The 57,007-nt window shown below is 63.8% G+C and carries 50 protein-coding genes and 1 tRNA gene (1 of these 51 only partly in view); 29 read left to right on the forward strand and 22 right to left on the reverse strand.

All coding sequences use genetic code 11. The features are described 5' to 3' along the window. Nucleotides 1–129 precede the first annotated feature (129 nt). The 3 genes from ndk to CXZ10_RS02310 all read left to right on the forward strand — a co-directional run bounded on the left by ndk (nt 130) and on the right by CXZ10_RS02310 (nt 3,022). Nucleotides 130–552: a nucleoside-diphosphate kinase gene (gene ndk / locus CXZ10_RS02300; RefSeq protein WP_101287334.1), complete on the forward strand. Its 423-nt coding sequence runs from the start codon at nt 130–132 to the stop codon at nt 550–552. A gap of 186 nt (nt 553–738) precedes the next feature. After that, on the forward strand, nt 739–1,281 hold the full coding sequence (locus CXZ10_RS02305) for a response regulator (protein ID WP_101287335.1): 543 nt from the start codon (nt 739–741) through the stop codon (nt 1,279–1,281). Between the two features lie 67 nt (nt 1,282–1,348). Next, complete coding sequence (locus CXZ10_RS02310) at nt 1,349–3,022, forward strand: NAD+ synthase (RefSeq protein ID WP_101287336.1); 1,674 nt, start codon at nt 1,349–1,351, stop codon at nt 3,020–3,022. Between the two features lie 15 nt (nt 3,023–3,037). Here the strand turns inward: CXZ10_RS02310 and CXZ10_RS02315 are convergent, their stop codons facing one another. Next, a complete protein-coding gene (locus CXZ10_RS02315; protein ID WP_101287337.1) occupies nt 3,038–3,775 on the reverse strand; it encodes a proteasome-type protease in 738 nt (245 codons plus the stop codon). Between the two features lie 509 nt (nt 3,776–4,284). Beyond that, the gene (locus CXZ10_RS02320; RefSeq protein ID WP_101287338.1) at nt 4,285–5,427 is read right to left on the reverse strand and encodes an iron-containing alcohol dehydrogenase; all 1,143 of its coding nucleotides are present in this window, start codon (nt 5,425–5,427) and stop codon (nt 4,285–4,287) included. A 359-nt stretch (nt 5,428–5,786) separates the two neighbouring features. On the opposite strand from CXZ10_RS02320, the gene CXZ10_RS02325 reads away from it, so the two are divergent. Then, entirely contained in the window at nt 5,787–6,695 is a 909-nt protein-coding gene (locus CXZ10_RS02325) for a LysR family transcriptional regulator (RefSeq protein WP_101287339.1), read from the forward strand. Here the strand turns inward: CXZ10_RS02325 and CXZ10_RS02330 are convergent. The 5 genes from CXZ10_RS02330 to CXZ10_RS02350 form a co-directional block, all read right to left on the reverse strand. Continuing rightward, nucleotides 6,665–7,399 carry an SDR family oxidoreductase gene (locus tag CXZ10_RS02330; protein ID WP_101287340.1) on the reverse strand — a complete coding sequence of 245 codons (735 nt, stop codon included), beginning with the start codon at nt 7,397–7,399 and terminating at the stop codon, nt 6,665–6,667. The genes CXZ10_RS02325 and CXZ10_RS02330 overlap by 31 nt on opposite strands. 450 nt (nt 7,400–7,849) lie before the next feature. After that, nucleotides 7,850–7,934, reverse strand: a tRNA-Leu gene (locus CXZ10_RS02335). 111 nt (nt 7,935–8,045) lie between these two features. Beyond that, a complete protein-coding gene (locus tag CXZ10_RS02340) occupies nt 8,046–8,441 on the reverse strand; it encodes a septal ring lytic transglycosylase RlpA family protein (protein ID WP_101287341.1) in 396 nt (131 codons plus the stop codon). A gap of 213 nt (nt 8,442–8,654) precedes the next feature. Further along, nucleotides 8,655–9,176, reverse strand: coding sequence for a xanthine phosphoribosyltransferase (gene gpt, locus CXZ10_RS02345; protein WP_101287342.1), 522 nt, complete (start codon nt 9,174–9,176; stop codon nt 8,655–8,657). 59 nt (nt 9,177–9,235) lie between these two features. Continuing rightward, nucleotides 9,236–10,003 carry a competence/damage-inducible protein A gene (locus CXZ10_RS02350; protein ID WP_101287343.1) on the reverse strand — a complete coding sequence of 256 codons (768 nt, stop codon included), beginning with the start codon at nt 10,001–10,003 and terminating at the stop codon, nt 9,236–9,238. Nucleotides 10,004–10,183: 180 nt separating this feature from the next. Here CXZ10_RS02350 and mprF point away from each other — a divergent pair, with 180 nt between their 5' ends. From mprF to map, 4 genes are all read left to right on the forward strand, one after another. Further along, nucleotides 10,184–12,778 (forward strand): bifunctional lysylphosphatidylglycerol flippase/synthetase MprF, encoded by a 2,595-nt coding sequence (mprF, locus tag CXZ10_RS02355; protein WP_101287344.1) that lies wholly within the window; start codon nt 10,184–10,186, stop codon nt 12,776–12,778. Beyond that, nucleotides 12,775–14,193 (forward strand): AcvB/VirJ family lysyl-phosphatidylglycerol hydrolase, encoded by a 1,419-nt coding sequence (locus tag CXZ10_RS02360; RefSeq protein ID WP_101287345.1) that lies wholly within the window; start codon nt 12,775–12,777, stop codon nt 14,191–14,193. Before mprF ends, CXZ10_RS02360 begins: the two co-directional genes overlap by 4 nt. 30 nt (nt 14,194–14,223) lie before the next feature. Further along, nucleotides 14,224–14,913, forward strand: coding sequence for a DNA/RNA nuclease SfsA (gene sfsA / locus CXZ10_RS02365; protein WP_101287346.1), 690 nt, complete (start codon nt 14,224–14,226; stop codon nt 14,911–14,913). Nucleotides 14,914–15,016: 103 nt separating this feature from the next. After that, entirely contained in the window at nt 15,017–15,847 is an 831-nt protein-coding gene (map, locus tag CXZ10_RS02370; RefSeq protein ID WP_101287347.1) for a type I methionyl aminopeptidase, read from the forward strand. Between the two features lie 6 nt (nt 15,848–15,853). Here map and CXZ10_RS02375 read toward each other — a convergent pair whose 3' ends face one another. After that, nucleotides 15,854–16,096, reverse strand: a complete 243-nt coding sequence (locus CXZ10_RS02375; protein ID WP_101287348.1) for a DUF1178 family protein — start codon at nt 16,094–16,096, stop codon at nt 15,854–15,856. Between the two features lie 194 nt (nt 16,097–16,290). Here CXZ10_RS02375 and CXZ10_RS02380 point away from each other — a divergent pair, with 194 nt between their 5' ends. After that, a complete protein-coding gene (locus CXZ10_RS02380; protein WP_101287349.1) occupies nt 16,291–18,276 on the forward strand; it encodes a DUF4139 domain-containing protein in 1,986 nt (661 codons plus the stop codon). Nucleotides 18,277–18,336: 60 nt separating this feature from the next. On the opposite strand, the gene CXZ10_RS02385 is transcribed toward CXZ10_RS02380, so the two are convergent. Then, nucleotides 18,337–19,437, reverse strand: coding sequence for a porin (locus CXZ10_RS02385; RefSeq protein ID WP_101287350.1), 1,101 nt, complete (start codon nt 19,435–19,437; stop codon nt 18,337–18,339). A gap of 1,017 nt (nt 19,438–20,454) precedes the next feature. Here CXZ10_RS02385 and radC point away from each other — a divergent pair. After that, a complete protein-coding gene (gene radC, locus CXZ10_RS02390) occupies nt 20,455–21,156 on the forward strand; it encodes a RadC family protein (protein ID WP_101287351.1) in 702 nt (233 codons plus the stop codon). Nucleotides 21,157–21,247: 91 nt separating this feature from the next. On the opposite strand, the gene CXZ10_RS02395 is transcribed toward radC, so the two are convergent. Both CXZ10_RS02395 and CXZ10_RS02400 read right to left on the reverse strand, forming a co-directional pair. Then, nucleotides 21,248–21,904: a PRC-barrel domain-containing protein gene (locus CXZ10_RS02395; protein WP_101287352.1), complete on the reverse strand. Its 657-nt coding sequence runs from the start codon at nt 21,902–21,904 to the stop codon at nt 21,248–21,250. Between the two features lie 212 nt (nt 21,905–22,116). Continuing rightward, complete coding sequence (locus CXZ10_RS02400) at nt 22,117–22,821, reverse strand: PRC-barrel domain-containing protein (protein WP_101287353.1); 705 nt, start codon at nt 22,819–22,821, stop codon at nt 22,117–22,119. Nucleotides 22,822–23,074: 253 nt separating this feature from the next. Between CXZ10_RS02400 and CXZ10_RS02405 the strand changes: the two genes are divergently transcribed. The 3 genes from CXZ10_RS02405 to CXZ10_RS02415 are packed head-to-tail and all read left to right on the forward strand — an operon-like array spanning nt 23,075 to nt 26,308. Further along, entirely contained in the window at nt 23,075–24,532 is a 1,458-nt protein-coding gene (locus CXZ10_RS02405) for a circularly permuted type 2 ATP-grasp protein (RefSeq protein WP_101288321.1), read from the forward strand. 2 nt (nt 24,533–24,534) lie between these two features. Then, entirely contained in the window at nt 24,535–25,476 is a 942-nt protein-coding gene (locus CXZ10_RS02410; protein WP_101287354.1) for an alpha-E domain-containing protein, read from the forward strand. 4 nt (nt 25,477–25,480) lie between these two features. Further along, nucleotides 25,481–26,308, forward strand: a complete 828-nt coding sequence (locus CXZ10_RS02415; protein WP_101287355.1) for a transglutaminase family protein — start codon at nt 25,481–25,483, stop codon at nt 26,306–26,308. A 76-nt stretch (nt 26,309–26,384) separates the two neighbouring features. Here the strand turns inward: CXZ10_RS02415 and CXZ10_RS02420 are convergent, their stop codons facing one another. The 7 genes from CXZ10_RS02420 to CXZ10_RS02450 all read right to left on the reverse strand — a co-directional run bounded on the left by CXZ10_RS02420 (nt 26,385) and on the right by CXZ10_RS02450 (nt 34,946). Next, the gene (locus CXZ10_RS02420) at nt 26,385–27,467 is read right to left on the reverse strand and encodes an ABC transporter ATP-binding protein (protein ID WP_101287356.1); all 1,083 of its coding nucleotides are present in this window, start codon (nt 27,465–27,467) and stop codon (nt 26,385–26,387) included. A 32-nt stretch (nt 27,468–27,499) separates the two neighbouring features. Continuing rightward, nucleotides 27,500–29,746, reverse strand: a complete 2,247-nt coding sequence (locus CXZ10_RS02425; protein WP_101287357.1) for a glycoside hydrolase family 2 protein — start codon at nt 29,744–29,746, stop codon at nt 27,500–27,502. A gap of 10 nt (nt 29,747–29,756) precedes the next feature. Continuing rightward, nucleotides 29,757–30,581, reverse strand: coding sequence for a carbohydrate ABC transporter permease (locus tag CXZ10_RS02430; RefSeq protein WP_101287358.1), 825 nt, complete (start codon nt 30,579–30,581; stop codon nt 29,757–29,759). Next, nucleotides 30,578–31,492: a carbohydrate ABC transporter permease gene (locus CXZ10_RS02435; protein WP_101287359.1), complete on the reverse strand. Its 915-nt coding sequence runs from the start codon at nt 31,490–31,492 to the stop codon at nt 30,578–30,580. The genes CXZ10_RS02430 and CXZ10_RS02435 overlap by 4 nt, the downstream gene beginning before the upstream one ends. Before the next feature lie 239 nt (nt 31,493–31,731). After that, entirely contained in the window at nt 31,732–32,985 is a 1,254-nt protein-coding gene (locus CXZ10_RS02440) for an ABC transporter substrate-binding protein (RefSeq protein WP_101287360.1), read from the reverse strand. Nucleotides 32,986–33,245: 260 nt separating this feature from the next. After that, complete coding sequence (locus tag CXZ10_RS02445) at nt 33,246–34,286, reverse strand: LacI family DNA-binding transcriptional regulator (RefSeq protein ID WP_101287361.1); 1,041 nt, start codon at nt 34,284–34,286, stop codon at nt 33,246–33,248. 225 nt (nt 34,287–34,511) lie between these two features. Further along, nucleotides 34,512–34,946: an EamA family transporter gene (locus tag CXZ10_RS02450; protein WP_101288322.1), complete on the reverse strand. Its 435-nt coding sequence runs from the start codon at nt 34,944–34,946 to the stop codon at nt 34,512–34,514. Between the two features lie 141 nt (nt 34,947–35,087). Here CXZ10_RS02450 and CXZ10_RS02455 point away from each other — a divergent pair, with 141 nt between their 5' ends. The 6 genes from CXZ10_RS02455 to CXZ10_RS02480 all read left to right on the forward strand — a co-directional run bounded on the left by CXZ10_RS02455 (nt 35,088) and on the right by CXZ10_RS02480 (nt 41,760). Further along, nucleotides 35,088–35,741, forward strand: coding sequence for a glutathione S-transferase family protein (locus CXZ10_RS02455; protein WP_101287362.1), 654 nt, complete (start codon nt 35,088–35,090; stop codon nt 35,739–35,741). Nucleotides 35,742–35,812: 71 nt separating this feature from the next. Next, nucleotides 35,813–36,637, forward strand: coding sequence for a 3'(2'),5'-bisphosphate nucleotidase CysQ (gene cysQ, locus CXZ10_RS02460; RefSeq protein WP_101287363.1), 825 nt, complete (start codon nt 35,813–35,815; stop codon nt 36,635–36,637). A gap of 21 nt (nt 36,638–36,658) precedes the next feature. Then, on the forward strand, nt 36,659–37,834 hold the full coding sequence (locus tag CXZ10_RS02465; RefSeq protein ID WP_244617089.1) for an AGE family epimerase/isomerase: 1,176 nt from the start codon (nt 36,659–36,661) through the stop codon (nt 37,832–37,834). Between the two features lie 263 nt (nt 37,835–38,097). Next, entirely contained in the window at nt 38,098–39,648 is a 1,551-nt protein-coding gene (locus tag CXZ10_RS02470; protein ID WP_101287364.1) for an AMP-binding protein, read from the forward strand. Nucleotides 39,649–40,565: 917 nt separating this feature from the next. Next, a complete protein-coding gene (gene cysE / locus CXZ10_RS02475; RefSeq protein ID WP_101287365.1) occupies nt 40,566–41,402 on the forward strand; it encodes a serine O-acetyltransferase in 837 nt (278 codons plus the stop codon). A 145-nt stretch (nt 41,403–41,547) separates the two neighbouring features. Next, entirely contained in the window at nt 41,548–41,760 is a 213-nt protein-coding gene (locus CXZ10_RS02480) for a DUF3126 family protein (protein WP_101287366.1), read from the forward strand. Nucleotides 41,761–41,906: 146 nt separating this feature from the next. On the opposite strand, the gene CXZ10_RS02485 is transcribed toward CXZ10_RS02480, so the two are convergent. After that, complete coding sequence (locus CXZ10_RS02485) at nt 41,907–42,659, reverse strand: hypothetical protein (protein WP_143741458.1); 753 nt, start codon at nt 42,657–42,659, stop codon at nt 41,907–41,909. 186 nt (nt 42,660–42,845) lie between these two features. On the opposite strand from CXZ10_RS02485, the gene CXZ10_RS02490 reads away from it, so the two are divergent. The 3 genes from CXZ10_RS02490 to CXZ10_RS02500 all read left to right on the forward strand — a co-directional run bounded on the left by CXZ10_RS02490 (nt 42,846) and on the right by CXZ10_RS02500 (nt 45,840). Then, the gene (locus tag CXZ10_RS02490; protein WP_101287368.1) at nt 42,846–43,175 is read left to right on the forward strand and encodes a DUF6949 family protein; all 330 of its coding nucleotides are present in this window, start codon (nt 42,846–42,848) and stop codon (nt 43,173–43,175) included. A 178-nt stretch (nt 43,176–43,353) separates the two neighbouring features. Next, complete coding sequence (locus tag CXZ10_RS02495; protein ID WP_101287369.1) at nt 43,354–45,402, forward strand: putative bifunctional diguanylate cyclase/phosphodiesterase; 2,049 nt, start codon at nt 43,354–43,356, stop codon at nt 45,400–45,402. An 87-nt stretch (nt 45,403–45,489) separates the two neighbouring features. Continuing rightward, nucleotides 45,490–45,840 carry a gamma-butyrobetaine hydroxylase family protein gene (locus CXZ10_RS02500; protein WP_101287370.1) on the forward strand — a complete coding sequence of 117 codons (351 nt, stop codon included), beginning with the start codon at nt 45,490–45,492 and terminating at the stop codon, nt 45,838–45,840. Between the two features lie 71 nt (nt 45,841–45,911). On the opposite strand, the gene CXZ10_RS02505 is transcribed toward CXZ10_RS02500, so the two are convergent. Then, a complete protein-coding gene (locus tag CXZ10_RS02505) occupies nt 45,912–46,514 on the reverse strand; it encodes a L,D-transpeptidase (RefSeq protein ID WP_210199824.1) in 603 nt (200 codons plus the stop codon). A gap of 233 nt (nt 46,515–46,747) precedes the next feature. After that, the gene (locus tag CXZ10_RS02510) at nt 46,748–48,679 is read right to left on the reverse strand and encodes a potassium transporter Kup (protein WP_101287371.1); all 1,932 of its coding nucleotides are present in this window, start codon (nt 48,677–48,679) and stop codon (nt 46,748–46,750) included. A 318-nt stretch (nt 48,680–48,997) separates the two neighbouring features. Between CXZ10_RS02510 and crcB the strand changes: the two genes are divergently transcribed. From crcB to CXZ10_RS02530, 4 genes are all read left to right on the forward strand, one after another. Beyond that, nucleotides 48,998–49,381: a fluoride efflux transporter CrcB gene (gene crcB / locus CXZ10_RS02515; RefSeq protein ID WP_101287372.1), complete on the forward strand. Its 384-nt coding sequence runs from the start codon at nt 48,998–49,000 to the stop codon at nt 49,379–49,381. Further along, nucleotides 49,378–50,439, forward strand: a complete 1,062-nt coding sequence (locus CXZ10_RS02520) for an RluA family pseudouridine synthase (RefSeq protein WP_244617088.1) — start codon at nt 49,378–49,380, stop codon at nt 50,437–50,439. Before crcB ends, CXZ10_RS02520 begins: the two co-directional genes overlap by 4 nt. A 103-nt stretch (nt 50,440–50,542) precedes the next feature. After that, nucleotides 50,543–51,982 carry a GGDEF domain-containing protein gene (locus tag CXZ10_RS02525; protein WP_101287373.1) on the forward strand — a complete coding sequence of 480 codons (1,440 nt, stop codon included), beginning with the start codon at nt 50,543–50,545 and terminating at the stop codon, nt 51,980–51,982. A 453-nt stretch (nt 51,983–52,435) separates the two neighbouring features. Further along, the gene (locus CXZ10_RS02530) at nt 52,436–52,876 is read left to right on the forward strand and encodes a hypothetical protein (protein ID WP_101287374.1); all 441 of its coding nucleotides are present in this window, start codon (nt 52,436–52,438) and stop codon (nt 52,874–52,876) included. A gap of 87 nt (nt 52,877–52,963) precedes the next feature. Here the strand turns inward: CXZ10_RS02530 and CXZ10_RS02535 are convergent, their stop codons facing one another. After that, entirely contained in the window at nt 52,964–53,620 is a 657-nt protein-coding gene (locus CXZ10_RS02535; protein ID WP_101287375.1) for an alpha/beta hydrolase, read from the reverse strand. 296 nt (nt 53,621–53,916) lie between these two features. Here CXZ10_RS02535 and CXZ10_RS02540 point away from each other — a divergent pair, with 296 nt between their 5' ends. From CXZ10_RS02540 to sufC, 3 genes are all read left to right on the forward strand, one after another. Next, nucleotides 53,917–55,092, forward strand: coding sequence for a cysteine desulfurase family protein (locus CXZ10_RS02540; RefSeq protein WP_101287376.1), 1,176 nt, complete (start codon nt 53,917–53,919; stop codon nt 55,090–55,092). Nucleotides 55,093–55,174: 82 nt separating this feature from the next. Further along, on the forward strand, nt 55,175–56,650 hold the full coding sequence (gene sufB, locus CXZ10_RS02545) for a Fe-S cluster assembly protein SufB (protein ID WP_101287377.1): 1,476 nt from the start codon (nt 55,175–55,177) through the stop codon (nt 56,648–56,650). A 100-nt stretch (nt 56,651–56,750) separates the two neighbouring features. Further along, a protein-coding gene (gene sufC / locus CXZ10_RS02550; protein ID WP_101287378.1) for a Fe-S cluster assembly ATPase SufC crosses the window boundary here: on the forward strand, nt 56,751–57,007 show its beginning. The gene runs 496 nt beyond the window's last position; the window shows 257 of its 753 coding nt (coding positions 1–257); the start codon lies at nt 56,751–56,753; the stop codon falls past the right edge of the window.

Raw genomic sequence — 57,007 nt, forward strand, 5'->3', positions numbered from 1 at the left:
GCTCAAGGCTTCTGCCTCTCTACCGTGCTTGCTCACGTGCCGTTGCGCCGCTATAAGCCCGCCTGACCAGAGGATCCGGTTCGGACCGGGCCCGGCCTTGCCGCCAAACCACAGAGGGGCAGATTTTCCATGGCGATCGAACGTACCTTCTCGATGATCAAGCCCGACGCGACCCGTCGCAACCTCACCGGCGCCATCACCGCCAAGCTCGAGGCGGCCGGCCTGCGCGTCGTCGCGTCCAAGCGCGTGTGGATGAGCCGCAAGGAGGCCGAAGGCTTCTACGCTGTTCACAAGGGCAAGCCCTTCTATGACGAACTCGTCGAGTTCATGTCGTCGGCGCCGACCGTGGTGCAGGTGCTGGAAGGCGAGAACGCCATTGCCAAGAACCGCGAAGTGATGGGCGCGACCAATCCCGAGAAGGCTGCCGAGGGCACCATCCGCAAGGAATTCGCGCTGTCGATGGGCGAGAACTCGGTGCACGGCTCGGACGCGCCGGAGACGGCCGCCCAGGAAATCGCCTATTGGTTCTCCGCGACCGAAATCGTCGGCTGAGTTTCCGCGATCTGACCGAGCTCAAGTGGGCGCCCTTAACCGGGCGCCTATTTTTTTTGACACTTTGTCATGGTTCAGAAAACGTTTCAGTCGTAAACGAAATTTTCTTCATTCCATGGCAAGCCTCAAGCCTGGAAGGGGAGATATGACGCTCTAGATGGTTGTTGTCGTAGGGTTTTTCGCTTCATGATCGATCCGATGGATCCAGGTACCTATGTGCGTCTCGACGCGTTACGCGTCGGAATCGTCGATGACAGCGCCTATTTTCGCAAACTTGCGGAAACGATGCTCGGCGCCTTCGGTGTACGCGTCATCCTGCAGGCCGCCACCGAGGCGGAAGCGTTGACCTTGGTCATGACGCAGTCACCGGATGTCCTTCTGCTCGACTGGAACCTCGGTACGGCCGGCAACGGCGCGGCGCTCCTCGATCTGCTGCGTCGCCATCCTGACGAGCGGGTATCGACGCTCGCCGTGGTCATGGTCACCGCCTATGCCGACAAGCGCCGCATGCTCACGGCCGTCGAGCTCGGCGCCAACGACGTGCTCGTCAAGCCGCTTTCGGCGCGCCGCCTCTACGATCGTCTTGCCGAACTGTCGTCGGCGCGGCAGCTCTATGCACGCCGCGGCAATCGCCTGATCCCGGCGGTGCCGCCGGCCAAGGTCATTCATGATGGCCCGAGCGAGATCATCCACGTGCGTTCGCCGCTCCGGGGCAAGACGATCCGCTGATCGCATCGGGACGAATTAAATCCCGAGGTTGCCGCGACGCGGGCTTTCTGGCTAAATCGCGGACATCATGACAAAATCCTTCCGCACCCTGAAGCTCGCGCTCGCCCAGGCCAACCCGGTGATGGGCGACATTTTCGGCAACCTCGACAAGGCGCGGCAGGCCCGCGCCGAGGCGGCCCGGCTCGGCGCCGACCTTCTGGTCCTGCCCGAGCTCTACATCGTCGGCTATACGCCGGAGGATCTGGTGCTGAAGCCGGCCGTGCAGCGCGACTGCCGCCGGGCGGTGGAGCAGTTGGCGGCCGAGACGGCCGACGGCGGGCCGGCGGTGCTGATCGGCACGCCCTGGCTGGGTGATGACGGCGCGTTGCGCAATGCGGTTGCCCTGCTCGACGGTGGCGCGGTTGCTGCCCTGCGCTTCAAGGCCGACCTGCCCAACTATTCGGTGTTCGACGAGAAGCGGGTGTTCGCGCCGGGGCCGTTGCCGCAGCCGGTGATCTTCCGCGGCATCCGGCTCGGCCTGCCGGTTTGCGAGGATATCTGGAAGCCGGAGGTCGTCGAGCACCTGTCGGAAACCGGCGCGGAGATGCTGGTCGTCATCAACGGCTCGCCCTATCGCTGGACGGTGACGGGCGAACGCCTCGACATCGCCACTGCACGGGTGGTGGAGAGCGGTCTGCCGATGGTCTATCTCAACACCGTTGGCGGCCAGGACGAACTGGTGTTCGACGGCGCCAGCTTTGGCCTCAACCCTGATCGCGAGCTCGCCTGCCGCCTGCCGGCCTTCCGCGAGACGATGGCGCTGGTCACGCTTGCCGAAGGCGAAGACGGCTGGCGGATCGTGCCCGGCGACGTCGAGCCTTATCCGGACATTCAGGCGGCCAACTGGCTCGCCTGCGTCATCGGGCTGCGCGATTATGTCGAGAAGAACCGCTTTCCCGGCGTGGTGCTCGGCCTGTCGGGCGGCATCGATTCGGCCGTGGTGGCGGCGATGGCCGTCGATGCCTTCGGGGCCGACAAGGTGCGCTGCCTGATGCTGCCCTATCGCTATACCTCGGCCGATAGCCTTGAGGATGCGGCAAAATGCGCTGCTCTCCTCGGCGTCCATTATGATGTGGTCGCCATCGCCGATCCGGTGGAGGGCTTCCTCAAGTCGCTCGGGCCGCTGTTCGAGGGCACCAAGGCCGATACAACGGAGGAGAATCTTCAGTCGCGCGCCCGCGGCACCATCCTGATGGCGGTGTCCAACAAGTTCGGGTCGATGGTGCTGACCACCGGCAACAAGAGCGAGATGTCGGTGGGCTACTGCACGCTCTATGGCGACATGAACGGCGGCTTCAACCCGATCAAAGACCTCTACAAGATGCAGGTCTATGGCCTCGCCGAGTGGCGCAATGCCCACCGGCCGGATGGCCTCAAGGGGCCGGCCGGTGAGGTGATCCCTGAGCGCATCATCACCAAGGCGCCGACCGCCGAACTGCGCGAGAACCAGACCGACCAGGACAGCCTGCCTCCCTATCCGGTGCTCGACGGCATTTTGAACGGCCTTGTCGAGGAGGAAAAGACGGTGGCCGAACTGATCGCCGCAGGCTTCGACGAGGCGACGGTGCGTCGCGTCGAGCATCTGCTCTACATCGCCGAATACAAGCGCCGGCAGGCAGCGCCCGGCGTGAAGATCACCACCAAGAACTTCGGCCGCGACCGCCGCTATCCGATCACCAACCGGTTCAGGGATCGGGGGTAGGGGAAGGGCTAAGCCTTATTTATACGGCGGAATGGGGATCGCCCGGTAGGCGGCGCGCAGGGCGGCGCTCCAGCGTTCGCGCAGATCGTGAAAATAGGGCTCGCCCGCCTCGATGCGGTGCAGGATGTCGTGGGCGATGGCGTCGCGCTTCACCGTCACCAGGTCGATGGGCATGCCGACGCCGAGGTTGGAGCGCATGGTCGAATCCATCGAGATCAGACCAAGCTTGGTCGCCTCGATGAGATCGGTGGCGAAGGTGATGGCGCGGTCGAGGACGGGCTTGCCATATTTGTGCTCGCCGATCTGCAGGAAGGGCGTGTCTTCCGTCGCCTCGATGAAGTTGCCCTGGCGGTAGACCATGAACAGGCGGAGGCGACCCTTGGCCACCTGGCCGCCGACCAGCATGGTCACCTCGAAGCCGGCGTTGGACTGTTCCAGCGCTTCTCCGTCGATGCGGTAGACCTCGCGCACGGCGCGGCCGACGAGCTGGGCCGTCTTGAACATCGACGGTGTCGTCCAGATGGTTTCCATCTGGCCGGTGTCCTTGTTCTCGATGCCTTCATTGAGGAAGGACAGCACGGCCTGGGTGATCGCGAGATTGCCGGCGGTGGCAACGGCGATCATGCGGTCGCCCGGCTTCTCGAAGATATGCAGCTTCTTGTACTGGGAGACGTTGTCGAGACCGGCGTTGGTGCGCGTGTCCGCGATCATCGTCAGGCCTTCCTTGACGAGGATGCCAACGCAATACGTCATCTTGTTCTCCCAGGCGGCCAGAATTTTCTTCTGTTTAGAACATCGGTTTGCGATTCCAAAGCGGCATTTGACATGGGAGGCGGCCGGAAGCAGGCAAAGAAAAGGCCGAATATCCAGAGGATATCCGGCCTGAAGTCTGCGATCGCCCGCACGGACAACGCGGGAACCGATCGTTTTGGCGGGGAACCGCCGAAGCACCACCGTCGCATGAGGAGTGACTGATCCAGGGCGACGAAGACGACGGGCGCCGCGCGACCAGCGACCGCCATCCTTTGAACAACCAAGCAAGGCCCGGAGACGATGCGATACCATCTGGAAGCGCCTCGGCGGCAGCAATTCGCGTCCGCGCTTCCTTGTTGCAAATGATTATCACTTTTAGCCTTTAGTATAGCTCTCGAACAATCCGGGAAAATGCGGGGAGGGGCAAAATTCTTGATATTGTACATCCACAAAAGAACGGGCGCGGCACCTGTGGATGCCGCGCCCGATCGGATCTGTGATCGCTGCTCTCAGCCGTAATAGGCGGCCGTATAGAGCGCCTTGACGTCGGTGACCGAGGGCGTGCCGGGGTTGGTCAGCGTGCAGGGATCGGCGAAGGCGTTCTCGCTCATGCGGTTCAACACCGTCTTGAACTTGGTCTCGTCGAAGTCGACCTCGTCGCAGTCCTTGAAGGTCGAGGGAATGGCCAGCTTCTTGTTGAGGTCGCGGATCGCCTGGGCCAGGTCCTTGATGCCAAGCACACGCTCCACATAGGCATACTTGTCGGTGAACTGCCGGTTGAAGTCGATGATGTAGGGCAGCATGATCGCGTTGGCGAGGCCGTGCGTCACGCCGAACTCACCGCCGATCTTGTGAGCCATGGAGTGCACCAGGCCGAGCGAGGCGTTGGTGAAGGCCATGCCGGCCAGCGCCGAGGCGTTGTGCATGTTGAAGCGGGCCGTCTTGTCGGTCGGCGTCGTGAAGGCCTTCTCGAGGTTCTCCAGCACCAGCTTGATCGCTTCCACCGCATAGGGGTCGGTAAACGAGGTCGCGGCGATCGAGGCGACGGCTTCCACGGCGTGACACATCACGTCCATGCCGGTGTTGGAGGTGACGTTGGCGGGCATCACCATCGGCAGGGCAGGGTCGAGGATGGCGATATCCGGCACCATGTCGGCGGCGACGATCGGGTACTTGATGTGGTTCTTGGTGTCGGTGATCACCGAGAAGGCGGTGATTTCCGAGGCGGTGCCGGACGTCGAGGGAATGGCGACGAAGCGGGCCTTGTTGCGGAGCGGCGGCATGGCGCCGACCGGGATGATGTCCTCGAAGGTGAGGTTCGGATGCTCATAGAAGCACCACATCACCTTGGCGGCGTCGAGCGCCGAGCCACCGCCGATGGCGACGATCCAGTCGGGCTCGAAGTCCTGCATGGCCTTGGCGCCACGCCAGACGGTTTCGACCGACGGGTTGGGTTCGACGCCGTCGATGACGATGGAGTCGATACCGCCCTTCTTGAGGATGGCGATCGCCTGATCCAGGAAGCCGAAGCGCTTCATCGAGCTGCCGCCGGTGACCAGCGCCGCCTTCTTGCCCTTGAGGTCGGCAAGCTTGGCGAGCGAGCCCTCGCCATAGATGATGGTGCGGGGGATGGAGAAGTTCATCACGGTCATCTCAGTCTCCTGTCGGAACGAGGGAGGGCTCGTCCGGACATGGCAGTCCGTTCCGACTCTTTGTGGGAGGCGGTGGCAGGCGGGCTCTCGGTGGCAAATTCAGGCGTGGTGTCAGTCGGTTGGCTGACGCCGGAAGTTATTTCCTGATGTCTAGATCAGACTTTGGCGGCAGAAACGCAAGCGATCTAAAAACGTTTAAGTCGTTGGTCCGGAAATAAAAACGGTTTACCTGCGGGTAATTTCGCCTGTGTAGTTGTTTTCCCGTAGCCTATTCGGCTTGTAGTTATTTTCACTTAGAAAGCTCGCTGTTCTATGCGAGACTTCGGCAGTTTGGTTGGGAACTCGGGAGCGGACTGTCCGTGCAACTTCGTCATCTCAAAGCTTTCATTGCAGCTGCGCAAACTTTGAATTTCACCCGCGCGGCCGAGGCCGTTCATCTGTCCCAATCGAGTGTGACGGAGCAGATCCAGGCTTTGGAAGCCGAGTTTGGCGTGAGCCTCTTTGATCGATCTCACCGAAGATTGGCGCTGACGTCGGCGGGTCAGCGGTTGCTTCCCTACGCGGTCGAACTTCTTGATCTTGCCGGCGAGGCACGCTCCGCCGTCGCCATGACCTCGGCTGCCGTCTCGGGGGCGCTGGCCGTTGGCGGCCTGGAAACGCTTTGCTCGACGCGTTTGCCTGGATTGCTCGCCGATTTCGGACGCGCGCATCCCTCGGTGGAACTCAAACTCAAGGCCGCCGACAGCAGCGGGCTCCGTAACGGCTTGATGGGAGGCGAGCTCGACGTGGCATTCATGTTTGGCGCGCCGCCGACGGTGCCCGCCATCCGCAGCGAGGTCTTGGCCGACGAGGAACTTTTGATTGTCTTGCCGCCAGGTCACAGGTTGGCGGGGCGTGCCACGCTCTTGTCGGAAGACCTGTCCGAAGAGATGTTTGTCGTTACGCCACGCGGCTGCGTCTACAGGAAGATGTTCGATGAAGCGATGGGGGGCTTGCCCGGAGAGCCGAAACGCTTGGGAGAGGCGGCAAGCATCGGTGCCATCTTGGGGCTTGTCGAAGCCGGTCAGGGCTGTGCACTGGTGCCGGCCTCGGCCGTGGCCGCGCGAACCTCTCGGCTTGTCGCCAAGCCCTGGGCTGGGGCGGGGAGCACGCCCATTTCGATGCTGTGGCGGCACAGACGGGTTCAATCTCCCGCGACGGCGGCATTTCTCGCCGCCGTCCGAGACCATTTTCGGCTTCACACCAACCGTTGGCCGCCATCGACGTGAACGACGGTGCCGCACATAAATCCATTGCGCATGATCGACTCGATGGCTTGCGCAATGTCGTCCGGATGGCCAATCCGGCGAACCAGCAGGCGCTTCGCCATGGCCTCGAGGGCCGCCGTCTTGCCTTTGCCGGCGACCGAGTCCCAAATGGGCGTATCGACCCAACCGGGCGAAACGGCGTTGATGCGGATCGGCGCCAACTCGACGGCCAGCGCATAGACAAGGGACTCGAGCGCGCCGTTGATGGCGGCAACCACCGATCCCTTCGCCGCTGGCCGATAGGCAGCAATGCCGGAGGTGAAAGTGATCGATCCTCCTGCTTCAAGGCGTGGAGCACCGTGCTTGGCTAGCAGCAGCGGCGCCAGCACCTTGGAATCGATAACGCGGCGCGCAACCGAAACCTGCATCTCTGGCAGCGGAACGTACACTCCTCCCACGTCGGCAGCCGTGGACACGATGTGATGAAGCGGGCCGATCGAGGCGAACAGGCGCTCCACCTCGTCTTCCCGCGTGGCATCGGCGACGACGGTGTTCAACTCGGGCCTGTCGCCAAGTGTCGCCCGTGCCTCGTTCAGTCGATCCAACGACCGACCAACTATAGTCACGGCGGTTCCACTGGCAAGCAAGCGTGAAGCAAGTGCGAACCCCATTCCAGAGCTTCCGCCCACAACAAGAACATGCTCGCAAGTTTTTGTGTCTGACAAATTCTATCTCCTCGGCTGGACGGCGCGTCTAGACGCTCGACGAGAAGAGATTAACGACGGATGTCCTTCACCGGAAACGGGAAGCTACGATACTTGCGATCGGAAAAGCCGATGGAGTCGAAGGGCTTTGCGCAGCAGCGCGACGTGCAAGATAAAAGACCGAGCCGGCCAGAGCCAACCCGGTCACGTTGGTGCTAAAAATTGCTTTACATATGAAGTTACTTTTGCGCGAATGCCCGCCGCCGGAAACCGTATTTGCGCGTAATGTTACCGATCGAAATAAATCAACCGGCGGGCTCATGTTTCGCGCGTTGCCTGGGGCATTGATAGGGCTTGGCGATAGCAGCGGTCCCTGTCGAAGCTAGCCATGCGATCCGGTGACGGACCGGAACGAGCGTTGGACCAGCTATCTGTTGGAATCCGCGCCTTGAGGCGCCTCTCTCAAAGGGATGGTGCGGACGGCGGGGATCGAACCCGCATGACCAAGGCCGAGGGATTTTAAGTCCCTTGCGTCTACCAGTTTCGCCACGTCCGCGTTGCCGGCGATATTGCTGGCCGAGGCGGTCGGGTCAAGCCCCGATCGCCACCGATCGAGGCGGAGCGGCACTTCCGTTCAGTTCCCGGAAGCGCCGCCTCGGAGGATGGATCAGCCGCACATCTTGGCGGGCGGCGCGTCCTTGCCACCGAGCACCGACAAACGGACGTTGGCCGTGCCGGAGCTCACCATGCCGAGTTCGTTGGCGGCGGTGCGGGCCAGGTCGATGACTCGCCCCTTGATGAATGGACCGCGGTCGTTGATGCGCACCACCACGGTGCGACCGTTTCTGAGATTTTCGACTTCGACAAGGGTGCCGAAGGGCAGGGTGCGATGGGCGGCGGTGCGGGAGCCGACCTTCATGCGCTCGCCGCTCGCGGTGCGCCCGCGCTCGGCATACCAGGATGCCTTGCCGCATTGGGCCAGCGCCGGCGCTGCCTGGTTAAAAAACGCGACCGCCATGGCGGCCGTGAAAAAAGCGCGTGCAGCGCTTGTTTTGAAGAGCATTCAGTCAATCCTGTTTGACCCGCGTTGGCAGCGCGGACGAGCCTCCATAGGGACCACCGGCGGTTACCGGCGATCAGCGACGGAGGCTCAAAACAGGGAGAAATGCGGCGAGAATCAGGCCACGCCTTTTCGAGGCGGACAACCGGAAGTCGGTTTAGCCGCCTTAAAAGTCTGCGAATCAGTTATTTACATGGTGAATAGAATTTTAGCAGATCAGTCGTTGCCCTGCCGGGAAATGGGCGGCTGGAAGGCAAAACCCAGGTCCCAGGGGAAGTAGATCCACGTATCCTGGCTGACCTCGGTGATGAAGGTATCGACCAGAGGCCGGCCCTTGGGCTTGGCATAGACGGTGGCGAAATGCGCCTTCGGCAGCATGTCGCGGACCATGCGGGCCGTCTTGCCGGTGTCGACGAGGTCGTCGATGATCAGCACGCCCGCACCTTCACCACCGTCGAGAGCGACGATATCAGGGCTCACTTGCTTGATGATCTGCAGTTCGCCCTGCGTGGTGTAGTCGTGATAGGAGGCGATGCCGACCGTTTCGATGATGCGGATGTTGAGCTCGCGCGCCACGATGGCCGCCGGCACCAGACCGCCGCGGGTGATGCAGACGATGGCCTTCCATTCGCCGAGGCCGGCGAGCCGCCAGGCCAGCGCCCGGGCGTCGCGGTGGAACTGATCCCAGGAAACCGGGAAAGCCTTGGGAGCGAGCGGCTGGGCGTCTTGCGGGGACATGGTGGCGATCCTTCGAGATCTGGCGTCGAGCTTTCTCAAATGCCCGTTTCGTGTCGATTTCAATAGTCGGTGAGAGTGCTATCCCCGGCTTTGTGGCGGGCTATGTCCGCGAGCATGGCTTCCACCGCCGTCTTGGCCACGGCGAGTGCAGCCGCATCGCGCGAGCGGATCACCAGCTTGGTCGAGAAGTTGCGGGCGGCAAGCACCGGATAGCTGCCGATGGACACCAACGGATGGGCCTCTGCCACCTCGCCAAGCGCGGTGCCGATCACCCCTTCGCCGAACGGGCAGTCGACGGTGACCGACTGCACCGGAACGCCACCATGGAGTTCCTTCTCGATGTTGAGCAGCATTGCCTGCATGATCTTGGGTACGCCGGCCATGACGAAGACATTGCCGATATGGAAGCCGGGCGCCTTGGAGACGGGGTTGTCGATCAGCGTGGCGCCGACGGGGATGCGCGCCATCCGGAGACGGGCCTCGGTCAACTCCTCGGGCGCCACATAGTGCTGGCGCAGGATCTCGATGGCCTCGGGATGATATTCGATGGCAACGCCGAAGGCCTTGGCCACCGCGTCGGCGGTGATGTCGTCGTGCGTCGGCCCGATGCCGCCGGTGGTGAAGACGTAGGTATAGGCGGTCCTCAGCGCATCGAGCGCCGCGACGATGCGGTCCTCCTCGTCGGGAACCACGCGGATTTCCCGGAGGTCGATGCCAATTTCGGTGAGGAAGGCGGCGATATGGCCTGAGTTGCTGTCGCGGGTGCGGCCGGACAGGATTTCGTCGCCGATGATGAGGACGGCGGCGCTGGGGGACTGGGCTGTCATGGATGTCTGAGCCTTTGGAATCGTTGCCTCGTTTGTCGGGTATTCCGGGGCGCGAGACAATCGCCAACATTACGCGGAATTAAAGTTCCGACGTCGGACCTGCCGCCGGATTGACGCAATCGAGCAAGATAAGGCGCCCATTGCAGGGCGCCCGCCCGGCTTTGTTTTTTCAGGTCGATCATGCCCACCGCATTGCCTTCGGGCCCCTCCGATGCTCCTGTCGCGCAGCCCATTCGCTTCATCCGACTGAAGCCGGTGCTCATCGCGGCGGTGGCGCTTCTCATCGTCGGGCTGTCGGTGTTGGCGCTGTCTCGTCTTTTGTCGGCCATCGTCTACGACGACCTCATCACCGCCATCGAGAACACCCCCTGGTCGCGAGTCGGCCTGGCCCTGCTGTTCATGGCCGGCAGTTTTCTGGCCCTTTCCGTCTATGACGTGCATGCGCTCCGTTTCGCCGGAGCGAGGCTTCCCTATCGGCTGGTGGCGCTGGCGAGCTTCTGCGCCTACGCCGTCGGCAACATCGCCGGCTTCGGCCCGTTGACCGGCGGTTCGGTCCGCTACCGCTTCTACTCGCCCTTCGGCCTGGAGCCGGAGGCGATCGCCAAGGTGGTCGCCTATGTCGCGGCGGCCTTCGGTTTCGGGCTCGCCTTCGTGGCCGGCCTGGGGCTCGCCATTTCAGGGTCAGATCTCGCCGCGCTGATCGGTCTGCCCGGCGCCACGGTGCGCGGCATCGGAGTCCTAGTTCTCACCGGCGTTGCGGCGGTGTTGGTTTTCGCCACTCTGCGGCGCGGTTCAGTGACCGTGTTCGGCCGCGCCGTGGCGTTGCCCGGGACTTCCGACATTTTGTCGCAGCTTCTCGCAACGTCGGTGGATGTGACCTGCGCGGCCGCCGTGCTTTACGTGCTGCTTCCCGATGGCGACGTGTCGTTTCCGGTGGTTCTCGCCGTCTTCTCGGTAGCGATCGGCGCCGGTGTGCTTAGCCATCTGCCGGGTGGCGTCGGCATCTTCGAGACCATCGTCGTCGGCGCGCTCTGCACACGGCTGCCGATTGACGGGGTGATTTCGGCCCTGCTTCTCTACCGTATCATCTACTACGTGGTGCCGCTTGTCGTAGCCGTTGGGGCGATGATCGTCAGCGAGGCGCGCCGGGCCACCATGGCCAGTCCGGCGCTCGTGGCGGCGGTGTCCGGCATCACGCCGGTCATGCTCGGTACGCTGGCCATCGTGCTCGGCGCCATGCTGGTGTTTTCCGGCGTGACGCCGCCGGCCGACACGCGGCTCGACCTGATGTCGGCCTTCATTCCGCTGCCATTGGTGGAGGGCTCACACTTCGTGGGCTCGGTGATCGGCGTCTTCCTGCTGGTGTCCGGTCGCGGCCTCGTGCACCGGCTCGACGGCGCATGGTGGCTGACGATGACGCTGGCGGCCCTGTCGATTCCGCTGGCGCTTCTCAAGGCATTGGCGGTCGGCGAGGCCGTGCTGCTCGCCATCTTGATCGTCAGTCTCATCTCAGCCCGGCACCTCTATATCCGCCCGGCATCGCTGCTGCACGACCAGCTCAGCCCGTCATGGTGGCTGTGCATCGCCTCGATCCTGGCGCTTGCCCTGGGCATCCTGTTCTTCGTTTACAAGGAAGTCCCCTACAGCCATGACCTCTGGTGGCAGTTCGAGATGTCGGCCGCCGCGCCGCGCTCGTTGCGTGCCGCCGTCGGCATCGGGCTCGCCATGGCCGCCGTCGCCGCCTGGCTGCTGATCCGGCCGCCGTCCGGCCGCATCGAGCCGGCGAACGCGGACGACGTTCGGCGCGCCGTGGCCATACTCGAACGCGGCGGTCATGCGTCGGCCAACCTCGTGCGGATGGGCGACAAGAACCTGATGTTCTCCGACGATGGCAGCGCCTTTCTGATGTATGCCAAGCGCGGCCGTTCCTGGATATCGCTCGGCGATCCGGTCGGCACGGAGGCGGGCCAGCACGAACTCGCTTGGCGTTTCATCGAGATGGCCCGCGCCCACGGCGGCCGCGCCGTGTTCTACCAGGTGCCGGCCGAGAGCCTCTCGCTCTATGCCGATGCCGGCCTTTCGGCCTTCAAGCTCGGCGAGGAGGCGATCGTCGATCTCGCCGCCTTCGATATCAAAGGCACGCGCCGCGGCAACTTGCGCAACGCCATCAACAAGGCCGAGCGCGACGGCGTGGTCTTCGAGGTGGTGCCGGCCGATGGCGTGCCGGCCGTTCTCGATGAACTCTCGACGGTGTCCACGAGCTGGCTGGAGGCCCGCAAGGCACGCGAGAAAACCTTCTCGCTCGGCGCCTTCGAGTCCGACTATGTCGCATCGCAGCCGGTGGCAGTGCTGAAACGGGCAGGGCGCATCTTCGCCTTTGCGACGTTGATGATCTCTGGTGATGGCCGGGAAGCGGCCATCGACCTAATGCGCTTCACGCCGAAGTCGCCCAACGGCACCATGGAACTGCTGTTCACCCGGGTGCTCCTGCATTTCAAGGCGGCAGGCTTTGCCAGCTTCAGCCTTGGCATGGCGCCGCTCGCCGGCCTCTCCGACAGCCCGATGGCGCCGCTCTGGCACAAGCTCGGCCGCGCCGCCTTCGAGCACGGCAATGCCTTCTACAACTTCCACGGCTTGCGCGCCTTCAAGACCAAGTTCGATCCTGTCTGGCGGCAGCGCTACATGGCGGTGGCCGGCGGCCTCAATCCACTCCTGGCTCTGGCCGACGTCACCTTCGTCATCTCCCGCGGCCTCAAGGGAGCCGTTTCCAAATGAAGCGACTGATATTGTTCGTCATGGTCGGCGTCCTCACGCTGGCCGGCATCGGGGCGGGCACGTTTTTCCACCTCTTTCCGCATCTGCCGATCGACAAGACGGACACGCTCGGCATCGCCGAGGTGATCGCGCCGCGCAGCGAGCCGACCGGCCTCATCTACCTGCTGTCGGGGGATGGCGGCTATGGCTTCTGGGATCGCGTGCAGGCTCGCCGCTATGCGGCAAACGGCGCCGTCGTCGTCGGCATCGACACGCCGGCCACCTTCGCCAAGGCGGAAAAGTTGCCGGACGACTGCGTCTACTTCGTTTCCGATGTCGAACAGGTCAGCCAGAACATTCAGCGCGTGCTGGACGTCGACAGCTACCATTCGCCTGTGATCGCTGGCTCCGGTCTCGGCGGTACCTTCGCGCTGGCGCTCGCCGCCCAGTCGCCGGATGCGACGATCGGCCGCACCATCGCCGTTGACCCGCGTGCCGCGCTGCCGCTTCGCAAGGAGCTGTGCAGCGAGGCCAAGCACGTCAAGAGCGCCGACGGCAACGGCTGGGTCTACGAGCTTCAAAAGGGCCATCTCCCCGATCCGATCGACGTCTACCTGACCCGTCACACCGATCCGGACGGCGCCGCCCATGTGAACGAACTGATCGGGTCGGGCTTTCCCATCGCCACCGCCAAGAGCGTCAAGGGCGCCGGGCGGACCCTCGACGGCGCGCTGCTGGAGCAGCTGGCTCGCGATGAGGACAGCGGGTCGCCGCTCGCCGGCATTCCGATCACCGCGCTGGCCGCCGCGCCGAAACACGACAGCATGGCGATCATCTACTCGGGCGACGGCGGCTGGCGCGATATCGACGCAGAGATCGGCGGCTATCTCGCCAAGGCGGGCGTTCCCGTGGTCGGCATCGACTCTCTGCGCTACTTCTGGAACGACGTGGATCCCGCCGCCGCGGCCGACGATCTCGCCAAGGTCATCGACGCCTATGAAAAGAAGTGGAACGTCCACAAGGTGATGCTCATAGGCTATTCCTTCGGCGCGGATGCGTTGCCGGCGATCTATGAGGCACTGCCCGACGACCGAAAGGCCAACGTCGATCTCATCTCGCTCATCGCCTACACCGGCGCCCGCCAGTTCGAGATCCAGGTCTCCGGCATTCTCGGCGGCAAGACCGACCCGAACGGACCGTCGACCCTGTCCGATCTCTTGAAGATCGAGCCGGCCAAGGTGCAGTGCATCTACGGTAGCGAGGACGACGAGACGGCCTGTATCCGCCTGCCGAAGGACAAGGGATTCAGCCTGCTCGTCCATCCCGGTGGTCATCACTTCAACGATGACTACAAACCGGTGGCCAGGGACATTCTCGATCGTCTCGTCCCCGCCAAGGCTGCGTCGGCGGCCGTCGAAGCGCAAGCCGCGCCTTGACGGTGGCGGCCGGAACAGGGAGAAGGCGGCATGCTGTTTCCCCTCCCACTGGTGCCCGGCCGGCTCGTCCGCCGCTACAAGCGCTTCCTCGCCGATTGTCTCCTGGACAGTGGCGAGGCAGTAACCGCTCATGTCGCCAACTCCGGCTCCATGCTCGGCCTCGCGACGCCGGGCGCCCGCGTCTATCTCGCCGGTTCCAGCAATCCCAAGCGCAAGCTTGCTTGGAGCTGGCAGCTCGTTGAGGCGAATGGCGCCCTGGTCGGCATCGACACCGGCCTTTCCAACCGCATCGTCGCCGAGGCGATCGCTGCCGGCCGCGTTCCGGCGCTCGCCGGCTACCGGACGCTGCGCCGCGAAGTGGTCTATGGCGTGAACAGCCGCGTCGACATGCTGCTCGAAGGCGAGGGGCGGCCGCCCTGCTACGTCGAGGTCAAGTCGGTCACCCTGTCGCGCCGGCCGGGCATTGCCGAGTTTCCCGATGCCGTCACCGCACGCGGCGCCAAGCATCTGGCCGAGCTCGCCGTCATGGTGGGGGCGGGCGCTCGGGCCGTGCTTGTCTATCTGGTGCAGCGTGGCGATTGCGACAGGTTCCAGCTTGCCGCCGACATCGACCCCATTTATGCGGCGGCGGCCGAGACGGCGCGCCTTGCCGGGGTCGAGATGCTGGTGGTGCGTGCCGAGGTCACGCCGGCGGGCATCGAAATCCGGAGCGATTTCTGACAGAATGCGCAGCGAGCATGTACTTCTCGCGGCGCTTGGGTATATGACGACCAAAACGCGAAGCCGCCCGGCTTCCAATGCCAGACTGAGGTTGGTTGATCCGATGATCAATTACGTCGACGCGGCGGTCGCTCCGTTGCGCAACACCGGCGACATTCGCCTTTACGCCGCTGCCGACTTCGACGGCATGCGCAAGGCCTGCCAGTTGACGGCCTCCTGCCTCGACGAACTGGTGGATTTCGTGAAGCCCGGCGTCACCACCCAGGCGATCGACGACTTCGTCTACGGCTACGGCCGCGACCACGGCGCTCTGCCGGCCACCATCTATTATCGCGGCTATACCAAGTCGGTCTGCACCTCGATCAACCACGTGGTCTGCCACGGCATTCCCGACGAGAAGCCGCTGCGCGAGGGTGAAATCGTCAACATCGACGTGACCTTCATCGTCGACGGCTGGCACGGAGACTCCTCGCGCATGTACGGTGTCGGCGCCATCAAGCGGGCCGCCGAGCGGTTGATTGAGGTGACCCATGAATCGCTGATGCGCGGCATTGCCGCCGTCCGGCCGGGCAACACCACCGGCGACATCGGCGAGGCCATCCAGCGCTATGTCGAGGGCGAACGCTGCTCGGTGGTGCGCGATTTCTGCGGCCATGGCGTCGGCAAGCTGTTCCACGACACGCCGAACATCCTGCATTACGGCCGCAAGGGCGAAGGCCCGGTGCTGAAGCCGGGCATGATCTTCACCATCGAGCCGATGGTCAATCTCGGCCGGCCGCATGTGAAGGTGCTGTCCGACGGCTGGACGGCAGTGACGCGCGACCGCTCGCTGTCGGCGCAGTTCGAGCACGCCGTCGGCGTCACCGACACGGGCTGCGAGGTATTCACGCTGTCGCCGAAAGGCCTGTTCAAGCCGCCGCTGACGGTCGCCTGAGATAACTCAGAATCCTGCCGCCATCGGACAGCCGGGATTGGCGCAGGTCGAGGGGTTGCAGGCCGGCTCGGCGGCAAAGGACGCCTTGGCTGCGCCGAGGCTGGGCGCCATCAAAGCCTTTTCCACCTTCGCAGTGCCGCAGGACGGGCAGGCATAGTCCGCCTTCTTCGCTTCCCAGTCGGCATTGCCGCTGAACCAGTCGTCGAAGTCGTGGCCGCAGGCGGCGCAGTGCAGGTTGAAGTGGATCATGGCGGGCCGGGGTCTTTCGCTTTTCGGTCGGCGATAGGTCGCCGTGGCGGCCGATCCTGTCAAGCGCAGAACCCCGGATTCCCCGTGAAAAGCCGCAAGGCCGCCACAGGTCGGTCTTCGCGCCATCGCAATCCTCGGGCAGGATCGCCGCCATCGGATGAAACCGTGTCTCGGGGGAGATCAACGTGAAATCGATGCCGTTTGCGGCCGTGCTTTTTGCCGGCGTGTCGCCTTTCGTCTTCACCACGGCGGCGTTGTCCGCCGACAAGGTGGGATCGGTGCTGCTGTCGTCGGGCGGTCTCGCCGAGATCGTCCGCACCGTCGACCTTGCGGAGGGGGAAAGCCGTCTGGCGCTGGAAATTCCAGCCGACCAGGCCGACGATGTTCTGAAAAGCCTCCTCGTCAGCGATCCCGGCGGTACCATCGTCTCGGTGACCATCGACGGCGCCAACTCCGTCGCCGAGGCCTTCAAGCGCCTGCCGCTGAAGCGTGAGGACCTCGCCTCCACCGCCACTATCGCTGCCGCCATGACCGGTTATGCCGCAACGATCGACGACGGGGTCGGCCACAAGGCGAGCGGCATCATTTTAGGCGTCGGCAAGGTGCCGCGTGCCACCGAGGGGCAGCCGATCGAGGTGCCGGCGGTGACGCTGCGCCAGGACGACGGCAGTTTTGCCGAGGTTCTGCTCGGTCCCGGTGCCGGAATCGTCTTTGCCGACAAGGATCTCCAGACCAGGATCGACGCGGCGATCACCGCCGTTCGCACCGCAGCCGACACCAACTTCCGCACACTGGCCATTGAAACGACCGGGAAGGGCGCGCGGACGGTACGGCTCTCCTATGTCGTGGCTGCGCCGGTATGGAAGGCGGCCTATCGCATCGTGCCGGTCGACGGCGGCAAGTACCGCGTCCAGGGCTGGGCTGTGCTGGAAAACGGCAGCGGGGACGACTGGACTGGCGTGCAGCTGACGCTGTCGTCGGCCGACCCCGTGGCGCTCAAGCAGCGGCTCGTTGACATGTACTGGCGCGACCGGAGAGAGGTGCCGCTTCTGCTACCCGGCGGACCGGTCGACCTGTTTGTCGATGGGGCGGCGGCCGGTGGCGCTCGGGAAGAAATGTATGACATGTCCGGCGACGCTGACATGCCGGCAGCGGCTCCGGCCCCCATGGCGATGCGAGCGGAGGTCATGCCGGAACCGGTTGCCCCGTCACGAGGGCAGGAGATGGTGTCGGTAGAGGGAGACGTAGGCGTCACCTTCACGTTGCCGCAGCCGGTGACGCTGAAAGCGGGGGCGACACTGACGGTTCCCATCATCGATGCCGATCTCGACGCCGATGTGGTCTCGCTCTGGCGCGAGGGCAGCGGTAGCGCGCCGCAGGCGGCCGTGTTCCTGTCCAATACCACCGGCAAGAGCGTGCCACCGGGCATCTTCACCGTCTATGGCGCGGACGGCTATCTCGGCGACGCACAGGTGGCCGGCATTCCACCCGGCGAGAAACGCTTTGCGGCCTTTGCCGCCGACCCGAAGATGCGCGTCACAAGCGAACGGGATCATGTGGAGACCATTGTCGGTTTCTCGGCGCGGGATGGCGTGTTGAACGTGAAGAGATCGCTCGCCTGGACGACCGTCTACCACCTCGCAGCGCCGAAGGAAGAAGCGCGCACCGTGATGATCGACCATGCCCGCATCGCCGGTACCGAGGTGACGAGTGACGGCGAGGTCGTGTCCAGCGAACCGGAGCGGCTGCGCCTGCGGACAGATGTCCCGGTGGGGATGACGAAGGACATTCGAGTGACCGAGACCCGTGTCGACGCGGAGGCGGTTCATCTCTCCGACAGTTCCGCCGACACGCTGCTGTTCTATGCTTCGACCCGAGGCGCCGACCCGGCGGTGGTGGAGAAGCTCAAGGCGATTGCCGCCATCAAGACGCGGGTCGCGGATGCGGAACGCGCCATCGAGCGAGCCGAGAGGACCATCGAGCGCCAGGCCGACGAGCAGGAGCGCATCCGCGCCAATCTCTCTGCCCTGCCGGAAACCTCCGACAGCGCCAAGTCCTATATCGCCAAGCTGACGCGCAGCGAAAAGGCGATCGAGGAGGCCGAGGCGGCGCGTGCCGAGGCGCAGGCGAAAGCCGACCGTGAACGGGCAGCGCTCGACGCGGCGATTGCCGCCTTCTGAATACGTTGAAAAGGCCCGGACGAGCCGGGCCTTTTCCTCGTGTCGCTTGTGGGAGCGATCTTACCAGTTGCGGGTCAGCTTCAGCATGGCCGACCAGGAGTCGTCGGCGGTGCCGCCCGTGCCGGGGCCGAAGTCGGCCTTTTTGCCCCAGCCGCCTTCGCTGGTGTAGTTCACTTCGGCGGTCAGGATGAGGTCCTTGGTGAAGGCATAGTCCGCACCGATCTGCGCCTTGTAGGCCTCGTCGGCGGTGTCCCAAAGGGCTGCGCCGACACCGGCGTAGACGGCCAGCGCGTCGGTCGCCTGGTACTTCAGGGCCGCGGCGGCACCGAAGTAGCTGTCGTTCACCGCGGCATAGTCCTCGTAGACCGCGACCAGACGCGTGCTCAGCTTGTCGACCAGCTTGAGATCGGCGGTCGCCTTGACGCCCCAGTTATCGTTGCTGCCGCCGTCGAAGGCCTGATAGAAGGCCGACAGATCGGCCTTGCCCCAGGACTGGTCGGTGATGCCGAGGCGGCCGATATACATCAGCTCGGCGCTGGTGCCGGTCGACCAGACGACCGAGTTCCACTTGTCCTTGGCGGCGGTGTTGTCCCAGTCGCTGTCGGTGTGCGACGTCATGACGCCGGCGCCGACGTAGAAGCCGGAACCGAGCTTGTCCACGATCACCTGAGCACCGGTGGAGCTCTGGTCGAAGGCGCCGAAGATGGCGCCGGTGTCGCCGTAGAACGCGTCGCTATAGGCATTGGCGAACTTGCCGGCCGTCACGTAGCCGACCTGAATGTACATATCGTCGGCGGCGAAGGAGCCCTCGGCGTTATCGGCCTTGATGCGGAAGAAGGAGCGGACGGTGCCGAGATCGGAGGCCGTGCGCGCATCGAAGGAAACGCGGCCATCGGTCTTGAAGGTGACGGTGTCAGTGTCAGCACCCGTCACGCCGCTCACCGAGTTGCCGTCGGTGTAGACCACGCGGGCGCGAACACGACCGCCGATGCTCAGGCAGGTTTCGGTGCCGGGGATATAGAAGAAGCCCTTGCCGTAGCTGTCGCAAACCTTCACGTAGTCGACGGCGGCCGGAGCGGCCTCGCCCGGAAGATCGGCCGCGTAGGCGCCGGAAGCGACCATCAGGCCGGCAGCGGTACCGAGCAGCATTTTCATATTCATCTCGCGGTCTCCAAAGGATCGAGAGGAACCATTCCAATCTCAACGGTGGCGGTTGCCGATCGTCGGTAGAGGCCGTTCCCCATGTGTTACCGCGGAGCCTCCGGCCACCCCAGCCCGATTGCATCCCCGCGGCAGTGAGGACCGTGTTCGGTGCCCCACGGGCGCCGTGATGGACGAGGCACACATGACATTCAATGTCATAATTACGGACTCGACTGCGAATATGTGGAAGGAAAATACATGTTGCATATTTGCAACTTCAATCGTCTATCTAGCTAAATATCTATATTATTAGCCAGATCATCATCCCCAAATGTACGTTTAATTGCTTATAAATAGTATTGTTGACGTAAAATATCGTATGTATCTCATTTTATCTTCCATAAATCTTTATATAAGTTTGCTACTCAAGATATCATCGATATGAAAGCCATATCACACTCAGTTATCCGCGGAAAATCTCCGAGATCTGAGCGGCCAATGAAGCTGTTTTGTCCATGGACATTTTCTGCCCAAGCGTCCTTCGCCGAGGATGCTGGAGTTCCCAGGCAGCCGGCGGTGGGGCCGGGGCATGGATGCGGCGTCGGGCGGCTTCGGGAGACGGAGCCGTGGCCCAGACGCCGACATCCACCGCAGCCCGGCGCCCCGCTTTCTTGAAGAGGGCGAGGTTAGGCTGCGCCCGCCCACGCGTCTCGCAAGGAGATGCGCAATCGGCGTTCGGGTCTGCTGCTTGGGGCTTCAGGCTGCCACCGGCATGACGGCGTCATGGAGCGCAGCCACCCCCGAGAACGACCGCACCCTGTCAGACCTGCGTAACAGTTATGTTGCAGGTGCTCGTCGAGAGAATGCGTTGGGCGCGTCCGCCGCCGAGATGCTTTTGAAATCTGGCAGGGCTTTTCCGGTGAACTCGGGTTCACCGAGAAAGCTCCCCCGCGTTAAAACGCCAGTCCAGATGCAAAACCGGTTCCCACTTTCGCTGGAGTTGCTCTAGGTTGGCGCGTCACAACGGAATCGGCCATGGGCGAATTTCAGGACGGCAAGGTCACCCCGCCGCACTATACCGGTCACCGCGAACGGCTGCGCGAGCGCTTCCGTACCGGCGGCGACGCGGCGATGGCCGACTACGAACTGTTGGAACTCGTCCTGTTCCGGTCCATTCCCCGCCAGGATGTCAAGCCGCTTGCCAAGCAGCTGCTTGCGGCTTTCGGCTCGTTTGCCGAAGTCATCGGGGCGCCGGAGGCGCGCCTCAGAACGGTCAAAGGCATCGGCGACGCCACCATTCTAGACTTCAAGGTGGTTCACGCCGCCTCGCGTCGCATCGCCCGTTCCGAGGTGACGAAGCGGCCGATCCTGTCGTCCTGGTCGGCAGTGATCGACTATTGCCGCACCGCAATGGCTTACGAGGATCGCGAGCAATTTCGCGTGCTGTTTCTCGACAAGAAAAACCAGATGATCGCCGACGAGGTGCAGCAGACCGGCACGGTGGATCACACGCCCGTCTACCCCCGCGAAGTGGTGAAGCGGGCGTTGGAGCTCGCGGCAACGGCGGTGATTCTCGTCCACAACCATCCGTCAGGGGATCCTACGCCGTCGCGCGCCGACATCACCATGACGAAACAGGTGGTCGAGGCCGCCGCGCCGCTCGGCATCATCGTGCATGACCACATCATCATCGGCCGGGATGGTCATGCCAGCCTGAAGGGGCTGCAGCTCATCTGAGGTTGGCGATGCCGCTGAGATGAGACGGACCTACGCAAAACGGCCTCCGCAGATCCCCGCGGAGGCCGTCCAGTTTCCTTCAGAGATCGGATTACGGACTGGCCATGCCCGAATAAGCCGGAGCCGATTCGAGCTGATCGCGCGTCACGTTCAAAACGAGCCGGCTCGAAGCCGAAGAGTTGGAGCCCGGACCGGTGGGCGAGTCGTCGGACTCCTCGGACGTGGCGGCCGTCGGGCCGGACGTGTCGCCCGGGACAACCTGAAGCGAGCCGACATTCACCGCGACATTCTTCTCGCCCATGCCGAGGAAGCCGCCGACGCCGATGATCACTGCGCTGACGCTGCCGTTCTGGCTCAGGACGACATCGTTGATCTCGCCGATGTTCGACCCGTCAGCGCTGTAGACGGTCTTGCCCTGAAGGTCGTTGAGGCGCCAGGAGCCGCTACCCGGTATCGTCACGAACATGTTGGCGCTGGACAGACCCGGACCGGCGCCCGCCTGCTCGGTCGACGAGCCGGCGCTCGGGTCGGTGGAGTCACCGCCGGCATTGCCTTGCGCCGCGGCACCATTGGAGTTGGCGCCAGTGCCATTGGAATCGTCGCCAGACGAGCCGTTGCCAGAGTTCTGCTGTGCGGAACCGTCCAGCGTCGGACCGCTGCTGTCAGATCCGGAGGAGTTGTCCTGAGCAACCGCGGCCAGCGGGAGCGCGGCGCTGAGCAGAAGTGCCGAAAGAAATTGAGCTTTCATGACGAAACCCTTTCTGGGGCTGGTTGAAGGCCCTGCAAGAACCGTCGTAAGCTGACAATGTTCCCGGGATTCTCAGATATCGCGCAGAAAGGATGCGACTTTAGTTGATATACACGTCGGATGCGGTGGGATATGTTGCTGAACTGAGTGCCAGATACAGGTAAGCCTCCGCAGATGGTCTGCGGAGGCCTTTCGTTGTTCTGTTGGGCCGGTTACGGCTGCTGCGTCTGGGCGCGCACACCCTCGAACGCCGGCGCCTGCTCCAGCTCCTGGCGCGTTACGTTGAGAATGATGCGGTCCGGCAGACCATCGTCACCGATCGACGCGCCGTTGTTGGTGTTGGCAGCGGTCATGTCACCGGTTGCGCCGGCGGTGCCCGCCGCGCCGCCGGTCCCGTCCATGCCGGTCGCCGCGCTATCGGTACCAGTCGCGCCCGTCGCGCCCGTGGCGTCCGTCGCGTCGGGGAGCGCCCGCGAGGCCGCGTCAGCCTGAGCCTGAGTGTCGCCCGGTCCAAGCTGGAGGGCGCTCATGTTGACGGCCACGTCCTTCTCGCCGATGCCGAGGAAGCCGCCGACGCCGATGATCACGGCGTTGATGCTACCATCCTGGCTGACGAGAACGTCGTTGATTTCGCCGATGCTGGCACCGTCGGACCCGTAAACGGCCTTGCCCTGAAGGTCGCTGACCCGCCAGGCACCGGTTTCCGGGACGGTCACGAAGGTCTCGGTCGAGGCCATCACGGAACTATCGGTCGGCGTGGTCGGCGTCACGGCAGGGTCGGTGGCCGTCGTGCCGTCCATCGGCTGCGTCTGGGTCGCCCCAGGGGTAGCGCCAGGACTCGTGGTCGTATCCTGGGCGGCCGCGCTGAGCGGGAAGGCAGCGGTGAGCAGGAGAACCGAAAGAAGACGAGTTTTCATGTTTGTACCCCTTTCATGGCTGGTCTTGAGCCCTGACAACCGATGAGAGCGAGGAAAGTTCCCGATTTTTCTCGATGGAATGCCCGTCGAAGCGGAGGGAGCAATGAAGCTCGCCTGCTTAATCTATGGGCAAATGCTACCCCGCTTTGCTCCATGATGTTTCTTGCCCTTCCGGGCGGTTTGCCGCTTAATTCATCAACGGCGGTGATGCTGGGGAAACGGCGGAGGAACGGGATTGCCGGCTTTCGACGAGATGAACGGGTTCGGGCAGGGTGTCCGACCCGCCTATAGGACCATCCAGGCCTGGCTCGACAGCTCCGACCCGGAAAACCTGAGACGCCTTCAAAAGGAAGCGGAGTTCCTGTTTCGCAGGATCGGCATCACCTTCGCGGTCTATGGCGATGCCGAAGCCGAAGAGCGCATCATCCCCTTCGACATTGTGCCGCGTGTGCTGACGGGCAGTGAGTGGTCCACCCTTTCCAAAGGACTGACGCAGCGCGTCACCGCGCTCAACCGCTTCCTCGCCGATGTCTATGGGGCAGGGGAGGTCATCCGTGCCGGCGTCGTGCCGGCCGATCTCGTCTATCAGAACCCGGCCTTCCGGCCGGAGATGGTCGGTCTCAAGCTGCCGCACGACGTCTACGTGCAGATCGCCGGCATCGACATCATCCGGACGGACGACAAGGACTTCTACGTCCTGGAAGACAATGCCCGCACGCCCTCCGGCGTCTCCTACATGCTGGAGAACCGCGACGTGCAGATGCGCCTGTTCCCAGACCTGTTCGCTGAAACGCGCATCCAGCCGGTCGACAACTATCCCGACGAGCTTCTCGCCTCGTTGCGGTCGCTGGCGCCCGCCTCGGCGCCCGCCGAGCCGACGGTGGTGCTGATGACACCGGGGCCGCTCAACTCGGCCTATTACGAGCACTCCTTCCTTGCCGACAAGCTGGGCGTGGAACTGGTGGAAGGGCGCGATCTCTTCGTGCTCGACGGTGTGGTCTACATGCGCACGACGCGCGGGCCGAAACGCGTCGACGTCATCTACCGCCGCATCGACGACGATTTCCTCGATCCCATGGTGTTCCGGCCGGATTCGGTGCTCGGCATTCCCGGCCTGATCTCGGCCTATCGCGCCGGCAACGTGACGCTGGCCAACGCCGTCGGTACCGGCGTTGCCGACGACAAGGCCATCTACACGTACATGCCCGACATCGTGCGCTTTTACCTCGGCGAGGAGCCTATCCTGAAGAACGTGCCGACGTGGCGCTGCCGCGAGCCCGACAGCCTCCGCTATGTGCTCGATCACCTGCCCGAACTGGTGGTCAAGGAGGTGCAGGGTTCCGGTGGCTACGGCATGCTGGTCGGGCCCAAATCGACCAGGGAACAGATCGACAGCTTCCGGGCCAAGCTGATCGCCGATCCCGATGGCTTCATCGCCCAGCCGACGCTCGCGCTTTCCACCTCGCCGACCTTCGTCGGCGACGGCATCGCGCCGCGCCATATCGATCTGCGCCCCTTCGTGCTGACCGGTGCCGACAAGGTTCGCATCGTGCCCGGCGGGCTCACCCGCGTGGCGCTGAAGGAGGGGTCGCTGGTGGTCAACTCCAGTCAGGGCGGTGGCACCAAGGACACCTGGATCATCGAGGATCCGGCGGAGGGTACGCCTCCCGCGGCGGGTCAGGCGCAGTCGCAATCGCAGGCGGGGGGCTGACCATGCTGAGCCGTCACGCCGACAGTCTCTACTGGCTCGCCCGCTATGTCGAGCGCGCCGAGAACACCGCCCGGCTTCTCGAGGCCGCCACCCGCCTCTCGGCGACGCCGATTACCGCCGAGGATGGCCGCAACGAATGGGAGATGGCCGTCGACGGCACCGGCACGCTCGATCTGTTCCACGAGCAGCACGCCGAGGCGACGCAGCGCACAGTCGTTGATTTTCTTGCCTTCTCGCATGCCAACCCCTCGTCGATCCGCAACTGCCTCGACATCGCCCGCGCCAACGCCCGTTCGGTCCGCACCGCGCTGACGATGGACATGTGGGAGACCATCAACTCCGGCTGGATGGAGACGCGCGGTGTCAACAGCCCCAGTCTCACGCGGCAGGAGTTGTCTGATTTCCTGTCGCGGGTGAAGGAGCTGTCGCTACGCTTCGATGGCTCGGCCTACCGGACGATGCTCCGGAACGATGCCTATTATTTCCTGCGCCTCGGCACCTTCATCGAGCGCGCCGACTTCACGGCCCGCGTGCTGGCGCTGAAAGCCGACGTGCTCGACCCGAACCGGCCGTCGATTGGCGGCAGTTCCGATTATTTCCAGTGGTCGTGGATCTTGCGCTCGGTATCGGCGCTGACGTCCTATCACTGGGTCTATCGCGACAACCTGAAGCCCAATCTCGTCGCCGAGTTCCTGATCCTCAAGGCCGAGATGCCGCGATCGCTGGTATCCTGCTACGAGAACGTCACCCTCAATCTCGACAGCCTGTCGCGCGACTACGGCCGTCAGGGCGCCAGCCAGCGCAAGGCGCGGATGCTGCTCAGCCAATTGCAGGACACGACGCTGCCGGGTCTGTTCGCCATCGGCCTCAAGGATTTCCTCGAGCGCTTCATCCTCGACAACGCCAGCCTCGGTAACACCATCGCCGAGCAATACCTGGGGTAACTCGATGCGGCTGCGCATCCGTCACGACATCGTTGCTCGCTATGACGAGCCGGTCACCCTGGCCAGCCGGTCGCTGCATCTTTGTCCGCGCACCTTCGACGGACAATATGTGCGGGCCTGGCATCTCGACATCACCGGCGACTGCCGGCAGGCGCGATCGTCGGATGCCTTCGGCAACATCGTCTACGATTGCGCCGTCGAGGGGCCACTCGACGAGATCGCCATCGCCGCCGAGGGTGAGGTGGAAGTGGACGACACCACCGGCGTGTTGCAGGGCGCGCCGCTCGACCGCATTCCGCCGGCCGTCTTCCTGCGCGAGACGCGCGTCACCATGCGCACGCCGGCCATCGCGGCCTTTGCCGACAAGGCCAAGGCGATGTCCGACGGCACGCCGCTCGACCTCTGCCACAAGCTGATGCACCTCATCCACGACGAGGTCGAAGCGCTTGGCGCCGATCCGGCGGAACTCTGTGGGGTGCGCGAGGTCGCCGCCGAGGACGTGCTCGCCGAGGCCGCCGGCACGCCCGCCGATCTCGCCCATCTGTTCATCGCCGCGGCGCGCGGCCTGTCGCTGCCCGCCCGCTTCGTCTCCGGCTATCTCTGGCAGGAGGAAGATACGGCGACCGGTGCGCTCGCAGCCTGGGCGGAAGCGTTGATTCCCGGTCTCGGCTGGGTGGGCTTCGACGCGGGACGCGACACCTGCCCGACCGACGCCTATGTGCGCGTCGCCTCGGCGCTCGACCAGTCGGGAGCGGCATGGATTCGCTCTGCCGATCGGGGCGGCATTCCAGCCGTGGTGATGGTGACGGCGGCGGCCGACCGGCTGGGCTGATGACACTCTCCCAAAAGCGAAGGCCGGGACTCGTGGGAGTGCCCGGCCTTGCCTTTGCCGACGGTGGAGGGAGCCGTCAGTAGATGCGTTTGCCGTCGGCGCCGAACAGCAGTGCCGCCGACGACGGGAAGCGGGCGGTCAGCGTGTCGCCGATCTCGACGTTCGGCCGGCTCTGGCTGGCGATGGTGACGAGGTCGGAGGCTGCCGAGCGGGCGTAGATCAGCGTTTCCGCGCCAAGATGCTCCAGCATGTCGACGGTGACCGGCAGCGCTGCATCCCCAGACTCAGCAAATTGCGACGGGCGGATGCCCAAGGTGACCGGCGTACCGGCGGCGGGAGCGTCGCCCTTCAGAGCCACCGGAACGACAGCGCCTCCGAAATCGGGTAGGCGGACGTCGGCGCGGCCGGTGCCGCCACCTTCGACGACGCCCTTCAGGAAGTTCATCTTGGGCGAGCCGATGAAGCCGGCAACGAACAGGTTGGCGGGGTTGTCGTAGAGCTCGAGCGGCGCGCCGACCTGCTCGACGATGCCCGACCGGAGCACGACGATCTTGTCGGCCAGCGTCATCGCTTCCACCTGGTCGTGGGTCACGTAGACGATGGTGGCGCCGAGGTCGCGGTGCAGCTTGGCGATCTCGATGCGCATGTGGACGCGCAGTTCGGCGTCGAGGTTGGAGAGCGGCTCGTCGAACAGGAATACCTTGGGATGGCGGACGATGGCCCGGCCGATGGCGACGCGCTGGCGCTGGCCGCCGGAGAGCGCCTTCGGCTTGCGGTCCATCAGCGGCTCGAGCTCCAGGATGCGCGCCGCCTCGTCGACCTGCTTGCGGATCTCCTCCTTGGGCATGCCGGCGAAGCGAAGCGCAAAGCCCATGTTCTCGCGCACCGTCATGTGCGGATAGAGCGCGTAGGACTGGAACACCATGGCGATGCCGCGCTGCGACGGGTCGACCTCGTTCATCCTGTCGCCGCCAATGGCAAGATCGCCGGAGGTGATGGTCTCCAAGCCGGCGATCATGCGCAGCAGCGTCGACTTGCCGCAGCCCGACGGCCCGACGAAGACCACGAACTCGCCCGACTTGATGTCGAGATCGACGCCCTTGATGACCTCCACAGCACCGAAGGACTTCCTCACGTCCCTGAGGGTAACGTCGCTCATGATATGCTTTCCGCTTCGATCGGTTGCGCCGTTCAGCCGGCCTTGATGGTGACGGTGGTCTCGCCTAGACGATGGCAGGCGACCTTGACGACAACATCACCGGCGCCGCCGGTGGTCTCCAGCCAGAAGCCGATGGCGCCGCCCTTCAGCACCGCCTCCGAAGGGCCGAGCAGCTTGGCAGGCCCGCTCACCTCGATGCGGATCGCTTCGTCGAGGAAGGGCAGGAGGTTGCCAAGCTGGTCGAGGGCACGGACGATGACGCGCACCGAGTCCTTGGGTTCGGCCGACAGGTTGGTCCAGTCGGGCGCGACTTCCAGCGTGGTCGGAACGGGATCGCAGGCGAACTTGACGGTCTTGACCGGCTTGCCGCCGACGTAACCAGTGACGGTCGCCTCTTCCCACTTCATGCCCCAGAGGCCGAGTTCTTCGGCCGAGAAGGCGCGGTGGTCGATGACGACGGGCGCATGCGGCAGGTGCGGGTAGGTCTCGCGGTCGGGCTTGACGCGCTTGACGATATCCGGGCCGTACTGAAGCTCGACCTCGTCGCAGTTGGTCAGCACGATCAGCGGCAGGATGCCGCCGATGTTGCGCTCGCCGCGGGCATAGTAGGTGACCGGCTTGAGGACGACTTCCTCCTGGGGATCGCACTGGCTGGTGTAGACCCAGGCGGCGAACTTGGGCTCGCGCCAGGCGTCCATCACGCCATGATGGCAAATGCGGTCGCCGGAGCCGAAGTCCTTGTGGGTGTTGTAGTCGAACATGCACCAGCCGGTGGAGCCGGAGATGTTCGGATCGCCATAGACGGCGTTGAGGATCGAGAGATAGCGGGTGACATGCTCGGCCTGCCGCTGCTCTTGGTCATAGCGCTTGGTCGGGTACATGTGGCCGTTGAACTCGGTCACCATGTAGGGGACGGGCTTCTTGAGGCCGGTGGTCTCCCAGATGGGGCGTAGCGCGGTGCGCGGCCGGTTGACGCCGGGCAGTTCCTCGTTGCCCTGGATGAAGTCGTTCATCGTGTAGACGTCTTCCAGGAACTCGCTGTCGGTGATGTAGCGGACGCCGCCGGTCTGACGGGTCGGGTCGAGGTCGTGGGCGAGCTTGTTGGTGGCCGTGTAGAAGTCGTGGAAATCCTGCGACTCGTTGATGCGCACGCCCCACATGATGATCGACGGGTGGTTCCAGTCGCGCTCGATCATGGCGCGGACGTTGCCGATCGCCAGCGCCTGCCATTTCTCGTCGCCGACATACTGCCAGCCGGGGATTTCCTCGAACACCAGGAGGCCGAGGCGGTCGCAGGCATCAAGGAACCACGGCGACTGCGGATAGTGCGAGGTGCGGACGACGTTGACCTTCAGTTCCCTCTTCAGGATCTCGGCGTCGAGCTCCTGCGCCCGGCGGCCCATGGCGTAGCCGACGTAAGGGTAGGCCTGGTGGCGGTTGAGGCCGCGCAGCTTCAGCGGCTTGCCGTTGAGGCGGAAGCCCTCGGTCGTGAACTCGACGGAGCGGAAGCCGAAATGGACGCAATACTGATCGTCGCCGCTCTCGTGGACGAGGTCGACAACCGCCTCGTAGAGGTTGGGATTGTCGATGTCCCAGAGGGCGATGCCGTCGAGGTTGTTGATCTCCAGCGTCACGCTGTCGCCGGCATAGGAGGCGTTGGCGCTGCCCACCGTCTTGCCGGCGGCATCCTTCAGCGTCACCGACACCTGGCCGGCCAGCTTCAGCCCGCGCGGGTTGGCGATGTCGACGCGGATCTTCGCCGTCTTCTTCGGTGCGAGCACGTCGGGCGTCTCGATCTTGACGTTGCCGACATAGACCGGCGACGTCACGCGCAGCCAGACGTCGCGGTAGATGCCGGCATAGGTGAGATAGTCGATCTGGCCGCCAAAGGGCGGAATGGCCGGGTTCTCGGACCCGTCGATCTTCACGGTGACGAGGTTGTCGCCCTTGGCGAGCCGCTCGGTCAGCCGGGCGGTGAACGGCGTGTAGCCATCGGGATGGGCCACCACCTGTTCGCCGTTGACGTAGACGACGCTGTCGGCCATGGCGCCGTCGAACACCAGCGCCACTTCGCGACCCTCGAACTCCGGCCGCCAGGCGATGACCTTCTGGTAGGTGAAGGGGCGCTGGTAGCAGGTCTCGTCGAAGTAGTTGTAGGGCAGGTCGACGGCGTTGTGCGGCAGGTTAACGGCCTCGCCCTTGCGGAAGGCGGCGGCGAGGTCGGCCGAAAAGCCCTCGTGGAAGGTCCAGCCGGTGTTGCAGTTGATGGTCTTGCGCATTTTCTACCTGTTACTTGACCGAGCCGAGCATGCCTTCGACGAACTGGCGCTGCATGGCAAAGAAGACGAAGAGGGTGGGAATGGTGGCGAGGACCGTGCCGATCATCACCGCGCCGTAGTCGGGGTAGTAAGCCGAGCCGAGCGAGGAGATGACGAGCGTGATGGTCTTGGTGTCGTTGGACTGCAGCACGACCAGCGGCCACAGGTAGCTGTTCCAGATCGTCATGAAGACGATGATGAAGGCGGCGGCATAGGTCGACCGCATCACCGGCATGTAGATCAGCAGGAAGATCTGCCACTCCTTCAATCCGTCGACGCGGGCGGCGTCGCGCAGCTCGTGCGGGAATGCCTTGGTCGACTGGCGGAAGTAAAAGATGATGAAAGCCGAGGCGATGGTGGGCAGGACCACGGCGATATGGGTGTTGATGAGGCCGAACTTGCCCATCAGCATGAACAGCGGGATCATCAGCGCCGCGAAGGGGATCATCAGCGTCAGCAGCATCAGCGTGTAGAGCCTCTCGCGGAAGCGCGAGGCGAAGATCTCGAAGCCATAGCCGGCAAGCGAGGAGATCAGCAGCGTCAACACCGTGGCGATGATGGTGATCTTGGCGGAGTTCCAGAAGATCAGCGGCACATTGACCTGGGTGAAGAACGTCGTCGCGTTGAGGAGTAGCGCCGAGCCGAAGCTCATCTTGCCATTGATGATGTCGGACGTGCTGTTGGTGGCGCCGACGACCATCCACAGGAAGGGAAAGATGGAGATGAAGGCCATCAACCCGAGGATGATATAGACGGCAATGGAGGAGAGCCGCTGCTTGAGACCGTAGCTGATCATGCCTTGCGCTCCCGGGCAGCATAGAATTGCAGGAAGGACAGGACCGCCACCAGGAAGACGATGACGTAGGAGACGGTGGCGGCGTAGCCGAAGTTCGGGGCGAACTTGAAGGTCAGGTTGTAGATGTAGAGAGACAGCGTCAGCGCCGAGTTGCCGGGGCCGGCCGCTCCGCCGGCCGAACCGCCGCCCGTGATGGTCGAGACTTCGTCGAAAAGCTGCAGCGTGCCGATGGTGGAGGTGACCGTGGTGAACAGGATCACCGGCTTCAGCATGGGAACGGTGAGGTACAGGAAGCGGGCCCAGGTCGGCACACCGTCGATGCGGGCCGCCTCATAGACCGAGCGGTCGATGTTCTGCATGGCCGCGAGGTAGAAGATCATGTTGTAGCCGGTCCAGCGCCAGGTGATTGCGATGATGATCATGGTCCGGCACCAGAAGGGATCGGTCATCCAGGGGATGCCGGTGTCGACGATGCCGAGGTTGATCAGTGTGGTGTTGATCAGCCCGTTGGCGACGAACATTGACTTGAACAGCACCGTGTAGGCGACCAGCGAGGTGACGCAGGGCAGGAAGATCGCAGTGCGCAGCAGCCCGCGGAACTTGAGATCCGGGCTGTTGAGCAGCGACGCGGTGATCAGCGCCAGCGTCAGCATGATCGGCACTTGCACCAGGAAGAAAATGAACGTGTTTTTCAGTGCCATGAAAAACAGGGGATCGTTGAATAGGCGGTAGATGTTCTTGAGCCCGGCAAACGAGAGGCGCATGCCGAGGCCGGATTGGAAGGACATCCAGAGCGAGTGCAAGATCGGAAAGATCATGAAGGTGGCGATCAGCACCAGCGCGGGGCCGACGAACAGCCAGCCGTTGACGTCGAAGCGCGGCCTCATGCGCCGCTGGGAGAGTGCTGACATGGGTCACCGTTCCGGTAGAGCGGGGCTCTCGGGCATCCTCCGGTTGGCGGTCCGGCCGGGGAGGTGCCGATGAATCTGGTAGCTTTGCGTGGCGCTACGCCCGGTTCGCTCCGGCCTTGGGTCCGGAAGAGCGGTGGACGTTGCCTTCAGATGCGCCGCGTCCATCGACGGCATTGCCGGATGACGCGGGGGCAGGACGGAGAGGCGAGCGGCATGTCTGCCGCCCGCCGGTCACGTCATCACTGAACGAGGGTCTGGGCCTGCTCGTTGATGGCCTTGATCACGTCGTCCACCGAGGCGCCCTTGGCGAGCTCGGGCTGATGGGCGGCGACCACCGAGTCCACCTCGTTGGTGAAGGTGCCGTAGTTGACCGAGGGCACCTTGGACAGCCAGTCGGAGAAGGTCTGCCAGATCGGCTCGCCGCCGAAGAAGGCGTCGGACGACTTGTAGGCTTCGCCTTCGCGGGCAGCCAGCAGCGAACCGACGGCGCCACGGTCAACGAGGATCTTCTGGTAGAAGTTGACGTCCTTGGCGTAGATCTCGTTCAGGAAGTCGATGGCCTCGTCCTTGGCGGCGGACGCCGACAGGACGTACCAGCTCGAACCGCCGAGGTTCGAGTAGTGGGTCGCGCCCTCGATGGTCAGCTTCGGGATCGGGGCGATGCCCCAGTTGCCGGACTGCTCGGGCTGCGACTTGACGGTGCCGGTGATCCAAACGCCGGTGGTGACGGAAGCCACTTCGCCGGCGGTGAAGGCGCCGACCCAGTCGGCCCAGCCGGCGGCCGGGCGGAAGATGTTGGCGGTCTGGATCTTCTGGATGACTTCCAGCGCGGCCTTCAGCGCGGCATTGCCCTCGATCGCGAGGTTGCCGTCCTTGTCGAAGTACCAGCCACCGGCCGACTGCATGATGATGCGGGTGAGACCGGCGTCGTTCGGGTCATAGGCCAGCATCTTCTTGCCGGTCTTCTCCTCGACGATCTTGGCGATCTCGATGTACTTGTCCCAGGTGATGTCCTGGAGGTCGGCGGGCTGGAAGCCGGCCTGCGACAGCAGGTCCTTGCGGTAGTAGAAGCCGGTCACGCCCGAGTCGAAGGGCATGGAATAGACCTTGTCGTCCAGCGTGGCGAGGGCGACCTTGTAGGGAGCGAAGCCGGAATAATCGACCTTGTCGCTGAGCGGAGCGAAGGAGTCGGGGAAGGACTGCAGGTACTTCTGCGCGCCGTAATCCTCGATGAGGACGATGTCGGGCATGCCATCGGCGACGCCGGAGGCGAGGCCGGTCTGCAGCTTCTGCTCGAGGTCGGCCTTGGCGAAGTCGACGACGTTCAGTTTGAAGTCCGGGTGAGTCTTGGCGTAGATCTCACCGGCTTCCTTCATGATCGCGACGTTGAAGTTCGGGTCCCAGCACCAGACGGTGACTTCGGCGGCCTGGGCGGCCGTGATGGCAATGAGGCTGGCGCCCGCGAAGGCGAGCGCAACAGTTTTGCGGTTCATGCGGTTTTCCTCCACTCGTGTCCGAGGCGTCCTCAGCCTCTCGGGGGCACTATCCGATACTCGTTCACCCGACGCAAGGTATTATTTAGTAAATTTTACCAGTTTTCGGCGGCAGAGATGTCGGGGTCAGAGGTAAATAGTTTACCTGCGACAGGGGCGAATGCCAATCGGGCCGGGATGACCAATTAGGATAGGTACGGACATGCGCGATCCGACGAAGGGCGCATTCGGGCGAGGGCAATCAGGATGGCCGGAAGCGTTTACGCGGCGCCATCGGGGCGGCGGCAACTGTCGCGCCAGATAAGCTCGGTGGCAATGGTGACGCGCTTGACATAGTCGCGGCCGCCCAACTGCTCCATCAACAGGTCGAAGGCATTCTCGCCGATGCGTTCGGCCGGAATGCGCACTGTAGTCAGGGGTGGCGCCAGGAACTGGGCGGCGGGAATGTCGTTGAAGCTGGCCACGGCGATGTCTGTGGGAATGCGCAGGCCGCGCTCCTGGATGGCCCGGTAGGCGCCGATCGCCACGTTGTCGTTGGAGGTGACGACGATTTCCGGCAGGTTGGCTTCGGCCATCATCTGGCAGGCGAGGCGATAGCCGCTCTCGAAGCGGAGCTGCTCGGCCAGCAGGTAATGCGCCGGGTTGAACAGGTCTCGCTTCTCCGTCCACTCCCGGAAGGTCTTGGCGCGTTCCTCGTTGGCCGGGTAGAGCACGTTGCCCGACGGACGGTCGTCGCCGAGAAAGCCGAAGCGGCGGTAACCGGCGGCGTAGAGCTGGTCGAGCAGGCGCGTCATGGCGAAGGAGAGATCGCAGGCGACGATGTCGAACAGGTCGATGTTGGGGGCGAAGTCGGCCAGAACCAGGTTGGCGTTGATGTGCCGCACCCAGTCGATCTCGGCGTCGGTATGCATGCCGAGCGCGATGATGCCGGCCGCGCCCTGAAGGTCCTCGGCCGGCGGCAGCTCGGTCGAGCGATAGATGACCTGTACCTCGACGCGGTTGGCGCGTGCCCGCGCCTCGATGCCCATGCGGACGCCGATGTAGTAGGGGTCGGCCAGCTCGTCTTCGGGGCGGAGGAAATGCACGATGCCGATGCGGGCGCCGGTGTGGTCGCTCGATGCCTGCGGCCGATGCGGGCGCGGCCGGTTGCGCGGCGTCAGATAATTGAGGGCCTCGGCGGTCTCGATGATCGCCTGCCGCTTTGCCTCGGTGATCGACAGCGTTGCGTCGTAATTGAGGACGCGCGAAACGGTGGCCGAGGAAACTCCGACCGCCTTGGCGATTTCCTTGATCGTGACCATCCGTGCACTCTCACCCAGTTGCCCAAACGCCGATCAACCGTTCCAGTCTACGGCCAAATGACCATTCCGGGTAGTAAAGTTTTACTAAATCATCCGAAAGGTGGATGCCGATCGGTCGGCGTCGGTCTTGCCGCTGCTGGAGAATCCGGCAAAGGAGCGGATTTCTGTTACCCGCATTTGTCCGTCGGTGTAAAGGCTTGCGCTGTCGGAGGCCAGGAAGCGGCCTCACTGCCAGGCGACGAGCATAGCGCCCGCGGCGATCAGCGCCACGCCGGCGGTCCCCTGCGGCGACAGGCGTTCGCCGAGGAACACCACCGCGAAAATGGCGACCAGCACCACCGACAGCTTGTCGACCGGCGCGACGCGTGCCGCCTCGCCAAGCTTCAGGGCTTGGAAGTAGCAAAGCCAGGACGCGCCGGTGGCAAGGCCGGACAACAGGAGAAAGAGCCAGGCGCCACCGGGAACGGCCGGGATCTCCGCGTAGCTTCCGCTGAAGGCGACGACGGCGCAGACGAGTGCCAGCACGACAGCCGTGCGAATGAGCGTCGCGAGGTCGGAACTAATCGCCTCGACACCCGCTTTAGCGAGAATGGCAGTGGCCGCCGCCGCGACGGCCGACAGGACGGCCCAGGTCTGCCAGAACTGGAGAAGGCTTTTCATGACGGTAAGTTCCTTTGACGCGCCGGAGAACGGTAGCATGGCCGGCATTGGCGCGAGCAGCTTTCCGACGAGGGCTCGCGGCGCCGATTGCCAAATGACGGCGAAGGTTTCAGAGTGCCTTTCAAACCGGAGCGCTTTGCCATGCTGACCATCTACGGCGTCTATAAATCGCGCGCATCGCGCCTCTATTGGCTCGTGGAGGAACTTGGACTGGCGTTTCACAAGGAGCCGGTGCTCCAGGCTCGCAAGGTGCCGGATCCGCTCGCTGCCGATGCTCCGATCAACACCTGGACCCCCTCTTTCCTCGCCATCAATCCGATGGGGCAGGTCCCGGCAATCGACGATGACGGCCTCGTGCTGACCGAGTCGCTGGCCATCCTCCTCTATCTCGCCAAGAAGCATGGCGGTCTGCTGGCGCCGCAAGATCTCGCCGAAGAAGGACGGATGCTGCAATGGCTGATGTGGGGGGCGACGGCGTTGGAACCGATCACCGTGGTGGTCACCCAGGGCGATGAGAGCGGCGAATGGAAGACCGACGCCGGCAAGAAGCGGCTGGTCGGCATAGGAGAGTCGCTGAGGCGGCCGCTTTCCGCCTTCGAGATGCATCTCGCCGGCGGCGATTACGTGGTCGGCAACCGCTTTACCGTCGTCGATCTGGCATTGGCGGAGATCGTTCGCTACGTGCAGAACCATCCGGAGCTGCTGGAGCCCTATCCCAGGGTGATGGCGTGGCTGGAACGTTGCCAGGCGCGACCGGGGTTCAAGGCGATGTGGGCAAAGCGCAATGCCGAGTGAGCGCCGGATCGATTGACACCATCCCTCCTTGCTGCCACACGCGGCGTAATCAACATCGCCGGATGCCGACCATGACCATTGCCAGCCCGCGACTGCTCGACGGCCTGATCGCCGCTTCGATCGAGGCCGGGCAGGTCATTCTCGACATTTACGCCCGGCCGATCGACGTTGCGTTCAAGGCCGATGCCTCGCCGGTGACCGAGGCCGACGGGTTGGCCGAAGCCGTGCTGCTCGCCGCCCTTACGCGCCTTGCGCCTGATGTGCCGGTGGTGGCCGAGGAGAGCGTTTCGGCCGGTCGGGTTCCTGCCGCCGCCGACCGGTTCTTCCTGGTCGATCCGCTCGACGGCACCAAGGAGTTCATCCGTCGCAACGGCGACTTCACCGTCAACGTCGCGCTGATCGAGCGGGGCGAACCGGTGATGGGCGTCGTCCATGCGCCGGCTATCGGGCGACTGTTCGCCGGCGGGCCCGAGGGCGCCTGGGAAATGGCCGTCGATGGCGATGCCATCGTCGAGCGGCGGCCGATCCGCGTGCGCGATGTGCCTGCCGAAGGGGCGACGCTGCTCGTCTCCCGCAGTCATGCCACAGCCGCCACCGATGCGTTCCGGCCGACGGTGGCCGTGGCCGACCGACGTGTGGTCGGCTCGTCGCTGAAGTTCTGCCTGATCGCCGCCGGCGAGGCCGACGTCTATCCACGCTTCGGTCCCACCATGGAATGGGACACGGCAGCCGGTGACGCGGTGCTGAGGGCGGCCGGCGGGATCATGGTGCTGCCGGATGGCGAACTCTTTCCCTATGGCAAGCGGGACCGGCCAGGCCTTGCCGATTTTGCCAACCCATCGTTCATTGCTGCATCCGATCGCCGCCTTGTCGCGTTTCATCGTGACCTGGTGTGATCCATTTTTGAGGAGATTGCCGTGAGTTATTCCGAAGCCCAGCGCGAGCTTGCCACTGTCACCGAGGAACTCAGGTCGTGGCTGATGACCGAAGCCTTGCCGATCTGGTGGGCCTTCGGCGTCGATCACGTCAACGGCGGCTTCCACGAAGTGCTGGGCCTCAGGTGCGAGATCACGCCGGCACCGCGCCGGGTGCGCGTCACGGCCCGCCAGATCTTCACCTTCGCGCTGGCCGGCCGGCTCGGCTGGACCGGCCCGTGGGAACGCACGGTGGAAGAGGGGCTCGATTACTTCCTTGAGAAGTGCGTGCTGCCGAACGGTGCCGTGCGCATGGTGACCAATGCCGACGGCTCGCCCAAGGACGACAGCTTCTCCCTCTACGATCAGGCCTTCGCGCTGTTCGCGATGGCGGCTGCTGCGTCGGTGGTCAAGGATCGGTCGGCGGTCGAAGCGGCGGCGGTGAAGCTCCGCACGCTGCTAATGACCGAGTACAAGAATTCGATCGCCGGCTTCGAGGAGGCCGCCAATCCTCGCACCCTGCCGCTCAAGGCCAATCCGCATATGCACATGTTCGAGGCCTGTCTCGCCTGGGAGGAGGTGGGCGGCGACGCGACGTGGAGCAAGCTCGCCGACGAGATCGCCGAGCTGTGCCTTTCCAAGTTCCTCGATCCCAAGGAAGGTTGGCTCAAGGAGTTCTTCAACGCCGACTGGTCGGTGGTGGGCGGGGTCGAAGGCCGCATCTGCGAGCCAGGCCACCAGTTCGAGTGGGCCTGGCTGCTGACCCGCTGGGGAACCTCGCGCAAGCGTCCCGATGCCGTCGCCGCAGCGAGCCGCCTGTGCGAGCTGGGTGAGAAGCACGGCATCAATGTGTCGCAGCAGGTGGCGATCATGGGCATTCTCGACGACCTCTCCATCCATGACGGTACGGCGCGCATGTGGTCGCAAACCGAGCGGATGAAAGGCAACGTGGCGCTGGCGGCCATCGCTTCAAGCGAAGCGGAGCGCGACGACCACCTCGGGAAGGTGGTAACGGCCGCAAGGGCCTTGCAGCGCTATTTCGAGGTGGACACACCAGGCCTCTGGCGCGATCGCATGAACCCGGACGGCTCCTTCGTGATCGAGCCGGCGCCTGCTTCGACCTTCTACCACATTATCTGCGCCATTGATGAAGTCGGGAAGTATGTCTCAACCCATTGATTGGGCGAGTGTTCCTGTCGATCGTTAAGGCTCTGATTCAGGTCTGGCCGTCCCGCTTCCGGTGTTGCCGGTCGGGGCGGCTTCTTCATGTTGAGAATCCGATTCAGCCCGTTTTCTTGTGCGCAGAGTCCGGGAACTCGCCTAACTGCTTGATCTCGAGCGCTTGCGCGCCGGGCGTTTGTGAGTTCAAGTGCGGCCGGAGGAAGGCTAACGAAGAGGTAACCATGGGGGGCGTGGAGGACGGTCGCCTGTACGGACAGCCGATGGCGGAGTCAGGGCTCGACACGGCTTTCATCGAGCGGTCGCTGTTCGATGCGCTGATCGATACCGCCGAGGCCGATCCCGATCTTGTCGCCATCGAGGACCAAAACCGGCAGCAGGTGACGCGCCGTAATCTGTTGCTCGCCGCCTGCGTGCTCGGCAGACGGCTTACCTCAGTCAGTCGGAAGGGCGATCGGGTGGGGGTGCTGCTGCCCAACGTCAATGGCGCGGCCATCGCGTTCTTCGCGTTGCTCGCCTATGGGCGAACGCCGGCGCTGCTCAACTTCACCGCCGGCAGCCATGGCCTCGGTGGCGCCATCAGGGTGGGCACCATCCGGACGGTGATTACCTCCAGCGCCTTCGTGAAGACGGCCAAGCTCGAACCGGTGATCGATGACCTCAAGGACAAGGTGCGCATCGTCTATCTCGAGGACGTGCGGGCCGGCCTTTCCTTGCTCGACAAGGCGGTGGGGGCCACCTATGCCCGCTGGGCGCGGATGCTGCACCGGCCCTATCGGCGGGCGCCGGGCGATATCGCCGCCGTGCTGTTCACGTCGGGTACCGAGGGAGCGCCGAAGGGGGTAGGGCTGGCCTCGACCAACTTCCTCTCCAACGTTGCTCAGATCCTGGCGCTCTACACGTTCCGTCCTGAAGACACGATGTTCAACGCGCTGCCGGTGTTCCATTCCTATGGCCTCACCGCCGGTCTGCTTCTGCCGATCTACGGCCGCTTCAAATCCTTCCTCTATCCCTCGCCGCTGCACTACAAGATCATTCCCGGTCTGGTGCGCGACAGCGGCTCGACCGTGTTGCTCTCCACCGACACCTTCGCCGCCGGCTGGGCGAGGGCGGCAGAGGATGGCGACTTCAACAAGGTTAGTCTCACCATCCTCGGCGCCGAGCGCGTCAAGGAACAGACGCGGGCTCTGTGGATGGATCGCTTCGGCGTGGTGCTCAACGAGGGCTATGGCGCGACCGAGTGTGCGCCGGTGCTGTCGGTCAACTATCCGGGCAATTTCCGCGAGGGTACCGTCGGACGCCTGCTGCCGGGCATCGAGGCACGTCTCGATCCGGTGCCCGGACTTGAGGTTGGCGGACGTCTCCACGTGCGGGCGCCTAACGTCATGGCTGGCTACTACCTCGCCGACCAACCGGGTGAGCTCAAGCGCAACGACCCGAATGGTTGGTACGATACCGGCGACATCGTCTCCATCGACGACGACGGCTTCGTCATACTGCTCGGGCGGGCCAAGCGCTTCGCCAAGATCGGGGGCGAGATGATCTCGCTTGCCGCCGTCGAGGCCTTCGCCGCGGCGCTCTGGCCCAACTCGTCGCATGCTGTCGTCGCCATATCGGATCCACGTAAGGGCGAGGCTCTGGTGCTGGTCACCGACGCGGGCGACGCCAGCGTCGAAGCGCTCACCGCCTATGCGCGCGAGCATGGCATTCCGGAGCTTCAGGTACCGCGGAAGGTCGTCAAAACCTATGCCTTGCCCGTGCTCGGCACCGGCAAAATGGATCTCGCCGCCATCGAGCAGATGGCTCGTTCCTGAGACCGGATTCCCACCCTTTGCTGGAAGTGCCTGACCGGACTCAGCTCTCCGGTCGGGCCCGGTTGTGCCGAAGGTGATCGATTCATCGATCGGTAACCCCTCCATGGGACTCTTCATGCGAGCCGCCGGTAATGTGACGCAACCAAAGGTTTGTATCGGAAGTTGGTTGAAGGTGCTCTCAATTCGGATGAACAAGGCGTGAATATTTATGATTAACAAAGCATTGATGAGCTTTGTTAATGTGACTGATCAACTCGCACGCGCGTTTTTGTCTCGCAGTTGCTGCCGCACTTGCGATTTGTCGTAAAGCTCAAGCAAAATCAAACGGATGGATGACCATCTTTCGATTTGCCGTGCGGTTTGTGGCGATTTTTCTCAAGCAGATGATGGGGCGGCAAAGTGGCCCCGAAAACGTCAGAAATGCCTTCTTTTAAGCTCCCCCACGCTCGACCGAAGCCCTCTTCTGCGAGAGGATCCACAGTGGCGCCAAGTCTCGATTTTCCGCGCCGGCTGCAACTTCCAGGAGTCCGGTGCGCCGTCGCTTGAGATAATGAATCAAAACCGACGGCCTCGATCAAGCCTAAATGGGAGTCATTTCAGGCCATTGGCAGAGATGGCTTGCCCAAGTTCGAGTCAGGTCGGCTTGATGCTTTCAACCGCCCTGCGAGCTCAGCGATGAGGTGCGCCTCTGCCCGTCAGTGCGGTCCTGAGCGAGCGCTCTCCACCCGCTGGTCGTTTCCCTCTCGGCTTTCCGAACAGGTCTGCCGTTTCGGTTGACGACCACCGATGAGAAGCCGTTTGCCTTTCACTCACCGTCTGCGCAACAAAAGCGTCGCCTTCGGACTTTTCCTGGATCGACCGTCCGACTATCATGGCCCACATTCGCTGATGCGCGGTTATCCGCGTTTTGCCCAAGGATGTCGTCGTTGCCCCTCAGCCCCCAATCCGTGAGCCGCCCGCTCGACGCCATTGATCCGGTGTGGGCCCGCGTGCGGCGAGAAGCCGCAGCCGTCGTCGAGAACGAGCCGGCGCTGGGTGGCTTCATGCATCTGACGGTGCTCGACCATGTCAGGCTGGAGGACGCCGTCATCCAGCGCGTCGCCGATCGGCTCGGCAACACCACCGTTCTCTCGGCAATGATCGCCCAGGCCTTCCGCGAGGCGGTGGCCGACGATGATGGCATCGCCGCCGCCTTCCGGTCGGACATCGTGGCCTTCGAGGATCGCGACCCGGCCTGCGACCGCTTCATCGAGCCGCTGCTCTACTTCAAGGGGTACCATGCCATCGAGGCGCATCGGCTAGCCCACTGGCTTTGGAACCATGGCCGGCGCGACCTGGCGCTCTATCTGCAAAGCCGGTCGTCGGAAGTGTTTCAGGTCGACATCAATCCCGGCGCGCGGCTCGGGCGCGGCCTGTTCTTCGATCACGCCACCGGTATCGTCATCGGCGAAACGGCGGTGGTGGAAGACGACGTATCGCTGTTGCAGAACGTCACCCTCGGCGGCACCGGCAAGGAGACCGGCGATCGCCATCCCAAGATCCGCCATGGCGTGATGATCGGAGCCGGCTCGAAGATCCTCGGCAACATCGAGGTAGGCTGCTGCTCGCGCGTCGCGGCCGGTTCCGTGGTGCTGAAGCCGGTGCCACGTGGCACGACCGTGGCCGGCGTGCCGGCGCGGGTAATCGGCGAAGCCGGCTGCAGCGACCCGTCCCATTCCATGGAACAGCGTTTGCCGGAGGGCGGCGAAGGCTGAGAAAGAGCGGGGGACCATGCAACCGGCCCGCCGTTCACGGGTTTCCTTGCCAGTCCGTCCGTGCCAGAACACGCCGACGCCGGCGACTCGTTGCCGCCGGTTCACTCCATCGCGAGCGACCGCCGGCCCATATTGGAGAACCACGTTGACCAAAGACGAAATCGCCCGCATCGAGAAATTCCTGCGCAAGACGCTGCAGTCGCCGACGATCAGCGTGCGGGTGCGGCCGCGCAAGACGGACTCGGCCGAGGTCTACGTCGGCGAGGAGTTCATCGGCGTGGTCTATGAGGACGACGAGGACGACGAGAAGTCGTTCAATTTCCAGATGGCCATCCTTGCCGAGGATATCGCCGGCTGAGCTGGCGACGCACCGACGCAGACTCCATGGAGCGTTTCGTGTTCGTTGAGGACGCGGGACGCTCTGTGCTTTTGGGCTAACGGCGCAGCGTCGTCCGGCGCGGCTGGTAGCCGTCCGAACCGGATTGCACGCACTCGGCTGGCGTATTACGCCGTGACACCGAAGGACAGGAGCAGGACGCGCACGCCGCTCTTGATGCCGGCCCAGTCGGCGAGCAGGCCCTTGCGGAAGCGGATCTGCACCGACAGGTCGTTGCCGGCGTGGGTCTCGGTCAGGCAGGAGGCGGGATACTCGCTGTCGTCAGGCGCCGTGCAGTGCGTGGTGAACGGATTGGTCGACCCTGCCTCGAAGAATACCTCTTCGCCGCTCAGGCCGGATTCCTCGGACATGCTGTGGCCGACGAGGCCGCTCGGTGCCGGAATGGTCCCTTCGGCAAAGAAATGCTGGTAGACGTTGATCAGTCGGCCGACGCTGTCGGTTGGCGTGTCGCGCGTGCGGATGGTCAGGTAGACGATCGGCGCGTTGGCGCCGAGGTCGAGGAAGTCCTTGCGGAAGGCGCGCGTGTAGCCTGCCATCTCCGGAAAATGCACGGCAAGGTCGATGCGGTCGTGCGGACCGACGTTCCTCTGGTCGGGGAATCGGAACATGTTGGCCGGGATCACCAGCCGCTGCTGACCGATGAACAGTGCCACCGGGGCCGGGTCGGTCGAGCGGCCGTCGCGACTGTCGAAGTTGTCCGACAGGCCGATCAGGATGTTCACCAGCATGACGCCGCCAGCCAGCAGGAAAGAGGTCAGGATGGCGCGCAGGAACCAGGCCGTCGCGCTGGTGCGGCGGCGCGCCGGGCGCCGGGCGGGACGCAGCAGGCTTTCGTCCTGATATGCCGCGTAGTGGGTCACGACCGCCTCCCGAATTGAGACACGTATCCGGACCGCCGTGATCGGCCATCCGAAGACATCGCCGAACTCCGCCCGTTCCGTCACTTGGCCCGGTCCACGCCGCCGCGGTCCGTACCTTGCGATATTGCAGGCAGGTCTATGCTTATTGTTTCATTTCGGATCAGGGTTAAGGCGGGGTTAACAGCGATGGATATGGAGATTCTCGTCACCTGTTTTTCGATTGCGCTGGGGTTTGTGCTGGCAGGCCTGCTGTCGTCGCTCTACCAGCTCGTGACGTCCAAACCGGCCCGTTTCGAGATGCAGGCCGAGACCATTCTGCTCGGCATCGCGCAGACTTTCCTGATCATGTTCGCCGGCCCGGCCATCCTGATGCGCAATGCCATTCGTGGCCGGCGGATCGAGCACCGCAACCTCGGCTGGCTTGTGGCTTCGACGGCCATCGCTGGCGCCTGGAGCCTTTGCTCGGGCGTCATGCTGCTGCCATTCTTCATCGTTGTCGCCCAGTCGATCGGCTGAAAGTCGCCCGCTTCACTTCGGATAACACCCTCCGTCGAAAGTCCTAGCAAAGAAAGACTTCTGAAACGGTTCGCTCCTAAGCTCGTTGTTCGTGCTTGTGGGCGGAGCGTGCGGACATGTCGCGGTTCGGCTGGGAGAAGGCGAGAAAGGATGACAAGCGCCGCCGAGAGGTGGCAGCATGAACCTTCTTGCGTTCCTGCGTTTCCGAAGGGCTGACCTCTTGCGACAGGCAGCGAACCTGCTGCCGATCATCTTCACCGCCATACTCTTGGTCTTCGCCGAAAATTCCGCCCTGGAAGCCTATCGCACCTTCCAGCGCATCGAAGCGTCCAACGCCAGCGAGGCCATCCGGGCCGGTCGTGACATTGGCGACCAGGCCAAGCTCGTGGAAATGTCGCGCCGGAAGCTCGGCAATCGGCTGATCCTCGGCTTTACCACGGACGATGCCGCCGACATCCGATCGGCCCTTGGGCGTCTGCTGTCCACCATCGAAGCCGCAAGGCCATCCTTCATCATGCCCGGCGACGCGGCGCTGATTTCCCAGATCGACAGCATCGCCGAGCTGGCATCCGGTCTGAGCGTCGCCTTTGCGAACGTCGGACCGGACGATACGGCCATCCTCAACGCCCTCGACGGCGACCTCCGGCGCCTTTCGGAAAAGTTCCGCCTGCTTCAGGAGAACATGACGGAGCAGGGCTCCCGCTACATCGCCTTGCAGGGTGAGACGCTGACGGCGAGCTATTCGGCCATGCTGAAGCTGTCGATCGCGCTGGTTGGCGCCATCGTGTCGATGCTGGCGCTTCTCGTGCTGAACCGCCGCGCCACCTGGCAGGCCAATTATCGCGCCGACCACGACGTCACCACGGGCGTGCTCAACCGGCGGGCCTTCGAGCGCTGGATCGAGGGCATTCATTTCGATCCGCAGGCCACCAAGGCGGTCATGGTCTTTGATCTCGACAACTTCAAGGAGATCAATGACGAACTGGGGCACATGGCCGGCGACCACGTGCTCAAGGTCTTCGTCCGCAATCTGGTCGCCTCCTTCGGCCAGGACGCGCTCGTGGTGCGCTGGGGAGGCGACGAGTTTGTCGTCGTGGTGTCCACCGACGGGTTTGTCGAGGCAGGCGCGGTAACGCTGCTGCGTGCCTCGTTTCAGCGATTGCAATCGATCGTGCGCTTCGGCGACACCGATATAGATATCCGCTGCTCGGGCGGTGCCGCTGTCTGGCCGTCCGACAGCCGCGACTTCCACGAAGTGCTGCAGCTCGCCGATCTTGCCCTCTACAAGGCGAAGTCGCGCGGCAAGTCGCGTCTTCAGTTCTACGACACCGACATCCTCAACGAACGCCATAAGGTGCTGGCGCTGCGCGAGCGCCTGCGGGCGGCGTTGCGCGATGGCGAACTCAGTCTCCATTGGCAGCCGCAGGTCGACGTGGAGCGCGGCTATGTTCCGTCGGCCGAGGCGTTGATCCGCTGGGTCGACCGGGAGACCGGGCGTCTCGTTCCCCCGAGTGAGTTCATTCCGGCCGCCGAAGCGTCCGATCTGATCATCGAGATCGATAACTTCGTCATCGAGGAGGCGGTGAGCACGGCCGCCAGATGGGCGACGATCTGGCAGTATCCGCCGATCGTCGCCGTCAATGTTTCCGCGGTGCACTTCCAGCGGCGCGAGTTCGTCGGGCAGGTGCGCGACATCCTGCGCCGCCACAACGTCAGTCCCGACCGGCTCGAACTCGAAATCACCGAAGGCGTCATTCTCGGCAACAACATCGAGGTGACCCGCAACCTGAAGGGTCTCGAAGCCCTCGGCGTGCACATCGCGCTCGACGACTTCGGCACGGGCTATTCCAATATCGCCTATCTGTCGCAACTCAAGCCCGACAGGCTGAAGATCGACCAGACCTTCATCGCCACCCTGGCCGGCAACTGCCAGATGGAATCTCTGGTGTCGGCGATCATCGGCATCGGCAAGGCGATCGATTGCGAAGTGGTGGCCGAGGGTGTCGAGACGGCCGATCAGCTCGACCTCGTGCAGCGCCTAGGATGCTGTCTGGTACAAGGCTATTACTTCGCCAAGCCGATGCCCAACGAGGAGTTCCAAGCCTGGCGCGACGCCAACTACCCGGACGCCGTCGCCTCGGTGAAACATCTCCGCCGGCTCGGTGACCGGCTGGCGAGCATCATCGGCGACGAGACCGGACGGCGACGCAGCCACGAAGCGACATGACGCCACCTGCGTCAACGGACTTGGCCGCATCGCGTGGCGGCGTTATGTAGGCACGATCCAATCACCCCGATCCGATCGGAGCGCGCCATGGCCGTCTGGCCCACCGAAATCCGCCTTTCTGCCGACAAGCGTTCGCTGGCGGTCGCTTTCGAGGACGGCAAGTCCTTTTCCATTCCTGCCGAGCTCCTGAGAGTGAACTCGCCTTCGGCCGAGGTTCAGGGGCATGCCCCGAGCCAGCGCGTCACCGTCGCCGGCAAGAGCGGCGTCAGGATCACCGCCGTCGAGCCGGTGGGGTCCTATGCCGTCCGTCTGGTGTTCGATGACGGCCACGACAGCGGCCTTTATACCTGGACCATCCTCTACGAGACCGGCCGGGATCAGGAGGCGCTGTTCTCCGCCTATACCGCCGAACTCGCGGCGAAGGGGCTCTCGCGCTGATCGGGAGACTAGACGTGAAAAACGCCGCCGCGGCTGGCCGCGACGGCGCTGTGTTTCATGTCGCTGGTCGATCAGCGGACGACGACGACCTTGGTGCCGACGCCGACGCGCTCATAGAGATCGGCGACATCGTCATTGGTCATGCGGATGCAGCCCGACGAAACGGCCTGACCGATGGTCCAGGGCTCGGCGGTGCCGTGGATGCGGTAGATGGTCGAGCCGATGTACATGGCGCGGGCGCCGAGCGGATTGTCGGGGCCACCGGGCATGAAGTAGGGCAGCTTCGGCTGGCGCTTGCGCATGGCAGGCGGCGGCGTCCAGCCCGGCCACTCGGCCTTGCGGGTGATGTGATGCGTGCCCTGCCAGGTGAAGCCCGGCCGTCCCACGCCGATGCCGTACTTCATCGCCTTGCCGTCGCCGAACACGTAGTAGAGCCGGCGCTCGGTGGTGTTGACGATGATCGTGCCCTGGCCGTAGGGGCCGGTATAATCGATCAGCTCTTTCTTGATCGGGCTTTCCATCGACCGCGCCGAAGGTTTGCGGACGATCGTCTGGAAGCCGCCGGTGGCGGGGTCCCAGAAGCGAACGGTTTCCTCTTCGGCACGGGCGGCGCCCGTGTGGAGCGACGCGGCCATGGTGGCAACCGCCGCAAGGAGAAGCATCTTTCTCATCATGAAAGAACCGGAATCCGATAGTTTGAGAGGAGGGCGCAACAAAACTGAGGTTCGACTCGAAACCGCGCCGAACCGGAAACTGACGGAAAGACGATGCAGAGTGCGTCGCAGACCTTCAAGCGCTTATACGCGGAATTCCGGCCTGGGTTCCGCCTTCCGGCCGCTTTGTTGCCACAATGCAACGGTCGCGCTCCGGTTTTCCCAACCGGCCGCTGCACCTTGCCGCAACAGCGTCACACCGTGAGTTGCTGGCCTAGCTCGACCACACGATTGGAGGGCAGACGGTAGAAGTCGGTGGCGTTGGCCGACATGCGGGTCAGCGAGATGAACAGGCGGTTCTGCCACACCGGCATCGGCGACTGCGGGCTCGGCTTGAACGAGCGCCGGTTCAGGAAGAAGGAGGTCGCCATGATGTCGAACTTGATGCCCTGCTTGCGGCACTGGGCGAGCGCGCGCGGCACGTTCGGCGTCTCCATATAGCCGAAGGTCAGCTCGACAAGGATGAAATCTTCCGACAGCGGCTCGATCTTCACGCGCTGGTCGTCGGGGAAGCGCGGCGTCGTCACCACGTGCACGGTCATGATGATGTTCTTGGCGTGCAGGACGTTGTTGTGCTTGAGATTGTGCAAGAGCGCGCTCGGCGCGATCTCGGGGTCGGAGGTCAGGAACACGGCGGTGCCGCCAACCCGCACCGGGTGCGACTTGCCGAGCATCTTGATGAGATCGGTGAGCGGGATGTTCTCGCGGTGCGACTTCTCATAGACCAGCTCGCTGCCGCGCACCCAGGTCCACATGCAACTGGCAACGCAGACGGCCAGCGTCAGCGGCAGATAGCCGCCGTCGAACACCTTCAGGAGGTTGGCCGACAGGAAGATGATCTCCATCGACAGGAAGGGCGCGACGATAGCCACGGCCACCCAGATCGACCATTTCCAAACCTTCCAGACCACGATGAAGGCCAACATGGACGACATCACCATCTCGCCGGTGACCGAGATGCCATAGGCCGAGGCCAGCGCGCTCGACGAACGGAAGAAGATGACCAACGCCAGGATGCCGATCAGCAGCACCCAGTTGATGCGTGGCAGATAGATCTGCCCGGCCTGCGTCTCGGACGTGTGGCGGCTTTCGATGCGAGGAATGAGGCCGAGCTGCACCGCCTGCTGGGTCAGCGAGAAAGCGCCGGTGATGACGGCCTGGCTGGCGATGATTGTGGCGATGGTAGCAAGAAGGATGAACGGAAGCAGGATCGGCGCCGGCACCATCAGGAAGAACGGGTTTTCCAGTGCCTGAGGGTTGGACAGCACCAGCGCGCCCTGACCCAGGTAGTTGAGGGTCAACGCGGGGAACACCAGCACCAGCCAGGCAAGCTGGATCGGCCGGCGGCCGAAATGGCCCATGTCGGCGTAGAGCGCTTCGGCGCCGGTGACGGCAAGGAAGACCGAGCCGATGACAACCAGCGCCAGAAAGCCATGCTCGATGACGAAGGCGACCGCCGAGGTCGGCAGCAGCGCATAGAGGATGGAAGGATCGTCGCTGACATGCATCAGGCCAAGGGCGCCGAGGCAGAGGAACCAGAGAGCAGTGATCGGCCCGAACCAGGCGGCGACCCGGCCGGTGCCGAAGCTCTGGATGGCGAACAGTGCGATGAGGATGACGATGGTCAGAGGCACGACATAGTGCGAGAAGCCCGGCGCCACGACCTTGAGGCCCTCGACCGCCGACAGGACGGAAATGGCCGGTGTGATGACGGCGTCGCCGAAGAACATCGAGGCGCCGAGAATGCCGATTATCAGTGCGAATCCGCCGCGCTTGCCGAGCGCGCCGCGCACCAGGGCCACCAGCGACAGCGTGCCGCCTTCGCCCTTGTTGTCGGCATACATCAGAAACAGGACGTATTTCAGCGTCACCACCAGCGTCAGCGACCAGATGAGCAACGATACGACGCCTGTCACTTCCGAGCGGGTCAGGCCATCCGTGGCGGTGTGGTGCAACGCTTCGCGGAAGGCGTAGAGAGGACTGGTGCCGATGTCGCCATAGACGACGCCGACCGAACCGACGGCGAGACCGACCACGGACCCCTTGGCATGGGACTCTCCATGGACGTTGGTGTCCGCGATCGAGGGGGCGGTTGCGTGGGGATCTTTTGCTTTGGCGTCGTTCATGTAGAACCGTCACAGGGATCGGACGTCGGTGACGTCGGCTCGATCCGGCGGCGAGGAAATACCGGAATACACGCAAATCCGCAAGCACACCCACCGGGCAGGGTGCCCGTGATCCGGGCAGTTTCGTCCGAGTTGTCGAGGTCTTCGTCCCGCAGTTCCCCGGAAATCGGCCATGGACTCGCCGCCGGCCCGCGCTCCATCAACGCCACTCGGCGATTGCGGTTCCAATTTGACGGGTGATGCTCTAGAAAGCGCGGAACCGCTGCCGACCGTCATTGCAGACGTCGATCCGGCGTCCTTCCGCCCGAGTTCTAGTCCATGTCACTTGTCTCCGTGCTTCTCGTCGCCATGGGCGGTGCCTTAGGCTCGGTCTGCCGCTATCTGGTGGGCATCGGTGCCGGTCGGCTTCTGGGGCCGGACTTTCCGTTCGGCACGATGATCGTCAACATCGTCGGCTCCTTCGTTATGGGAGTGTTCATCGAGCTACTGGCCCTGAAATTCGATGGGTCGGAGTCCCTGCGGCTCTTTGTCGCGGTGGGCATTCTCGGCGGCTTCACCACACTTTCCTCCTTCTCGCTCGACACCATCGTGCTGTTCGAGCGTGGCGCGATTTCCGCCGCCGCCGTCTATGTCGGCGGGTCGATCGTGCTGTCGTTGGCCGCGCTGGTCGCCGGTCTCCATTTCGTGAGGGCCTTCGCATGACCCATGGAACGCCTGGCGGGCCGCGCGTCGAGATGATCGTCGTGGCAAAGGACGAGGCCGGCATGCGCCTCGACCGCTGGTTCAAGGACCATTTCCCCGGCCTCGGCTTCGGCCATTTGCAAAAGCTGATCCGTTCGGGCCAGGTGCGTGTCGACGGCGGCCGCTGCAAGACCGACCAGCGTCTCGCCGTGGGCCAGACGGTGCGGGTGCCGCCGCTGCAATATGGCGACGCCGCGCAGAGCGGCGCGTCCTTCTACGACGGCGAGAGCGGTGCGCCGATGGCCCGGCCGAAACAGGTGGCCTCGGCCAACGAGGCCGACTATCTGCGATCGCTGCTGCTCTATGAGGACGAGCACGTCTTCGTCTTCAACAAGCCGGCGGGCCTTGCCGTGCAGGGCGGGTCGGGCATGACGCGCCACATCGACGGCATGCTGGAGGCGCTGCGCGACCGCAAGGGCGTCAAGCCGCGCCTCGTCCATCGCCTCGACCGCGAGACGTCGGGCTGTCTTCTGGTCGCCCGCTCGCGCCTCGCGGCGGCAACGCTGGCCCGCACCTTCCAGACCCGGTCGGCGCGTAAGATCTACTGGGCGCTGGTGTTCGGCCAACCCAAGCCGGCACAGGGCAAGATCTCCAGTTATCTGAAGCGCGTGCCGGGACCGGATGGCGACATGATGACCATTGCCAAGCACGGCGAACCCGACGCCCAGCATGCCGTCACCTATTACTCGATCGTCGAGCATTCGGCGGGCCGCCTGTCGTGGCTGACCATGAAGCCGACAACGGGCCGGACGCATCAGCTGCGCGTTCACTGTCAGGCCATGGGGCATCCGATCATCGGCGACCCGCGCTATTTCGACATTGAGAACTGGCAGCTGCCGGGTGGCGTCCAGAACAGGCTGCACCTTCTTGCCCGACGCCTCACCATTCCGCATCCGGCCGGCGGCGAGCCGATCGACGTCACTGCGCCGCTGCCGCCGCACATGCTGCAGTCCTGGAACCTCCTCGGCTTCGAGGTCAGCGACAAGGACGAGGAGAATCCGTCGTTCCCGGAGGACTGACCGGCGAGATTCATCGACCCATGGTAGAAGAGCATTGTAACGAATCGCAGGGTCTGCCCATGGGCAGGGGCGACGGCAGACTTTGGCCGTGCCGGGAGGAAGAATGATCGCCAAGCTGGACCGGATGCGCATGATCCCGCTGATCGGGGCCATCCTTGCCATCGGCTTCCTGATCACCAACACGGTCAGCTATTTCATCGCAGTCGATACCGTCAGGCAGTCGATCGTCGAGACCGAGCTGCCGCTGACCGGGTCCAACATCTACTCAGAGATCCAGACCGATCTGGTGCGGCCGATCCTGGTTTCCTCGTTGATGGCCAACGACACCTTCGTGCAGGACTGGCTGCATTCGGGCGAACTCGATCTCGGCGCGATCACCCGCTATCTCCAGCGCATCCAGCGCCAGTACAATACTTTCACCGCCTTCCTGGTGTCGCGGGATACCCAGGCCTATTACCATTTCCAGGCGCCGCCCCGGCATCTCAAGCGCGAGGATCCGGCCGACATCTGGTTCTTCCGCTCGATCGACGCGGCGGCTCCCTACGAGGTCAACGTCGATATCAACAAGCAGCAGAACGATGCGCTGACCGTCTTCATCAACTACCGGGTCGTCGACCACAGCGGCCGGATGATCGCGCTCGCCGGTGTCGGCCTCGACTTCCGGACGGTTCGCAACATCGTGTCGCGCTACCGCGACCAGTTCGACCGCAACATCTATTTCGTCAACGCGCGCGGCGATATCGTTGTGGCCACCGATGCCGATACACCGGTGGGCGCGTCCATCCGGACGTCGGAGGGACTCGATGGCGTCGCCGACAAGATTCTCCGCGAGGAAAGCGGGGAGTATTCGTTCAAGCGCAACGGACGGACCATCCTCCTGTCGCACCGGCTCATCCCCGACCTTGGCTGGCGCGTCATGGTCGAGCAGGACGAGGCGGTGGCGATGCGGCCGCTTTGGCTCGGCTTCCTGTTCAACCTCGCCGTCGGCTTCCTGGTCATCGGCGTATCGCTCGTACTCGTTTCCATGGCGTTCGGCGTCTACAAGAGGCGGGTTGGCGACGTGGCCTTCCGCGATACGCTGACCGGCCTCATCAACCGTTCCGGCTTCGAGGCCGAGTATGAGATGCGGCTATCTGCCCGCCGGGCGTCGCACGGGCCATTGAGCTTGGTCCTCGTCGACCTTGATGGCTTCGGCGCCTTCAACGATCGGTTCGGGCGCCCGGCGGGTGACGCCGCCCTCCGCAAGATCGGTCGGATCATCTCCGAGGTCGCCGGTGATGCTGGGGTGATCGCCCGTCTCGACGGCGACGATTTTGCCATCATCCGGGAGGGGGGCTCGGATGCCGCCGTCCGCTTCGCCGACAGCCTCGCCAAGGTCATCGACGCCGAAACCTACGGCGATGACGCGCTTGCCCAACTCACCGCAAGTCTCGGCGTGACCGCGCTGATGGCCGGCGAAGACCTCAGCTCGGCGATGGAGCGAGTGGACAGGGCGATGCGCAAGGCCAAGGCAGCCGGCGGCGATCGGGTCGTCCTCGCCTGATCATCAAAACAGTCTGTTTAGTGGTCGGCGAGACGATTTGTCGAACGCCTCCGCCGGCGTGCGCGCAGGCCCGTTCGCGCCCTGCGTCGGTTTCGGCTGGGTGGCCCGCGTGGCGTGTGGTGGTGAAGTTGATTCGATAAAAGGTTGAAATCGCTCTTTCTTTTTATGAACAGTCGAAAATTATCGGCTGGCCTGGGAACATATTCCGTTGCTGCGCGTTTATAGATTTGGCGACGAGGTAAAACCGGCAAGTAAATATTTCCTGACATTCTCCAGATGACGATTACTGCGACAAATAGCTGGATGTACGGGGAAGTGCGGATAATTAAAGTATGATTTAAAAAGATATTCCAGGGGCGCATAGCAATTTCGAGTTATGCGCCTTGATCTTCTTCACGTTAGTGTTATCTTTTTCCGGCAGTGTCGCGTCGAACATATTTGGGAGGATGTGTGATGAACGTCACCGAAGTGTCTTTCGTCGCAGCGGCTGCTGCGGCGGCTACCGGAAAGGCCTTGCCGGCCATCGGGCAGACCCCGGCCCGCTATGCCGGCCACGCCTTCGAAACGGGGGCCTATGCACCCGATCGGCCCGGCGTCTTCGTGCTCACCACCCAGCTGTCCGGCCGAGCCCATCCGATCTACGTGGGCGAAAGCGAATCCATGATCGTCGCGGTTTCGGCCATTCTGGCTGCCAATCCGGTCCTGAAGCGTCTGACCGCCGGTGTGTTCTGGAAGGCGTCGCCCTTCGCCCTTGATCGCAAGCACCTCGTCGAGGAGCTGATCGAAGAGTACCAGCCCCATTTCAACGCCCCCTCCGAGGAGGGGAAGCACGAGGCCTCGTCCGAGCGGGATGACTGGGTGCGCGACCCCATCGAGTTGATTGCCCGCTTCTGAGTTCGGCCTTGAGTTTGAAGAGGCAACGAAAAGGGCCTCGAACCGCGGCGGTTCGAGGCCCTTCGCTTTTTCCGAGCTATCGGGCGATCAGCCTTCGCTCGGCTGCGCGGCAAGGCGCATGTCGAGATAGCGGCCGCAATGATCGATCAGCTCGTCGATCTTCTGGTCGAAGAAGTGGTTGGCGCCCTCGATGATCTTATGGTCGATGACGATGCCCTTCTGAGCCTTCAGCTTGTCGACCAGCGCCTGCACGTCCTTCTGCGGCACCACCTTGTCGATGTCGCCATGGATGATCAGGCCCGACGACGGGCAGGGGGCGAGGAAGGAGAAGTCGTTGAGGTTGGCCGGCGGGGCGATCGAGATGAAGCCCTCGATCTCCGGGCGGCGCATCAGGAGCTGCATGCCGATCCAGGCGCCGAAATCGAAGCCGGCCACCCAGCAGAAGCGGGCTTCCGGATGGATCGACTGCACCCAATCGAGCGCCGAGGCGGCATCCGACAGTTCGCCCGAACCGTGATCGAACTGGCCCTGGCTGCGGCCGACGCCGCGGAAGTTGAAGCGCAATACGGCGAAGCCGCGCTCCTTGAACATGTAGAACAACCGGTAGGCCACCTGATTGTTCATGGTGCCGCCGAATTCCGGATGCGGATGCAGGATCATGGCGATCGGTGCGTTTCGCACCGCGGCCGGTTGGTAGCGGCCTTCGATGCGTCCGGCAGGGCCGTTGAAGATCACTTCGGGCATATCGTCCTCGATCTCGACCCTTCACCTCTGTCGTCGCCGTCACCGGCAGGACCCGTCATATTGACGCGGGAAGGGTCTGGTCCTAGATTTAGAATGACTCAAAACTGATGCAGGCAGCGCATCGTTTCGGCTTGTGCGTTTTGCACTGGACCGCCGGCCGGTCCGACGTCAAGAAAAATCGCATCGTCAAGGATCGCTGAGCGGTCTGAAGCCGGTCTGGCAGGTCAAAAGCAGATGGTATAGTGAACGCGCAAGTCGGCGGGCCGTTCCGACCGGCAATCGCGAATGGGGTAGGCATGGCGGAAGCGCGCCTCTATTTCGACTGGAACGCCGGCGCGCCGATGAAAGCGGTCGCGCGGGCGCGTTTCGTCGACCTGCTCGACCGGCCCGGCAACGGCTCCTCTGTGCATGCCGAAGGGCGGGCGGCGCGCGCCGTTCTCGAAGAGGCCCGCCGATCCGTGGCGCGGCTCTGCGGCACCGAGGCGAAGGGCGTCACTTTCTGTTCGGGTGGAACAGAGGCTGCCAACACGGTGTTGTCACCGGACTGGACACTGTTCGGCAAGCCCTACCGGCTCGATCGGCTGCTGGTGTCGGCGGTCGAGCATCCGGCCGTGGCGCGCGGCGGCCGCTTCCCAGCCGATCGGACGGAGTTCATTCCCGTCGACGCTGACGGCATCGTCGATCTCGGGTTTCTCGATCGCCGCCTTGCCGAACTCGCGACGGCCGGCGAGCGGGCGCTGGTCTCGGTGATGATGGCCAACAACGAGACCGGCGTCATCGAACCGGTGGCGGAGGTGGCCCGGATCGCCAGGGCCCATGGCGCGCTGGTACACTCCGACGCGGTACAGGCAGCCGGCAAACTGCCGATCGACATCGAGGCGCTGGGGCTCGACGTCTTGACCCTTTCCGCCCACAAGATCGGCGGTGGGCAGGGAACGGGCGCAATTGTGCGCGGCCGCAACGGCTTTGCCTTTCCGCCGCTCCTTGTCGGCGGCGGCCAGGAATCCTGGGCCAGGGCCGGCACAGAGAATGTCGCGGCCGTTGCCGCCTTCGGCGTAGCGGCGGATGCGGCGGTCGCCGATCTCAGTGCCATGGCGGAGGTCGCGGCGCGACGCGACCGCCTCTCGGCGACACTCCGCGACATCGCGCCGGACGCGGTGATCTTTGGCGAGCGTGTGCCGCGGCTGGCGAACACGCTATCCTTCGCGGCGCCGGGCGTCGCCGCGGAGACGGCGGTGATCGCCTTCGACCTTGCCGGCGTGGCGCTGTCGTCCGGTTCGGCCTGCTCGTCGGGCAAAGTGACGGCGAGCCCGGTGCTGACGGCGATGGGCGTCGATCCGGCGCTGGTGAAGGGCGGACTGCGCGTCTCGATTGGCGCGGAGACTTCCGACGAGGAGATCGCCGCTTTCGGTTTGCGGGCGCGCAACGTCTTCGCCGCTATGAAGAAACAACATGGGACAGCCGCAGCCTGAGTGACTACCGGCTGCGGGAAAAAGCGACTACATTGAGGACATATTTCCCACGGTCCTTGAAACCGCGTGGAAGGAGCGAGAGATGGCAGCAGTCAAGGAGACGGTCGATCAGGTTCTGTCGATCGACGTCGACAAGTACAAGTATGGCTTCGTCAGCGACATCGAGTCGGAGCTGGCGCCGAAGGGCCTCAATGAGGATATCGTCCGGTTCATTTCGGCCAAGAAGGACGAGCCGGAATGGCTGACCGAGTGGCGGCTTGAAGCCTTGCGCCGCTGGCAGACCATGGAAGAGCCGACCTGGGCGCGCGTCGAGTACCCGCCCATCGACTTCCAGGACCTTCACTATTACGCGGCTCCGAAGAAGACGGCTGGCCCGAAGAGCCTCGACGAGGTCGATCCGGCGCTGCTCGATACGTACAAGAAACTCGGCATTCCTTTGAAGGAGCAGGAAATCCTGGCCGGCGTCGAACGGGGCGAGCGGCCGGTTGCCGTCGATGCGGTGTTCGACAGCGTCTCGGTGGTCACCACCTTCAAGGCCGAGCTCGCCAAGCACGGCGTTATCTTCTGCCCGATCTCGGAAGCGGTGAAGACCCATCCGGAGCTGGTGAAGAAGTATCTCGGCTCGGTCGTTCCGGTGACCGACAACTTCTACGCCACGCTGAACTCGGCGGTGTTTTCCGATGGCTCCTTCGTCTACGTGCCGAAAGGCGTGCGCTGCCCGATGGAGCTCTCCACCTATTTCCGCATCAACGAGAAGAAGACCGGCCAGTTCGAGCGGACGCTGATCATCGCCGACGAGGGTGCCTACGTCTCCTATCTCGAGGGATGCACGGCGCCTTCCCGCGACGAGAACCAGCTGCATGCCGCCGTGGTCGAGCTGATCGCCCTCGACGACGCCGAGATCAAATATTCCACCGTCCAGAACTGGTATCCGGGCGACTCGGAAGGCAAGGGCGGCGTCTTCAACTTCGTGACGAAGCGCGGCGACTGCCGGGGCAAGAACTCGAAGATCTCCTGGACGCAGGTGGAAACCGGCTCGGCCATCACCTGGAAATATCCGAGCTGCATCCTGCGCGGCGACAACTCGCGCGGCGAGTTCTACTCGATCGCCATCTCCAACGGTCGCCAGCAGGTCGACAGCGGCACCAAGATGGTCCACCTCGGCAAGAACACCTCGTCGAAGATCATCTCCAAGGGCATTTCGGCCGGCCGGTCCAACAACACCTATCGCGGCCTGGTGTCGGTTGGTCGCAAGGCCTCCGGCGCCCGCAACTTCACCAACTGCGACAGCCTCCTGATCGGCAACAGGTGTGGCGCTCACACCGTGCCCTATATCGAGAGCAAGAATGCCTCGGCCATTGTCGAGCACGAAGCCACCACGTCGAAGATCTCGGACGACCAACTCTTCTATTGCCTGCAGCGCGGCCTGCCGGAAGAGGAAGCCATCGCCCTCATCGTCAACGGCTTCGTGAAAGACGTGCTGCAACAGCTGCCGATGGAGTTCATGGTGGAAACGCAGAAGCTGATCGGCATCAGCCTCGAAGGCAGCGTCGGCTAAGTTTGCTGGGCGCGCCGCGACACGCGCTCTTCTCTTCAAACCAACGACAATGAGCCTCCGCCACGGGCGTCGAGGCCAAACGGACGACAGGACAAGACCAATGCTTGAGATCAAGAACCTCCATGCCCGGATCGGCGACCGCGAGATCCTGAAGGGTCTCACCCTGACGGTGAAGCCGGGCGAGGTGCACGCCATCATGGGGCCGAATGGCGCCGGCAAGTCGACGCTCTCCTACATCCTCGCCGGCAAGGAGGACTATGAGGTCACCGAGGGCGAGGTGCTGCTGAACGGCGCATCAATCCTCGACCTTGAGCCTAACGAGCGCTCGGTGGCCGGCCTGTTCCTGGCCTTCCAGTA

It is taken from the genome of Pleomorphomonas diazotrophica, from assembly GCF_002844595.1.
Taxonomy (GTDB): domain Bacteria; phylum Pseudomonadota; class Alphaproteobacteria; order Rhizobiales; family Pleomorphomonadaceae; genus Pleomorphomonas; species Pleomorphomonas diazotrophica.

Bases quoted from the DNA above. Each gene is read 5' to 3' on its own strand.
- CXZ10_RS02425 (WP_101287357.1), bottom strand. From the start codon at position 29,746: ATGCGCAAGACCATCAACTGCAACACCGGCTGGACCTTCCACGAGGGC.
- CXZ10_RS02520 (WP_244617088.1), top strand. From the start codon at position 49,378: ATGACCCATGGAACGCCTGGCGGGCCGCGCGTCGAGATGATCGTCGTG.
- mprF (WP_101287344.1), top strand. From the start codon at position 10,184: ATGCCCACCGCATTGCCTTCGGGCCCCTCCGATGCTCCTGTCGCGCAG.
- CXZ10_RS02470 (WP_101287364.1), top strand. From the start codon at position 38,098: ATGGCGGAGTCAGGGCTCGACACGGCTTTCATCGAGCGGTCGCTGTTC.
- CXZ10_RS02385 (WP_101287350.1), bottom strand. From the start codon at position 19,437: ATGAATATGAAAATGCTGCTCGGTACCGCTGCCGGCCTGATGGTCGCT.
- CXZ10_RS02540 (WP_101287376.1), top strand. From the start codon at position 53,917: ATGGCGGAAGCGCGCCTCTATTTCGACTGGAACGCCGGCGCGCCGATG.
- CXZ10_RS02450 (WP_101288322.1), bottom strand. From the start codon at position 34,946: ATGAAAAGCCTTCTCCAGTTCTGGCAGACCTGGGCCGTCCTGTCGGCC.
- CXZ10_RS02440 (WP_101287360.1), bottom strand. From the start codon at position 32,985: ATGAACCGCAAAACTGTTGCGCTCGCCTTCGCGGGCGCCAGCCTCATT.
- CXZ10_RS02420 (WP_101287356.1), bottom strand. From the start codon at position 27,467: ATGAGCGACGTTACCCTCAGGGACGTGAGGAAGTCCTTCGGTGCTGTG.
- CXZ10_RS02320 (WP_101287338.1), bottom strand. From the start codon at position 5,427: ATGACCGTGATGAACTTCTCCATCCCCCGCACCATCATCTATGGCGAG.
- CXZ10_RS02505 (WP_210199824.1), bottom strand. From the start codon at position 46,514: ATGATGAGAAAGATGCTTCTCCTTGCGGCGGTTGCCACCATGGCCGCG.
- map (WP_101287347.1), top strand. From the start codon at position 15,017: ATGATCAATTACGTCGACGCGGCGGTCGCTCCGTTGCGCAACACCGGC.
- CXZ10_RS02305 (WP_101287335.1), top strand. From the start codon at position 739: ATGATCGATCCGATGGATCCAGGTACCTATGTGCGTCTCGACGCGTTA.
- CXZ10_RS02455 (WP_101287362.1), top strand. From the start codon at position 35,088: ATGCTGACCATCTACGGCGTCTATAAATCGCGCGCATCGCGCCTCTAT.
- CXZ10_RS02525 (WP_101287373.1), top strand. From the start codon at position 50,543: ATGATCGCCAAGCTGGACCGGATGCGCATGATCCCGCTGATCGGGGCC.
- sufB (WP_101287377.1), top strand. From the start codon at position 55,175: ATGGCAGCAGTCAAGGAGACGGTCGATCAGGTTCTGTCGATCGACGTC.
- CXZ10_RS02415 (WP_101287355.1), top strand. From the start codon at position 25,481: ATGCGGCTGCGCATCCGTCACGACATCGTTGCTCGCTATGACGAGCCG.
- CXZ10_RS02310 (WP_101287336.1), top strand. From the start codon at position 1,349: ATGACAAAATCCTTCCGCACCCTGAAGCTCGCGCTCGCCCAGGCCAAC.
- radC (WP_101287351.1), top strand. From the start codon at position 20,455: ATGGGCGAATTTCAGGACGGCAAGGTCACCCCGCCGCACTATACCGGT.
- CXZ10_RS02535 (WP_101287375.1), bottom strand. From the start codon at position 53,620: ATGCCCGAAGTGATCTTCAACGGCCCTGCCGGACGCATCGAAGGCCGC.
- cysQ (WP_101287363.1), top strand. From the start codon at position 35,813: ATGACCATTGCCAGCCCGCGACTGCTCGACGGCCTGATCGCCGCTTCG.
- CXZ10_RS02430 (WP_101287358.1), bottom strand. From the start codon at position 30,581: ATGATCAGCTACGGTCTCAAGCAGCGGCTCTCCTCCATTGCCGTCTAT.
- ndk (WP_101287334.1), top strand. From the start codon at position 130: ATGGCGATCGAACGTACCTTCTCGATGATCAAGCCCGACGCGACCCGT.
- CXZ10_RS02395 (WP_101287352.1), bottom strand. From the start codon at position 21,904: ATGAAAGCTCAATTTCTTTCGGCACTTCTGCTCAGCGCCGCGCTCCCG.
- CXZ10_RS02375 (WP_101287348.1), bottom strand. From the start codon at position 16,096: ATGATCCACTTCAACCTGCACTGCGCCGCCTGCGGCCACGACTTCGAC.
- sfsA (WP_101287346.1), top strand. From the start codon at position 14,224: ATGCTGTTTCCCCTCCCACTGGTGCCCGGCCGGCTCGTCCGCCGCTAC.
- CXZ10_RS02510 (WP_101287371.1), bottom strand. From the start codon at position 48,679: ATGAACGACGCCAAAGCAAAAGATCCCCACGCAACCGCCCCCTCGATC.
- CXZ10_RS02435 (WP_101287359.1), bottom strand. From the start codon at position 31,492: ATGTCAGCACTCTCCCAGCGGCGCATGAGGCCGCGCTTCGACGTCAAC.
- CXZ10_RS02410 (WP_101287354.1), top strand. From the start codon at position 24,535: ATGCTGAGCCGTCACGCCGACAGTCTCTACTGGCTCGCCCGCTATGTC.
- CXZ10_RS02400 (WP_101287353.1), bottom strand. From the start codon at position 22,821: ATGAAAACTCGTCTTCTTTCGGTTCTCCTGCTCACCGCTGCCTTCCCG.
- CXZ10_RS02490 (WP_101287368.1), top strand. From the start codon at position 42,846: ATGGATATGGAGATTCTCGTCACCTGTTTTTCGATTGCGCTGGGGTTT.
- cysE (WP_101287365.1), top strand. From the start codon at position 40,566: ATGTCGTCGTTGCCCCTCAGCCCCCAATCCGTGAGCCGCCCGCTCGAC.
- gpt (WP_101287342.1), bottom strand. From the start codon at position 9,176: ATGTCCCCGCAAGACGCCCAGCCGCTCGCTCCCAAGGCTTTCCCGGTT.
- CXZ10_RS02340 (WP_101287341.1), bottom strand. From the start codon at position 8,441: ATGCTCTTCAAAACAAGCGCTGCACGCGCTTTTTTCACGGCCGCCATG.
- CXZ10_RS02530 (WP_101287374.1), top strand. From the start codon at position 52,436: ATGAACGTCACCGAAGTGTCTTTCGTCGCAGCGGCTGCTGCGGCGGCT.
- CXZ10_RS02315 (WP_101287337.1), bottom strand. From the start codon at position 3,775: ATGACGTATTGCGTTGGCATCCTCGTCAAGGAAGGCCTGACGATGATC.
- CXZ10_RS02350 (WP_101287343.1), bottom strand. From the start codon at position 10,003: ATGACAGCCCAGTCCCCCAGCGCCGCCGTCCTCATCATCGGCGACGAA.
- CXZ10_RS02445 (WP_101287361.1), bottom strand. From the start codon at position 34,286: ATGGTCACGATCAAGGAAATCGCCAAGGCGGTCGGAGTTTCCTCGGCC.
- CXZ10_RS02500 (WP_101287370.1), top strand. From the start codon at position 45,490: ATGGCCGTCTGGCCCACCGAAATCCGCCTTTCTGCCGACAAGCGTTCG.
- CXZ10_RS02405 (WP_101288321.1), top strand. From the start codon at position 23,075: ATGAACGGGTTCGGGCAGGGTGTCCGACCCGCCTATAGGACCATCCAG.
- crcB (WP_101287372.1), top strand. From the start codon at position 48,998: ATGTCACTTGTCTCCGTGCTTCTCGTCGCCATGGGCGGTGCCTTAGGC.
- CXZ10_RS02380 (WP_101287349.1), top strand. From the start codon at position 16,291: ATGCCGTTTGCGGCCGTGCTTTTTGCCGGCGTGTCGCCTTTCGTCTTC.
- CXZ10_RS02495 (WP_101287369.1), top strand. From the start codon at position 43,354: ATGAACCTTCTTGCGTTCCTGCGTTTCCGAAGGGCTGACCTCTTGCGA.
- CXZ10_RS02360 (WP_101287345.1), top strand. From the start codon at position 12,775: ATGAAGCGACTGATATTGTTCGTCATGGTCGGCGTCCTCACGCTGGCC.